The organism is Mycobacterium sp. E1715, assembly GCF_001667625.1.
Classification (GTDB): domain Bacteria; phylum Actinomycetota; class Actinomycetes; order Mycobacteriales; family Mycobacteriaceae; genus Mycobacterium.
The window spans coordinates 1-44,008 of sequence record NZ_LZJJ01000123.1 but is presented as its reverse complement, the minus strand read 5'-3'; the positions used below and the strand labels follow the sequence as shown (position 1 = coordinate 44,008).

Genomic DNA, 44,008 nt, shown 5'->3' with positions numbered 1-44,008 from the left:
TCCCACGCGCGACGCCAGTCCCGAACGCGGGTGGACCAACCCGACCATCCCGAACGGAATCGCGACCGCGACGCCGGTGCGCACCAGGGCGCGTCGCCCGGGTTCCAGCTTGAGGTCCTCCGCGCTGTAGAGATCCACTCCGGCGTCGCCCTCATGTGCGCGCGTGGGCAGTGGAAGCTCGGGATCGAGGCGGATGATGGCCAGACTGGTCGACACGGGGCCACAGATTACCCTTGACTGCGTGTCCGGGACGCGCGTCGCGCCGCACAGTGTGCGATATCGCGAACGACTGTGGGTGCCATGGTGGTGGTGGCCGTTGGCCTTCGGGCTGGCGGGGCTGATCGCGTTCGAAGTCAACATGGGTGTCGCCCCCCGTCCTACCTGGCTGCCGTACGCGACGCTGTTCGCGGTGGCCGCCGGAACGCTGTTGTGGCTGGGCCGCGTGGAGATTCGGGTCACCGCCGATCCGAACGCCCCCGGCGGGGTCGAGCTGTGGGCCGGTGAGGCGCACCTGCCGGTCACCGTGATCGCCCGATCCGCTTCGGTCGCCGCGTCGGCCAAGTCCGCGGCGCTGGGACGCCAACTCGACCCGGCGGCGTTCGTCCTGCACCGGGCATGGATCGGACCGATGATTCTGGTCGTCCTCGACGACCCGGACGACCCGACGCCGTACTGGCTGGTGAGTTGCCGCCACCCCGAGCGGGTGCTGTCGGCATTGCGCAGCTGACCTGTCAGGCTGCGCAGTCGGTACAGATCATGAGGCCGTTCTTTTCGCTGGCCAGTCGGCTGCGGTGTTGCACCAGGAAGCAGCTGGAGCAGGTGAACTCGTCAGCCTGCTTCGGAATGACGCGCACCGACAGTTCTTCCCCCGACAGGTCGGCGCCAGGCAGTTCAAAAGATTCAGCGGTTTCGGATTCGTCGACGTCAACCACGGCCGAAGCCGCCTCGTTGCGTCGTGCTTTGAGCTCCTCCAGCGAGTCCTCCGAGACATCGTCGGTCTCGGTGCGCCGTGGAGCGTCATAGTCGGTAGGCATCGCCCTATCCCCTCACATGCCCTCGTTGCTCAAGCATCGCTTTGTACCAGCGTCGAACGCATCCACCAAATGATTCGTGCCCGGATCGCGGCCCGGTTGTGTGTGATTTGCGTCACACACCCATATTGGCCCTTGCGTTCGCCTTTGAACAGTGCGTTTAGGGTGCGACTAGAGTGCACCTGTGGTCGCACAAATCACCGAGGGTACTGCCTTCGACAAGCACGGCCGGCCCTTCCGGCGACGCAATCCCCGGCCCGCCATCGTGGTGGTGGTCCTCCTGGTGGCGGCGACGGCCGTGGTGTGGACGATCGCGCTGACCCGGCCGGCCAGGGTGCACGAGGTCGCGGTGTGCAACCCACCACCGAAGGGGGCCAATTCGACGGCGGCTCAGCTCGGCGAGCAGGTGTCGCGGAGCGCGATGATGGACGTCACGCCGGCCAAGCTCAACGACGCCAAGGTCCGCGTCCTCAACGCCAGCGGCCGTGGCGGACAGGCCGGCGACGTCGCCGGCGCGCTGAAAGACCTCGGCTTCGCCCAGCCGGCCGCCGCCAACGATCCGCTCTACGCGGGCACCCGGCTCACCTGCCAGGGCCAGATCCGGTTCGGCACCGCAGGGCAAGCCACCGCGGCGACGGTGTGGCTGGTGGCGCCCTGCATGGAGTTGTTCAACGACAACCGCGCCGACGACTCCGTCGACTTGTCGCTGGGAACGGACTTCACCGCGCTGGCCCACAACGACGACATCGACGCCGCCCTCGCCGCGCTGCGCCCCGGCGCCACCGAGCCGTCAGACCCCGCGCTGCTCACCAAGATTCACTCCAGCAGCTGCTGACGAACCGTCAGTCGAGAATCGGGTCCAGGCCGTCGACCTCGTTCAGCGCGGTCAGCAGCGCGTCGGCGATTCCCGGCGCGGCGGCCAGCACCAGCCCGGCGCCCTCAATGTCGGGCGGCGGCAAGCTAACTCGCGCCCCCGCCTCGGCCGCGATCAGCGCGCCCGCGGCGCAATCCCACGGCTGCAGGCCGTGCTCGTAGAACGCGTCCAGCCGGCCCGCCGCGACCATGCACAGATCGAGCGCCGCCGAGCCGATGCGACGGACGTCGCGGACCACCGGCAGCAGCCGCGCCAACAACGCCGCCTGCGTCGTCCGGCGCTGCCGTGAATAACCGAAACCGGTGCCCAGCAACGCCATCGACAAGTCGTCGACCGCGGCGCACCGCAACGGCCGGGGGCCGTCCTCGTCGATGACGTGTGCGCCCTGGCCCACCGCCGCCGAGTACACCCGGCCGCCGACGACGTCGGCGACCGCGCCCGCCACCGACACCCCGTCGACCTGCACGCCCACCGACACCGCGTACGCCGGTATGCCGTAGACGAAGTTCACCGTGCCGTCGATGGGATCGAGCACCCAGGTGACCGCGCCCGCGGGCGTGCCCGCCGGATCGGCCGGGCCGCCCCCCTCCTCGCCGAGAATCGGGTCGCCCGGCCGCAATTCGGCCAGCCGATCCCGCAGCAGGCGCTCCGTTTCCGTGTCGACGACGGTCACCGGATCGGTGGGGGTGCTCTTCGACCGCACGGCGCCGTCGCCTGGAGATGGCGAGCCCGCCGCGGTCGCCCCGAACACCTCGGCGCGCCGGCGCCGCACGAATGCGGCGGCTTCCGTGGCCAACGACTCGGCCACCGCGCGCAACCGGGCGGGCTCGTCCTGAGGGCGGGTCACCGGTCTATCGCATCACAGGCGGCGCGGCCCCGCAGATACCCCGTCGCCACATCGGCACCGGGCTAAGGTGGGCGGACAGCCAAAGTCACGCCCAGGAGCTTCGATGACCAGCACCGACTCGACCACGGATTCGCCCGGCACCGGGACCGCCGTCGGCACCCCACAGCGTCGGGGATTCGGCATCGACGTCGGCGGCAGCGGCATCAAGGGCGGCATCGTCGACATGGACACCGGCGAGTTGATCGGCGATCGGGTCAAGCTGTTGACCCCGCAGCCGGCGACACCGTCGGCGGTCGCCAAGACCATCGGCGAGGTGGTCAACGCGTTCGGCTGGACCGGCCCGCTCGGGGTCACCTATCCCGGGGTCGTCACCCACGGCGTCGTCCAGACGGCGGCCAACGTCGACAAATCCTGGATCGGCACCAACGCGCGCGACATCATCAGCGCCGAGCTGGGCGGCCAGGACGTCACGGTGCTCAACGACGCCGACGCCGCCGGGCTGGCCGAGGAACACTACGGCGCGGGCAGAAACCAGTCCGGCCTGGTGGTGTTGCTGACGTTCGGCACCGGGATCGGCTCCGCGGTCATCCACAACGGCACGTTGATCCCGAACACCGAGTTCGGGCACCTCGAGGTGGGCGGCAAGGAGGCCGAGCAGCGGGCGGCGTCGTCGGTCAAAGAGAAGAACGACTGGACCTTCGAGAAGTGGGCCAAGCAGGTCACCCGCGTGCTGGTCGCCATCGAGAACGCGGTGTGGCCCGACCTGTTCATCGCCGGCGGCGGCATCAGCCGCAAGGCCGACAAGTGGCTACCGCTGCTCGAAAACCGCACCCCGGTGGTGGCTGCGGCCCTGCTCAACACCGCCGGAATAGTGGGCGCGGCGATGGCGTCGACCTCCGACGTGACGCACTGATTTTTGCCCGGCGGAGCCGTTCGACCGCTGACTGTCGTTACAATGGTCATCGGCGACCGCCCGAACGATAGCGTGCAAGTACCCACGCTGATCCAACGCCGACATCGACATAGCAGACACTTTCGGTTAACCATGCCCAATACCCACCGAAGGTGAGCCCAAACGAAGGGGTGTAAGTGGCAGCGACCAAGGCAAGCCCGGCAACCGACGCGCCGGTGAAACGGACCGCCACGAAACCCTCCCCCGCTAAGCGACCGGCGGCCAAGGCCGCTCACGGCGCCGCCCCCGCTAAGCGCGCCGCCAAGGCGGCCCCGGCGCGGCCCGCCAAGCCCGAGACCGAGGCCGGTGCCGACACCAAGAAGACCCGCGCGGCGAAGGCCCCGTCGGCCCGCGGGACGAAAGCGGCCAAGGGCGCCCCGGCGGACGCCGACGTCGACCTGGAGGCCGCCGAAGATCTCGACGACGCGGAGCTCGACGCGGAACCCGGTGAAGACCTCGAGATCGACGCCGCCGACCTGAGCCTGGACGACCTGGAAGACGACGTTGCGGCCGACGGCGAGGACGCCGACGTCGAGCCCGCCGACTCCGACGACAGCGAGGAAGAGGCCGCCGCCCCGGTCGCCGCGGCCGGCGAGGCCGCCGCCGAAGAGGACGAGGAGATCGCCGAGCCGTCCGAAAAGGACAAGGCCTCCGGTGATTTCGTCTGGGACGAAGACGAGTCCGAGGCGCTGCGCCAGGCTCGCAAGGACGCCGAACTCACCGCCTCCGCGGACTCGGTTCGCGCCTACCTCAAGCAGATCGGCAAGGTGGCGCTGCTCAACGCCGAGGAAGAGGTCGAGCTGGCCAAGCGGATCGAGGCCGGCCTGTACGCCACGCAGCTGATGGCCGAGATGGCCGAGCGCGGCGACAAGCTGCCCGCCGCGCAGCGCCGCGACATGATGTGGATCTGCCGCGACGGCGATCGCGCGAAAAACCATCTGCTGGAAGCCAACCTGCGCCTCGTGGTGTCACTGGCCAAGCGCTACACCGGCCGCGGCATGGCGTTTTTGGACCTCATCCAGGAAGGCAACCTGGGCCTGATCCGCGCGGTCGAGAAATTCGACTACACCAAGGGTTACAAGTTCTCCACCTACGCCACGTGGTGGATCCGCCAGGCCATAACGCGCGCCATGGCCGACCAGGCCCGCACCATCCGCATCCCGGTGCACATGGTCGAGGTGATCAACAAGCTGGGCCGTATCCAGCGCGAGCTGCTGCAGGATCTGGGCCGCGAGCCCACACCCGAAGAGCTGGCCAAGGAAATGGACATCACGCCCGAAAAGGTGCTGGAGATCCAGCAATACGCCCGCGAGCCGATTTCGCTGGACCAGACCATCGGCGACGAGGGCGACAGCCAGCTCGGTGACTTCATCGAGGACAGCGAGGCCGTGGTGGCCGTCGACGCGGTGTCGTTCACGCTGCTGCAGGACCAGCTGCAGTCGGTGCTCGAGACCCTGTCCGAGCGCGAGGCCGGCGTGGTACGGCTGCGCTTCGGGCTCACCGACGGCCAGCCGCGCACCCTCGACGAGATCGGCCAGGTTTACGGCGTCACCCGCGAGCGCATCCGTCAGATCGAGTCCAAGACGATGTCAAAGCTGCGCCACCCCAGCCGTTCGCAGGTCCTGCGCGACTACCTGGACTGAGCGACTCGCCGAATTTATTGGCGCGCAAGACCACTCGTCTTCGACCGGAAAATGCGTCGCCCCGCCGCGCCGGCCGTCGTACGGTGGCGGCATGAACCGCACACTGGTCTCCTCCGGCTCCGACTTCGAGGCGGCCGTCGGCTATTCGCGTGCCGTACGGGTCGGCCCGCACGTGTGGGTGGCCGGGACCACCGGCTCCGGCCCAGCCGGCGACATCGCGACCCAGACTCGAGAAGCGTTGCGCCGCATCGAGATTGCGCTCGCCCAAGTTGGCGCGGCGCTCACCGACGTGGTTCGCACCCGCGTGTACGTCACCGACATGTCCCGCTGGGGCGAGGTCGCCGCGGTGCACGCCGAAGTGTTCGGTGACATTCGCCCGGCGGCCACCATGGTGCAGGTGTCGGCGTTGATCGCGCCCGAAATGCTGGTGGAGATCGAAGCCGACGTCTACGCGGAATCCCCGACCGGCGGGAAGGTGCCGTCGGGGCCCGGCCGGTAATCGGTGACCCGAATCACAGCGGCCGTGGGCAGCCGACCGTAGAGGTGCGGGAACAGCATCGACTCCGGATCCGTTGCCACGCCTGGCTCCCAGTGAACTTCGGAGTCCAGCCGCGCCGGGTCGATGTGCAGCAACACCAAATCATCGCGGCCGCGGTAGAGCCGGTTGGCCGGCAGATGGACCTGGCCGGGCGCCGAGAGATGGATGAACCGGCCGCCGCCGGACGTGTCGGGGCGAATCTCACCGGCCGCGCGGGCGCGGGACCACTCGTCCCGTCCGCACAGATGTACCAGCAGGTCAGGAGCGAAAGCCACGGATGATCACTGTAGAGAGTTCCTCGAAACGAAACGTTTACAGGTCGTGAGAAACGACACACCCGATAACGATCGGGGAACAACGCAAAAACCCCATACGTCTGAGAGAGTGAATCAAAGCAAGAACGGAGAAGCCATGAATGCAACTCTGACCAGTCCCGAGCTCACCCGGGCGGACCGCTGCGACCGCTGCGGTGCCGCTGCTCGAGTCCGTGCCACGCTGCCTTCAGGAGCTGAGCTTCTCTTCTGCCAGCATCACGCCAACGAGCACGAGGCGAAGCTGACCGAACTGTCCGCCGTCCTGGAGGTCAGCGGAAGCTAGTTCCGCCGAACTCACCCTTCGCCAATGTGGGCGAGTGGGGCGGTCTTCGGTAATGCTGGACGGGTATGAGCGATCAAGTCGCAAAACCGTCCCGCCATCACATCTGGCGACTCACTCTGAGGACCCTCTCGAAAAGCTGGGATGACTCCATCTTTTCCGAGTCGGCCCAGGCGGGTTTCTGGTCAGCGCTGTCGCTCCCGCCGCTGCTGCTGGGAATGCTGGGCAGCCTCGCCTACGTGGCGCCGCTGTTCGGGCCGGACACGCTGACCGCGATCGAGAAGAGCATCATCTCGGCGATCCGGAGCTTCTTCTCGCCCAGCGTCGTCAACGAGATCATCGAGCCGACCATCCGTGACGTCACCGCCAACGCCCGGGGTGAGGTGGTGTCGGTCGGTTTCCTGATCTCGATGTGGGCGGGATCGTCGGCCATCTCGGCCTACGTCGACGCGGTCGTGGAGGCGCACGACCAGACGCCACTGCGGCATCCGGTGCGACAGCGGCTCTTCGCCCTGTTCCTGTATGTGGTGATGCTGGTGTTCGTGGTGTGCGCGGCGCCGGTGCTGGTGGTGGGCCCCCGCAAGGTCAGCGAGCACATCCCGGACAGCCTGGAAAACATCCTGCGCTACGGCTACTACCCGGCGCTGATCCTCGGCCTGCTGATCGGCGTGGTCATTCTGTACCGGGTCGCGCTGCCCGAGCCCCTGCCGACGCACCGGCTGATCTTCGGCGCCGTGCTCGCCACGGCGGTCTTCCTCATCGCCACGCTGGGCCTGCGGGTCTACCTGCGGTGGATCACCAGCACGGGCTACACCTACGGCGCGCTGGCCACCCCGATCGCGTTCCTGCTGTTCGCGTTCTTCGGCGGTTTCGCCGTGATGCTGGGCGCCGAGCTCAACGCCGCGATCCAAGAGGAATTCCCGGCGCCGAAGACGCACGCGCACCGGCTGCGCAAGTGGTTGCAATCGCGCATCACACCACTGAAGGCACCGGCGGCTCCCCCGCCGGAGCCGGCGGCCGCCGACAACGCGGCGCTGTGACGGGTGCTCGGCCGCGGCCGATCTAGTCCTTCTTCATCCGGTCGTAGATCTGCTTGCAATCCGGGCAAACCGGCGAGCCGGGCTTGGCCGCCTTGGTGACGGGGAACACTTCCCCGCACAACGCCACCACGTGATTACCCATGACCGCGCTCTCGGCGATCTTGTCCTTCTTGACGTAGTGGAAGTATTTCGGCGTATCGCTGCCGGTCCCGTCGTCGACGCGTTCGTCGGTCTCGGTGCGCTCGATCGTCTGGGTCTGCATACCTGACATTGTGCCCCGTAACTCGCTTCTGCCGGAATCGCCGTCGTGTGGGACAGTGGAAGAATGACGCGCGGCTCCGAGTTGGGGTTCGACGATGATGGCAGACCGATCCTCATCACCGCCGCCGCACCCTCCTACGAAGAACAGCACCGAGCCCGGGTGCGTAAGTACCTGACGTTGATGGGGTTCCGGATACCGGCGCTCATCCTGGCCGCCGTCGCGTACGGCGCCTGGCACAACGGTCTGATTTCGCTGGCGATCGTGGCGGTGTCGATCCCGCTGCCGTGGATGGCCGTACTGATCGCCAACGACCGGCCACCGCGCAGCGCCGACGAGCCGCGACGGTTCGACGACGCCCGGCGGCGCACCCCGCTGTTCCCGACGGCCGAGCGCCTGGCGCTCGAGTCGCGTCGCCACCCGCAACCGGGCTGGCCCCCCGGACCGGGCGGCGACATCGGCCACTCGCACTGAGAAGGCGATTGCCCCGACTTCTCAGGACATTCTCAGGTCGGCGGCACATTTGTGCACGTCAAGACGTGTGAGATGACAAACCGCTGGGAACTCTCAGGGCTGATCTGTCGTTGTACTCGATGACAGCACAAAGCCGAATGGGAGGTCGCTATGGCGAACGCCAGCACGAGCAGATTTGACGGCGATCTGGACGCCCAGAGCCCCGCAGCCGACCTCGTGCGCGTTTATCTCAATGGCATCGGTAAGACGGCGCTGCTGAACGCGGCGGGCGAAGTTGAACTGGCCAAGCGCATCGAGGCTGGGCTCTACGCGGAGCACCTGCTGGAAACCCGTAAGCGCCTCGGGGAGAACCGCCGACGCGACCTCGAGGCCGTGGTCCGTGATGGCCAGGCCGCACGCCGGCACCTGCTGGAAGCGAACCTGCGGCTGGTGGTGTCGCTGGCGAAGCGCTACACGGGTCGCGGCATGCCGCTGCTGGACCTGATCCAGGAGGGCAACCTGGGCCTGATCCGCGCGATGGAAAAGTTCGACTACACAAAGGGATTCAAGTTCTCCACCTACGCCACGTGGTGGATTCGCCAGGCCATCACCCGCGGCATGGCCGACCAGAGCCGCACCATCCGCCTGCCCGTGCACCTGGTCGAGCAGGTCAACAAGCTGGCGCGGATCAAGCGGGAGATGCACCAGAACCTGGGCCGCGAGGCCACCGACGAGGAACTGGCCGCCGAGTCCGGCATCCCGGTCGAGAAGATCAACGACCTGCTCGAGCACAGCCGCGACCCGGTAAGCCTGGACATGCCGGTCGGCTCCGAAGAGGAGGCACCGCTGGGCGACTTCATCGAGGACGCCGAGGCGATGTCCGCCGAGAACGCGGTGATCGCCGAGCTGTTGCACACCGACATCCGCAGCGTGCTCGCCACTCTCGACGAGCGCGAGCACCAGGTGATCCGGCTGCGCTTCGGCCTGGACGACGGCCAGCCGCGCACCCTGGACCAGATCGGGAAGCTGTTCGGCCTGTCGCGCGAGCGGGTCCGCCAGATCGAGCGGGACGTAATGTCCAAACTCCGCCACGGCGAGCGCGCCGACCGGCTACGGTCGTACGCAAGCTAAGGCCTCCGAACTAGTAGCACGACGGTATGCCCGCCGCGGACGCGGCGGGCATACTGCTTGTCGGGGAAGGGTTACACCCATTCACGCAGCTGGCCAAGTAGACTCGGCGTCGATGGAAGGTGCTGAATGAACGACCTGGTTGACACCACCGAGATGTACTTGCGGACCATCTACGACCTCGAAGAAGAGGGCGTGACACCGCTTCGCGCCCGGATCGCCGAGCGCCTCGACCAGAGTGGGCCGACCGTCAGCCAAACCGTTTCCCGCATGGAGCGCGATGGGCTCCTTCACGTCGCCGGCGACCGGCACCTCGAGCTCACCGACAAAGGCCGGGCGTTGGCCATCGCCGTCATGCGCAAGCACCGCCTCGCCGAGCGGTTGCTGGTCGACGTCATCGGTGTGCCCTGGGAGGAAGTGCACGCCGAGGCATGCCGGTGGGAACACGTGATGAGCGAGGACGTCGAACGGCGGCTGGTGAAGGTGCTCAACCATCCGACCACCTCCCCGTTCGGCAACCCGATCCCGGGGCTCCTGGACCTCGGTGTTGGCCCCGAGTCGGGCGCCGACGACGCCAACCTGGTCCGGTTGACCGAGCTGCCGCCCGGTTCCCCGGTGGCCGTGGTGGTCCGCCAGCTGACCGAGCACGTGCAGGGCGACATCGACCTGATCACCCGCCTGAAGGACGCCGGCGTCGTCCCCAACGCCCGGGTGACCGTCGAGACCGGACCCGCCGGGGTGACCATCGTCATCCCGGGCCACGAGAACGTCACCCTGCCGCACGAGATGGCGCACGCCGTCAAGGTCGAGAAGGTCTGACCGCCCGGCATGGTGGTCTGGCTAGCCCGCCCGGCGGCCGAACGGCCGTCGCGGCGGTAACCGCACACCCAGCTGCTTGGCCAGCCGGTAGCCGGTGAGCGCCAATTCCCGGATGTCCTCCGGCCGCAACCCCGACTGCAACGCGGTGTCCAGCATGCCCGCCATCCGATGCTCGGGCTCGCAGCGCAGCGCGGCCTCCAGCGACACCCCGGCCAGCGGCCCGTCGCCGCGGGCGTAAGCGCTGAACGCGAGCAGTACCAGCGCCTCGACCCGCCAGGGCGGCGGCAGGGTGCGCGCCAGCAGCGCCCACAACGTTTCGGCCTCGCCGGCGTTCTCGCCGACCGCCAGGGCGTAGAGGATGTCGCGCACCTGCGCGTCGCTCAGCGCGCAGCTCAGCTTGGCCAGCTGGGTCGAGGACAGCGCCTGGCCGGCCGCGGCCCGGGCCGCGGACACCATGGCGTGTTTGACGTCGGCCCGGGCGCGTCGGGCCGGATCCGCGCGCTGGGCCGCCAGGCGCCGCGTCGCGTACCGGTCGATCACGCCGGTCAACGCGGAGCTGCGCGCCGCGTCCTGCACCGCGATGACGGCCTGCAGGTCGGCGCGGCGCGCGTAGAGCCGCCTGCCGTCGAGCACCGCCGCGGCCGCCAGCGGTGACGCGGATGGATCGTCGACCACGCCGCTCGAACCGCACCCGTCCACGCAGTGCCAGCGCCCGCCGAGCGCGACACGGTCGACCACATGGGCAGCCCACAGCTCGATACCGTTCTCAGACAACGAGTTTGCTAGTGCGTCGCACAGCTGCCGGTACTGCTCGTTGCAGCACGGGCAGTGCGCCCCCTGCTCGTTGACGATCACCGCGATCGCGGCGTCGGGACGGGCCGCGGCGGCGACCTCGGCCAGGTGCCCGACCCGACGGGTGAGCTCGTCTGAGAGGTCGACCCGCATCACCGCCCCCAGGTCGCCGCCGTCCAAAGACACCAATACCAATGAATTTTCGGGAACGAACCCGAGAACCGCCGGCAGCGCGGCGATGAGCGCGCCGGGTCGGTTGAGTTTGAAGTCAGGTCGATGCGTCGTCATGGGCACCACGCTGGCGGCCCGTGCCGTCAGCCGGTGCTCGCGGGGACGTGCGGAATCCCGCGCCTGTGAATGAACCCAGCACTGTGAGTGCTGCTGATCTACTGTTACCCCATGAGTTCGGCGCAAGAGTACGACATGGTGGTCATCGGTTCGGGGCCCGGCGGCCAGAAGGCCGCCATCGCGTCGGCCAAGCTCGGCAAGTCGGTCGCGGTCGTCGAACGTGGCCAGATGCTCGGCGGCGTGTGCGTCCAGACCGGCACCATCCCGTCAAAGACGTTGCGCGAGGCCGTCCTTTACCTCACCGGGATGAGCCAGCGCGAACTGTACGGCGCGAGCTACCGCGTCAAGGAGAAGATCACCCCGGCCGACCTGCTGGCCCGCACCCAGCACGTGATCGGCAAGGAGGTCGACGTGGTACGCAATCAGCTGATGCGCAACCGCATCGACCTGTTGCTGGGCCACGGCCGGTTCGTCGACCCGCACACCATCGAGGTCGAAGACCCGTCCCGTCGCGAAAAGTTAACCGTAAGCGGCAAATACATCGTCATCGCCACCGGCACCCGGCCGGCGCGGCCGTCCGGTGTCGAGTTCGACGAGGAGCGGGTGCTCGACTCCGACGGCATCCTCGACCTCAAATCGCTGCCCACCTCGATGGTGGTGGTCGGTGCCGGGGTGATCGGCATCGAATATGCCTCGATGTTCGCCGCGCTGGGCACCAAGGTCACCGTGGTGGAGAAGCGCAGCGACATGCTGGACTTCTGCGACCCCGAGGTCGTCGAGGCGCTGAAATTCCACCTGCGCGACCTGGCGGTGACGTTCCGGTTCGGCGAGGAGGTGACCGCGGTCGACGTCGGCTCGGCGGGCACCGTCACGACCCTGGCCAGCGGCAAGCAGATCCCCGCGGAGACGGTGATGTATTCCGCCGGGCGCCAAGGCCAGACCGACCACCTCGACCTGCACAACGCCGAGCTCGAGGCCGACAACCGCGGCCGGATCTTCGTCGACGACTTCTTTCAGACCAAGGTGCCGCACATCTACGCCGTCGGCGACGTCATCGGCTTCCCCGCGCTGGCCGCGACCTCGATGGAACAGGGCCGGCTGGCCGCGTATCACGCCTTCGGGGAGCCGACCGACGGCATCACCGAACTGCAGCCGATCGGCATCTACTCCATTCCCGAGGTTTCCTACGTGGGGGCCACCGAGGTCGAACTGACCAAGAACGCGATCCCCTACGAGGTCGGGGTGGCCCGGTACCGGGAACTGGCCCGCGGCCAGATCGCCGGTGACTCCTACGGGATGCTCAAGCTGCTGGTGTCCACCGACGATCTCAAGCTCCTGGGCGTGCACATCTTCGGCACCAGCGCCACCGAGATGGTGCACATCGGGCAGGCCGTGATGGGCTGCGGCGGCACCGTCGAATACCTGGTGGACGCCGTGTTCAACTACCCCACGTTCTCCGAGGCCTACAAGGTGGCCGCGCTCGACGTGATGAACAAAGTGCGCGCGCTCAACCAGTTTCGCCACTAACAGCTGTCGTCGAGTTCTCCGGGAATCGGGTCGCCGGGGCCGCCGGCGTCCGCGCGGGCCAGCAACTGCGCGGTTCGCGCGTCGAACGGCGCCGAATACGAGACGTTCGCGGCGCAGCCACCACGCTCGAAACCACCGATCACCCCGGTGAGGATGGTGCCGCTGACCCAGGGTGCGCCGCTGGTGCCGTCCACCAACCCCTCGCACGGGAACGAGGGGAAGCCGCCCTCGGTCACCGACGTGCTGGCCTGACACCCGATGGGCGCGCCACCCACGCCGGCCGGGTAGCCCATCACGGTGACGTGGCTGCCGGGCGGCGGCGTGGTGCCCAGCGTCAGCGCCAGCCCGGCGCGGGCCTCCACCGAACCCCCGGCGTCGTTGCTCAGCCGCGCGATCGCATAGTCCGCGTTCGGATCCTTGCTCGCGCTCCAGCGGGGGTCCAGATAGACGGCGTCGGCCTTCCACACATCGGCCGGGCCGGGTGGCGCGTCGCCGGCGAAGCCCGGCACGAAGGTGATCTTGGAGGCCCCGGCCAGGCAGTGCGCCGCGGTCATCATCAGGTTGCCGCCCGTCGAATGCACCACCGAGCCCGTGCACACGTGCAGCGGCCCCCCGTCGATGAAGATGGCGCCGACGCGCTTGTCCGGGTCCACCGGCCCCGCCACCGCCTTCTGCTGGGGCTGGCTCAGCCGCTGCGCCGGCGCGCTGCTGCGCACGGTCGGCGCCGGGGGGACCGACGCACGATCGTTCGGCGGCCGCTTGCACGACGTCACCGACGTCGCCACGGCGACCACCAAGCACAGCAACAGGGTCGGAACGCGCATCGGAATCATCATGCCTGACACCAGCGCACCGAGCAGATTCCGACGCGTCGGGGGCCACCCGACTCGGGGGCACCGCCCACCGGCGTGTTCGCTGAAGGATTAAACGCGAACTTCACACCGCGGTTTGATTTTCGTGCCCCCCGATTCGGGGGACACTGGTAGGACACCCTGGATGGACCCTCGAGAGGAGGCGATCCCGATGGCTAGTCAGGACCCGCAGGAGCAGCACTACCAGCCCGGACAGGCCGGAATGTACGAGCTAGAGCTGCCTGCGCCGCAGTTGTCGACGTCGGACGGCCGGGGCCCGGTGCTGGTGCACGCGCTGGAGGGTTTCTCGGACGCCGGTCACGCGATCCGGCTGGCCTCGTCGCATCTGAAGGCGGCGCTGGACACCGAGCTGGTCGCGTCCTTCGCCATCGACGAATTGCTGGATTACCGGTCGCGGCGGCCGCTGATGACGTTCAAGACCGATCACTTCACGAACTACGACGAGCCGGAACTGAGCTTGTACGCGTTGCGTGACACCATCGGCACCCCGTTTCTGCTGCTCGCCGGGATGGAACCCGATCTGAAGTGGGAGCGCTTCATCACCGCGGTGCGCCTGCTGGCCGAGCGACTGAGCGTGCGCCAGACCATCGGCCTGGGCACCGTCCCGATGGCGGTTCCCCACACCCGGCCGATCACGATGACCGCGCACTCGAACAACCCCGAGTTGATCGCCGAGTTCACCCCCTGGATCTCCGAGATCCAGGTTCCCGGCAGCGCGTCCAACCTGCTCGAATACCGGATGGCCCAGCACGGCCACGAGGTCGTCGGCTACACCGTGCACGTCCCGCACTACCTGACGCAGACCGACTACCCGGCCGCCGCCGAGGCGTTGCTCGAGCAAGTGGCCAAGATCGCTTCGCTCGAGCTACCGCTGACGGCGTTGACCGAAGCGGCGGCGGTGATCAGGACCAAGATCGACGAGCAGGTCGAGGCGAGCGCGGAGGTTGCTCAAGTGGTGACCGCGCTCGAGCGCCAGTACGATGCCTTCATCGACGCTCAGGAGAACAGGTCGTTACTAACGCGCGACGAGGACCTGCCTAGCGGCGACGAGCTTGGAGCCGAGTTCGAGCGATTCCTCGCCCAGGAGGCGGAGAAGAAGCGCGGCGACGACGACCAGGCCTGACCTTTCCACACGGCCCTGGGCCCGACCCGAAGGTTGGCGAGATGACCGAGCGGAAGCGCAAGAGCACTCTCCGCCCGGTGCGTGAGGTCGCGGCGCCCCGGCTGGAGTTCCGCACCATCCACGGCTACAAGCGGGCCTACCGGATCGCCGGTGACGGCCCGGCGATCCTGTTGGTCCACGGCATCGGGGACAACTCCACCACCTGGAACACCGTGCAGGCCAAGCTCGCTCAGCGGTTCACGGTCATCGCCCCGGACCTGCTCGGCCACGGGCGATCCGACAAACCGCGCGCCGACTACTCCGTCGCCGCCTACGCGAACGGGATGCGTGACCTGCTCAGCGTGCTCGACATCGAGCGGGTCACGGTCGTCGGACATTCACTGGGCGGCGGCGTGGCCATGCAATTCGCCTACCAGTTCCCGCATTTGGTGGACCGGCTCATCCTGGTCGCCGCCGGCGGTGTCACCAAGGACGTCAACGTCGCGCTCCGGCTCGCGTCGCTGCCGATGGGCAGCGAGGCCCTCGCCCTGCTGCGGCTCCCGCTCGTGCTGCCGGCCGTGCAGCTGGCGGGACGGATAGCCGGCCTGGCGATCGGATCGACCGGCCTGGGCCGCGACCTGCCCAATGTCCTGCGGATCCTCGACGACCTGCCGGAGCCCACGGCCTCGGCGGCCTTCAGTCGCACCCTGCGCGCGGTGGTGGACTGGCGCGGGCAGATCGTCACCATGCTCGATCGCTGCTACCTGACCGAAGCCATACCGGTGCAGATCGTGTGGGGCACCAAGGATGTGGTGGTGCCCGTCCGGCACGCGTGGATGGCGCACGCCGCGATGCCGGGCTCCCGCCTCGAAATCTTCGAGGGCTCCGGCCACTTCCCCTTCCACGACGACCCGGCCCGCTTCATCGACGTCGTCGAACGCTTCATCGATTCCACCGCTCCCGCCGAATACGATCAGGCCGCCCTGCGCGGGCTACTGCGCAGCGGCGGCGGCGAAAAGGCCGTCAGCGGCCCCGCGCCGACCCGCGTCGCCGTGCTCAACGCGATGGGCTCCGACGAACGCAGCGCCACCTGAACCACCTTGGTCGATGCGGCCGGCTCCGGGGTCGTACAGTCGCTGCATGGGGATCGACGTCACGGTGTTGCGGGTGTTCACCGATGCGGACGGCAATTTCGGCAATCCGCTCGGGGTGGTGAACGCCGCCCACATCGGGCCCGCCGACCGGCAACGGCTGGCGACTCAATTGGGCTACAGCGAAACGGTTTTCGTCGATCTTCCGGGCGCGGGTTCGACGACCGCGCATGCCACCATCTACACCCCCCGGGTCCAGCTCGCGTTCGCCGGGCACCCCACCGTCGGCGCGTCGTGGTGGCTGCGGGAGAGCGGCACGCCGATTCACACCCTGCAGGTGCCGGCCGGTCTCGTGCAGGTGAGCTATGCCGGAGACCTCACCGGCGTCAGCGCCCGCTCGGACTGGGCGCCCGAGGTGGCCCTGCACGAATTCGATTCGGCCGCCGCGCTTCTCGCCGCCGATCCGGGAGATTTTCCCGACGACACGGCGCACTACCTGTGGGCCTGGACCGACCGGGAGAGCGGCACCCTGCGCACCCGGGGGTTTTTCCCGAACCTCGGCGTGCCGGAGGACGAGGCGACCGGCTCGGCGGCGATGCGGATCACCGACTACCTCAGCCGCGACCTGCACATCACCCAGGGCCGGGGATCGATCGTCGAGACGACGTGGAACGCCGAGGGCTGGGTGGGAGTGGCCGGGCGCGTCGTCAATGACGGTGTGCGGCACATCGACTGACGGCCGAGCACGCGCTCAGCGCTGCCGGCGCAGCACCGCGGCGAGGTGGTGCTGCAAGGGCTGCCCGACCGCTCCCATCCGCACCGAATACGACAGTTCGTCGCCGTCGATGCGGAAGGAACGGCCAAGGGCGGTCACCTCTTTGGCGGTCGGGGTACGTCCGACGTCGGTGGTGGACAGCTCGATCTCGATCACGTCGCCGGAAACCGCGTACGTGCCCACCTCGATCTCGGTGATGCCGCTCGGGTGGGCCAGCACCAGTTCGACGTGACCGGGCCGCGGCACGCGCAGGTAGCCGGTCTCGGCGTGCAACGGCTTGCCGTCGGCCGACGCCTTCGTCTTTTGCGCGTACGCCAGAAACGGCTTGCCGACGTGGGAGAACACGACCTCTTCGAGATAGTCGAAGGGCTCGATGGTCGGGTACTCGCCCGCGCCCTGGCCGGCCCAGGTGCCCAGCAGCGGTGCGAGGGCCGCGAGATCGGGATGCAAGTCGGGGGGCATGAAATCGAGACTAGCCCGGCGACGAAGGCCGTCAGCTCGGTGTCGTGACCTGGCGGTGTTCGCGCAGGGCCTGGATCTCGCGTTCGAAATCGTCTGCGGATTCGAAGGACCGATACACCGACGCGAACCGCAGGTACGCCACCTCGTCGAGGTCGCGCAGCGGCCCGAGGATGGCCAGGCCGACCTCATGGCTGGCCACCTCCGGCGAGCCCGCGGCCCGCACCGTGTCCTCGACCTGCTGGGCCAGCAGGTTCAGCGCGTCGTCGTCCACCTGGCGGCCCTGGCAGGCCCGGCGGACACCGCTGATGACCTTCTCCCTGCTGAAGGGCTCGGTGACTCCGCTGCGTTTGACCACGGCCAGCACCGCGGTCTCCACCGTGGTGAAACGGCGCCCGCATTCGGGGCATGATCGGCGGCGCCGAATGGCCTGCCCCTCATCGGTTTCCCTCGAGTCGATCACCCGGGAATCGGGATGACGGCAGAACGGGCAATGCATGACCGCTCCTTCGCCGTGCCGTCAACCTGATACCGCAGCACTTCGAGCGTACCCGCGCGCTCACCTGCGCGGGTAATGGCTCAGCGAAGGGTTGGTGGGCGCCGCTCGGCAGTTAGCGGGGCGGTCGTCAGCCGACCGGAGCGATCAAGGTCTGGCCCGCGACCAGGTTCGGCGAGTTCATGTCGTTGAGTTCGCGGATGCGGTCGGCGACCTGGCGGGCGGGCGCGTCCGGCGCCACCCGGCGAGCCACGTCTTGCAGCGACTCCCCCGCCTCCACGCGCACGACGGCCAGGCGGTCCGGGACGTGCGCGGCCGAGCTGCCGGAGTCACCGTTGAGCACCTGACCGACGTTGCCGACCAAGCCCAGCCACAGCGTGATCGCGCCGGCGGCCAGGGCCAGCCAGATCGTGGTCGTCACCGTGACGGGGCGCTTGCGGTGCGGCGCGGCGGACACCGCGAGGCCGGTGCCGTAGTGGCGCGTGGGCGCGCCCGCCGGCCTCGAGGGGCCGGGGCGGCGGGACCGGGCCAGCCCGTCGCGGCCGTAACGAAGCCCCGGGACGGGTCCGTTGACCGGACGCCGAGGGCTGCTGGTACGCGGCGCCAGCGTGTGCATGGTTGTCATCTGCGTTCCTCCGGTCAACTTGATTCGCTCAGCTGTTCGACTGTATCGCTCGTGTGTTCGAATTCCGAACATGTGAGCGAAGCGTGTCGCACGAGTCGAACGCTAGACCACGCCACCGACAAGTGCGTGGCCGCTAGAGCTGACATGCGATCGAAATACCCGATCTGCCGAAGAGTTACACCTTTGTGATTCACGACTTCGGCGCGGCTTTTCGCCGACGGGCGGATGGGCGACACGCTACTCGAACACATGTTTGATTCTTGGGCGCGGTGGGGTTACATTCAGTGCCATGAGCGACAGCAGCGACACCCCATCGGCCGGCACGGGCGGCCGGTTGCACGCCGTGGATTCATCGCTGACCGAACGTCAGCGCACCATCTTGAACGTCATTCGCGCGTCGGTCACCAGCCGCGGCTACCCGCCGAGCATCCGGGAGATCGGCGACGCCGTCGGCCTGACGTCGACGTCATCCGTGGCCCATCAGCTGCGCACCCTGGAGCGCAAGGGTTACCTGCGTCGGGACCCGAACCGTCCGCGGGCGGTCGACGTCCGCGGCGCCGACGACGACGTGGCGGCGCCGGCAACCGACGTCGCCGGCTCCGACGCCCTGCCGGAACCGACCTTCGTGCCGGTCCTCGGGCGCATCGCCGCCGGTGGACCGATCCTCGCCGAGGAGGCGGTCGAGGACGTGTTCCCGCTGCCGCGCGAGCTGGTCGGCGAGGGCACGCTGTTCCTGCTCAAGGTCGTCGGCGATTCCATGGTCGAGGCGGCGATCTGCGACGGCGACTGGGTGGTGGTGCGCCAGCAGAACGTCGCCGACAACGGCGACATCGTCGCGGCCATGCTCGACGGGGAAGCCACCGTGAAGACGTTCAAGCGCGCGGGCGGTCAGGTATGGCTGATGCCGCACAACCCGGCATTCGACCCGATTCCCGGCAACGAGGCGACCGTGCTGGGCAAGGTCGTCACGGTGATCCGCAAGGTCTAGCCCGGCGGGTCAGTCCGCCTTGACGAAGCCGTTGGCCTGCGCGACTTCTTCGCTGGCCAGCCAGATTTCGGCGAGGGTGTCGTGGTAGAGCTCGCTGCCCGGTGTGTAGTACAGCCCGAAGCGGGCGCTTGCCTTGATCGGGTATCCGTCGGGCACCTGGTAGGGGTCGTCCAACGGTAGGTGGATGGTCGGGCGCCCGGGCGTGCCTGCCCCCGCGCCGCTGTCCTCGTCGTCGGCGGCCGCGTGCCGTCCGCCCCGCTGCCCGGATGCGACGACGGCCGCGGCGGCGGCCTCCGGCGCGGCGGTTTCCGGCGGGGTAGCTTCCGGCGGGGTGTCGTCCGCAGCGGCGGCGTCGGCACCAGTGGCCTCGGCGACATCCGCCGGAACATGCGGCACGGCCACATCCGGATACTCGGGCTCGGGAGCCGCGGCTTCGGGGGCGGCGTCCTCGTATTCGGCGTCCGGCGGCGTGTGCGGCACCGCGACGTCGAGGTACTCGGCATCCACGTACCCCTCGTCCCCGCGAGCGGCCTCCGGGTGGGCGGGCTCGTGCGCGTCGTCGGTGTACTCGGCTTCGGCGTACTCGGCTTCGACGTACTCGGCCTCGGCGTAATCCGCTTCGGGATAACCGGATTCGGCGTAATCCGCTTCGCCGTATTCGGATTCGGCGTATTCGGGTTGGGCATAGCCGGATTCCGTTTCGGGATAGCCCGCCTCCGACAGGGCCGTCGGTGAGACCGCGGCGAAGGAGTCGGTGTCCACCGCGTCGGGGTCCTGCTCCTCGTCCCCGTAGCCACCCTCGTCCGCACCGCGCCGCCGCCAGCTGACCCGCCCGGCGGCCTCGGCTTCGGGCGTCTCGGACTGCCCGTCGAAGTGTTCGGCGCCGACGTCGTCGGGCCCCCAGTGCTGGTCGCCCACCGGCTCGTAACCAAGGTCGAGGTCGCGGTGCGGCTCGTAGCCGGCACCGGCACGCGCGGCGCGCCGCCGGCGCCAACCGAGGGCCAACAGCCCGGCCAAGACGATCAGCACCAGCACCGGGATGCCGGCCAGCAGCCACCACCACTGCAACGCGAACTTCTTGGGGTGCGCGGGCGTCGCCGAGCTGCTCGGCTGGTTCTGGCCCGACACCTGCAGGCCCGACAGCAACGGCGCGAGATTGGCCGGGTCGGTGCTGAACGTGTTCTTCGCCCGGTTCCACGAGATCTTGCCGCCGACGAACTGCTGGGAGACCACGTCGCCGTCCACCGACTGGTCGCCGACGGGCGCACCCAGCTTGCCCGTCGGCCCCCGGAGCTTGTCCCACGCCGCCTTCATGGCGCCGCGCACCACGAACGCGCCGTGCTCCGAACTCCAGAAGATCACCGGTTTGTCGGCGCCGGAGAAGGTGACGACGCGGCTGGACGGGATCCCGCCGTCAGCTTCGTTGGCGGTGGGGAAACCGAGATCGCTACCGGCCGGGCCGCCCAGCGATTCGTACTTGGACAGGATGTTGGTCTCGACGGCGTTCGCGCCGGTCGCGGGGCTGAAATACACCTTGCCGTTGGCGAAGTCCTGGACGATCCCGTCGCCACCGATCGGATACTGCGCGCCCTTCTTGACCCCCAGCGGCCCGTTCGGACCACCGGCGGCGCGCCATGCCATGTTGATGGCCGCGGTGGGGTCGATCGCCACCTGCAAACCCTTCAACTGGTCGGCCAAACCCGCTGGCTCGGTGGTGAACTGCTTGGTCTGCCTGTTCCACGAAACCTGGCCGCCGCTGAATTTCTGGGCGGACACCTCGCCGTTGTAGGTTTCGTCGCCGACCGGGACGCCGAGCACGCCACCCGAGCTACCCAGCTTGTCCCACGCGGCGTTGATCGCGCCGCGCACCACGAACGCGCCGTGGTCCGGCGTCCAGAAGATCACCGGCTTGTCGCTGGCCGAGAAGGTGGCCACCCGGCTGTCCGGACCGGCGAGGCCGGGCACCTCATTGATCGCGGGGAAGCCCAGATCGCTGCCGGCGGGGCCGCCCAGCATTTCGTATTTGTCCAGGATCGGCCCGTAGACGAACTTGGCGCCGGTCGCCGGCGTGAAGAACATCTTGCCGCCGTCGAAGTCCAGCTCGAAACCGTCTCCGGCGGGATACACGTCGCCCTTCCGCGGGCCCAGCGGCGAACCGTCGCCGCCGGCCTTTTCCCAGGCGGCCATCATGGCCGCCTCGGCGTCGCCGATGGGAGACGCCGCCGCGGAAGGCGCCAACAAGGCGGCGGCGGTCGCGAAGGCCGTCAAGGTGACCAGCGCACTCCCGACCAGCCTGCGCATGTGACCTCTCTGCCCGTTCACCAAGCCTCCCAGCCGACGGCTACGGCCCTATCAGCGGCTATGCCCGTGGCTGCACAGCCGGCGAGGGGGCCGCACTCCGACCGCGCGGAAACAGCCCCGCACCGATCCGCATTATCGCCGGGCTCGCATAACTTTGCTCCTGCCAAGGAGAAATACGAAGTCAAATCACGCATATTACAAAAACGGATACCACGCCGATGTCGAAATGATGCCGAGCCACGCTCGAATCGCGACGAACCGCACCATCGCCCGCGTGACGTCGGACTTATCGTGCCGACTCCCGAACCGGTCGCACACCTGCGCAATAGGGCGCGGGCCTGCGCGCGCCGGCCCGGCTCGTCGCCCCTGCCGCGCTTTTCGCGGCGCACCATTGCGCGGGCGTCCCCGAAACACATGCGCCGACGGTACGTGAAGCCATTAACTCGCCGGCGATCTACCCGAAAAAACGGTGGCCAGGCGGGCATTGACCGCGTTTGCCGACCGCGGGCGAATTGACCGTTCCTTTGGCGATCGCCGTTGTCGGATCTAGACGCCGAGGCTGCGGCCGATGATCTCCTTCATGATCTCGGTCGTGCCGCCGTAGATGGTCTGCACCCGCGCGTCCAGATAGGCACGGGCGACGGGGTATTCGCGCATGTAGCCGTAGCCGCCGTGCAGTTGCAGACAACGGTCGATCAGGTGCACCTGCTTCTCGGTGGAGTACCACTTGGCCATGGCCGCCTGTTCGGCCGTCAGCTTCTTGTCCAGGTGCAGGCGGATGAACTCGTCGACCATCATGCGCACCACGGTGGCCTCGGTCGCCAGCTCGGCGAGCACGAAGCGGCTGTTCTGGAAGCTGCCGATCGGCTTGCCAAACGCCTTGCGCTCCTTGGTGTATTGCAGCGTGTCTTCGAGCACCTGCTCCATCGCGGCGGCCGCCATGATGGCGATCGAGATCCGCTCCTGCGGCAGGTTCTGCATCAGGTAGATGAACCCCATGCCCTCCTGCCCCAGCAGGTTTTCGGCGGGAACCTTGACATCGGTGAAGGACAGCTCGGCGGTGTCCTGGGCGGCCAGCCCGATCTTGTCCAGGTGCCGGCCGCGCTCGAAGCCCTCCATGCCGCGTTCGACAACGAGCAACGAAAAGCCTTGCGCGCCTTTGTCCGGATCGGTCTGCGCGACCACGATCACCAAGTCGGAGTTGATTCCGTTGGTGATGAACGTCTTTGCGCCGTTGAGCACGTAGTGGTCACCCTGCTTGACCGCGCGGGTCTTGATGCCCTGCAGGTCGCTGCCGGTTCCCGGCTCGGTCATCGCGATGGCGGTGATGAGCTCCCCGGTGCAGAACTTCGGCAGCCAGCGCTGCTTCTGCTCCTCGGTGGCCAAGGCCAGCAGGTAGGGCGCCACGATGTCGTTGTGCAGCCCGAAGCCGATGCCGCTGTAGCGACCGAAGGTGGTCTCCTCGGTGATGATCGTGTTGTACCGGAAGTCGGGGTTGCCTCCGCCGCCGTATTCCTCGGGGACAGCCATACCGAGGAAGCCCTGCTTGCCGGCCTCGAGCCACACGCCGCGGTCGACGATCTTCGCCTTCTCCCATTCGTCGTGGTGCGGCGCGACGTGGCGATCGAGGAAGGCGCGGTAGGACTCGCGGAACAGGTCGTGCTCCGGCTCGAAAAGCGTGCGCTGGTATTTGACGGCACTGCCCATGTGGATGACCTCCGGCGACTCGAAACTCTGTCGCCCAACATATACCAACCAGACGGTTGGTCGGCAGCCGGCGGGGTGGCCACGGCGCGCCGGCGGATCAGCCCGCCGAGAACTCCTGCAGGCGCCCGGCCAACGCCACCGGGACTCGGGCCTTGATCCGGGTGCCGTCGGGGCTGTGCTCCTCCTGCTGCACGCGCCCGTCGGCGTGCAGCCGGGCCACCAGGTCGCCGCGGTGGTACGGAATCACCACATCCACGGCCGTGTCGGCGGGGACGGCCAGCTCGCCCATCCGGCACCGCAGGGCCTCGATGCCTTCCCCGGTCCTGGCCGAGACGAACACGGCGCCGGGCAGGGCGTGACGGAGTCCGGCCAGCGTGAGGCCGCTCGCGGCGTCGACCTTGTTCACCACCAGCAGCTCGGGCGGCGGGTCGCCGTGATGGTCTGCGATGACGTCGGAGATCACCTCGCGCACCGCGTTGATCTGGGCCAGCGGGTTGGCGTCGGAGCCGTCGACCACGTGCACGAGCAGGTCGGCGTCGACGACCTCCTCCAGCGTGGAGCGGAACGCCTCGACGAGTTGGGTGGGCAGGTGCCGGACGAACCCGACGGTGTCGGTGAGCACCAGCGGGCGACCGTCGGTGAACTCGGCACGGCGGGTGGTGGGCTCCAGCGTGGCGAACAACGCGTCCTGCACCAGCACCCCGGCCCCGGTCAGCGCGTTGAGCAGGCTCGACTTGCCGGCGTTGGTGTAGCCGACGATCGCGACCGACGGGACGTCGCTCTGCTGGCGGCGGCTGCGCTGGGTGTCGCGGACCTGCTTCATGTCCTTGATCTCGCGGCGCAGCTTCGCCATGCGTTCACGGATGCGGCGGCGGTCGGTCTCGATCTTGGTCTCACCGGGACCGCGCAGGCCCACGCCTCCCCCGCTGCCGCCGGCGCGGCCACCGGCCTGCCGGGACATCGATTCACCCCAGCCGCGCAGCCGCGGGAGCATGTACTCCATCTGGGCCAGCGACACCTGCGCCTTGCCCTCCCGGCTGGTGGCGTGCTGGGCGAAGATGTCCAGGATCAGCGCGGTGCGGTCGATGACCTTCACCTTGACCGCCTTTTCCAGCGCGGTGAGCTGCGCCGGGGACAGCTCACCGTCGCAGATCACGGTGTCAGCGCCGGTCGCCAGCACCACCTCGCGCAGCTCCTGGGCCTTGCCCGAGCCGATGTAGGTGGACGGGTCGGGCTTGTCGCGGCGCTGGATGAGCCCCTCGAGCACCTGGGAACCGGCGGTCTCGGCCAGGGCGGCCAGCTCGGCCATGCTGGCCTCGCTGTCGGCGGCGGTGCCGTCGGTCCACACGCCGACGAGCACGACGCGCTCCAGGCGGAGCTGGCGGTACTCGACTTCGGATACGTCGGCGAGTTCGGTCGACAGCCCGGCGACGCGGCGCAGCGCCGACCGTTCTTCCAGGGCGAGTTCGCCGGTGCTTGGCTCCGGCACAGCGGGTTTGGAGAATTCAGGATGTGTCATAGGCAATACAGAATGATGCACGGCGGATCGGCGTCGTGCACCTGAATTAACGTCGCTGCGCGTCCCACCATTCCCCGCTGATCTCCCCCTGTGCCACGAGAACCGACGGTCCCCTCAGGTAGCTGGTGGCGTCGGTGATGGTGACGACGACGTCGCCGCCGGGCACCCGCACCTTCAGTGTGCCGGTGTCCGCACCGGCGGCGGCCAGCGCGGCCACCGTGGCCGCGACCGTGCCGGTGCCGCAGGAGCGGGTCTCGCCGACGCCTCGCTCGTGCACCCGCATCCGGACCGCGCCGTCGGCCGGCGCCGTGACGAGTTCGATGTTCACGCCCTCCGGGAACTGGGCGTGGTCGAAGCTCACCGGCGCCGCCACGTCCAGCCCGGCGAGTTCCTCGGCGGTCAGATCGGGATCCACGCATGCCAGGTGGGGATTGCCGACGTCGACCGCCAGGCCGGAAAACCGTCGGCCACCGACGATGGCGCTGCCCGGGCCGAGGGTGTTGGCCTTGCCCATGTCGACGCTGATGTCGGCGTGCGTCGCGTCGGCGTGGTGCACGGTGATCGGCCGGGGGCCGGCCGGCGACCCGATCACGAATTCGTCGCGGGACTCCATGCCGCTGGCCCGCAGGTAATGCGCGAACACCCGGATGCCGTTGCCGCACATCTGGGCGATGGAGCCGTCGGCGTTGCGGTAGTCCATGTACCAGTCGGCCGACGCCACGCCGTCGGGCAGGCGGTCCAGCACGCCGGCCGCCAGAGCCGCCGCGGCGGTGGTGACTCGCAGCACCCCGTCGGCGCCCAGTCCCCGACGCCGGTCGCACAGGGCGGCCACCCGGGCGGGGGCGAGGTCGAGCGCGGCCTCCGCGTCCGGGAGCACCACGAAATCGTTCTCGGTGCCGTGGCCCTTCGCGAACATCATGCGCGCCACTCCTCACCTCCGGCTGCGCCGGCAGCATCGTCGTCGGCGCGAATCACCTGCTCAGGATACGTGGCCCCACGCTTGCAGCGCTTCGTCGACGAGCCGGGCGCCGTCCGCCCCCGCTTTTTCAGAGTCCAGCCAGTGAACCCGGTGGTCGCGGCGGAACCAGGAGCGTTGCCGGCGGACATAGCGTCGAGTGCCCACGTAGGTCTGTTCGCGTGCGTCCCGCAGCCGCTCGGTGCCGCCTCCGGCGTCGAGCGCCTCGATCACCTGCGCGTAGCCCAGGGCGCGCGACGCGGTGACCCCGTCGCGCAGGCCCTCACCGAGCAGCGCGCTGACCTCCTCAACGAGCCCCTGGTGGAACATGGCGTCGGTGCGGCGGGCCAGCCGCTCGTCCAACGTCGTTGTCTCGCAATCCAATCCGATGATCGCGGTGTTCCACCTCGGGGTGCCGATGCGTGGCGCGGACGCGGCGAAGGGCCGACCGGTCAGCTCGACGACTTCGAGCGCCCGCACGATGCGCCTGGCGTCGGTCGGCAGGATGGCCGCCGCGGCGGCGGGGTCGCGGCGGGCCAGCTCGGTGTGCAGCCCGCCGACGCCGACCTCGGCCAGCCGCTGCTCCCAGCGAGCCCGCACCGCGGGATCGGTCGCGGGGAACGACCAGTCGTCGAGCAGCGATTGGATGTAAAGCATGGAGCCGCCCACGATGATCGGAACGGCGCCGCGGGCCGCGATCGCCTCGACGTCCGCCGCGGCGGCGCGCTGATAGCGGGCGACCGTCGCGGTCACTTTGACGTCCAGCACGTCGAGCTGGTGATGCGGGATGCCGCGGCGTTGCCCGACGGGCAGCTTGGCCGTGCCGATGTCCATGCCGCGATAGAGCTGCATCGCGTCGGCGTTCACGATCTCGGCGGCGTCGAGCCGTTCGGCGAGATCGAGTGCCAGCTGCGACTTGCCGGTTCCGGTGGGGCCGATGATCGCCAGCGGTCGGGCGGTCACTTCAGACCTGCCAGGCGCCGGCGAAGTAGCCCACGCCGTAGGGCGCCCCCCGGTATAGCTCCTTGGCCGACCGCGGTCCCGGCTCGGCCAGCCCGGCCAGCACCTGGAAGGCGACGCGGCCGAGGATCTGCCGGGGCAGCCGCGCCAGGGCGGCGACGTCGCCGGTCGCCAGCGCGTCGTCGAGGGCCAGCTGCGCGTCGGCGTTGGCCGGGTCGTATCCCCCGGGCGCGCTCGGGGTCAACGTGTTCGCGCCATCGGCCACGACCAGCACGCCGATCGGCTCGGCTGACCGGTCGACCTCGGCGCGCAACGCCCGGCCCTCGGCCAGGGCGGCCTCAGCGTCGTGGTCGGTGCGGTAGATGCGGGCCTCGGCGGTCGCGTCGGGGCGGGCCTGGCCGCGCACCCAGCCGGCCAGCAGCGCGGACACCGGCAGGTCGGCGGGCGCCGCGGTGTCGGCGCGCGGGGAAAGCCCGACCCGGACGTCCACACCGAAACCCGCGAACGTGCCGGCCGCATCCCGCCCCCACGCTTCGTCGCGTGCCCCGGTGCCGATGACGATCCAGCGGGCGGGGAGAAGGGCTGCCGCCGCCAGCACAGCGGCCACCAGATCGGTCACCTCCGCGGCGGCCCCGCCGGCCAGCTCGGGCACGAGCAGCGGCGCCGAGGGAACGATGGCAATCCCGCTGAGCACGCCACCAAACTAATGGTTCGCCGACGCGCGCGCTCAGGCCTCGGCGGCCACGACCACGGGGCCGGTGTTAAAAGGGTCGGCCTCGCCGTCCGAGGACGACCACGCGTCCGGCGTGATGCTCCCGTCGTCCCGGCCGACCTCGGCGACCATGGTGGCCGCCTCCCCGCGGGCCAGGGCGACGGTCGCCACGATCACCACGGCGATCGCCGCTACCAGCACGAAGGCCTTGGGCCCGTCCGCGTTCAGCGTTTCGCCCAGCACGAAGATGCCGAGCAGGCCGGCCACCACGGGCTTCGCCACCGTCATCGTCGGCATGGAGGCCGTCAGCGCACCGGCGCGGAACGCCGACTGCTGGAAGATCATCCCGGTCAGCGCCAACAGCAGCCACGGGACGAACTCGGGCGCGGTCAGCACGGCCAGCGGGCCGTCCTCGCCGACCTCGACGATCCCTTTGGTGAGCACCGCGAACAACGCCAGCGCCGAACCCGCGACCACCGCGAGCAGGGCGGCCGCGAACGGGCTGCCCGACCAGATCCGCGCGGCCACCACGCACGCCACCAGCAACGGCACCATCACCGCGGCGACGATGGCCCACGTCTCGACCGACGCGCGCTGATGTCCGGAGGCCGGGTCACCGACGATGATGACCACCGCCAGGGCCCCGGCGAGCACCACCGCCCACACCCACTCCCAGCGGGTGACCCGGCGCTTCGTCAGCCGCGCGTAGATCGGCAACGCGAACAGCAACGCCGTCACCTGCAGCGCGGTCACCAACACCACAGAGCCCCAGGCCAGGGCCCCGGCCTGCAGGCTGTAGTTGATGATCGCCGCGAGGCCTCCCAGCCACCACCGGGTGTCCTTCAGCGACATGCGGAACAGCTCCAGGTGGCCGACCTGCTTGTCCGTGATCTCCTGCGCAGAGCGCTGACGGATCACGTCGCCGACCGCGGATGCCAGCGCCGCGCACAACGCAATCAACGCCGCGACGTCAACCTTCGACATGAGTGACCCCTCATCTCACGATTGCCCCGACCAGCTTTCCCTGGGGCTCGGGCAAATACACGCAATATTTGCGATCAGTTCAGCAACAACTGTATGACGTCGCACACGCTGCGGCGCGCTCAACGAATCACCCTTTGTTCTTACGGCATTAACCTAAGGATGCGCTGTGGGCAACGCGTCGATCCGGTTAACCGCGGCGTCGCTAAGCCGGTTGCGCTGCGGCGTTCGGCAACCCGGCCGCAATCCTGTCCTGCGTCGCGGAGGCGTCGCCGCGCGCGAGTTCGACGGTGGCCGCCGCCATCACCAGCGCCGCGGCCGCCAGCGCCAGCATTCCTCCGCGACCGGTGTCGAGCGTCTCGCCGAGGACGGCGACGCCCAGCGCCGCCGCCACGACCGGCTGGGACACCTCCAGCGTCGGCATCGAGGCGGTCAGGGCGCCGGCACGAAACGCCGACTGCTCCCAGGCGAATCCCGCCACCGCGATCAGCAGCCACGCGTAAAGCTCGGGTGTCCGGACCACCGCCCACCCGCCGTCGCCGAGCCGATGCACCACTCCCTTGGCCAGCACCGCGAAGACGGCCCAGAGGGAACCGGAGACGAAGGCGAGCAGCGCGGCGGCCAGGGCACCGCCCCAGACGCGCGCGGCCACCACGCACCCGAGGAGCAGCGGGGCCAGCACCCCCGCCACGATGGCCCACGTCCGCAGCGGCGCGGTCGAGTGGCCCGCCCGCGGGTTGCCGACCGTGACGATCACGGTCACCGCGGCGGTCAGCACCACGGCCCAGGCCCACTCCCGGGCCGTTACGGCGCGGTCGGCGAGCCGGGCGCTGATGGGCAACGCGAACAGCAGCGAGAGGACGAGCAACGCCTGCACCAGCAACACCGACCCCTGGTCAAGGGCGGCCGCCTGCAACACGATGCTGACCACGAGCAGCACGGCGCCCCACCGCCACCGCCTGTTGCCGAGCAGCTTGCGGACGAGTTGGAGCTGCCCGATCGACGGGTCGGCGATCCGGTGGGTCGCCCGCTGCTGCAGCACGTCGCCGATCGCGACGCAGAGCGCGGACGCCAGCGCGAGCAAAGCGGCGATGTCCGCCTTGTCCATGGTTTCTCCGTCCGAGTCGGGGTTACGGACAACTGTGATACCTGATGCGCCTGCGCCGATGCATCTCGAACGGCAAGATCTGAGGTGGCGGCGGACGCGCCGACAAGCTGCTTGAATACTGTTAAGCAGCTGTTGGGAAGGCCACGAGCGCCGCCCCGCACTGATGCAGACGGTGCCGCTACGCGCGGCAGGTGCGCGGAGTTCCGACCGCGCGAAGGGTAGGTGACGAGCGCATGACGGCTGACGAACCCCAGGGACCGGACCCGGTCGGGCCGGTGCCCCAACCGGTTTCACGCCCGGTGCCACGCCCGGGACCGCGTCCCGGGCCACGGCCGGCGAGCGCGGCGCCGCGGCCCGTCGTCCACCCGATTCCGGCGCCGCCACGCAGCAACCCGCATCAGTTCGGGCGCGTCGATGATGACGGCACGGTCTGGCTGATCACCGCGGCCGGCGAGCGCATCGTCGGCTCGTGGCAGGCCGGGGACCGCGAAGCCGCCTTCGCCCACTTCGGTCGCCGCTTCGACGACCTGAGCACCGAGGTCACGCTCATGGAGGAGCGGCTCGCGGCGGGAACCGGGGACGCCCGCAAGATCAAGGCCCACGCCTCGGAGCTGGCCGAAACGTTGCCGACGGCTGCCGTACTCGGCGACGTCGACGCGCTCGCCGGCCGGTTGGCCAGCCTCATCGACCAGGTCGAGACCGCCGTCGCTGAGGAGCGCTCCCGGCGCGACGAGCATCGCGCCGCCCAGACCGCGCGCAAGGAGGCGCTGGCCGCCGAGGCCGAGGAGCTGGCCGCGAACTCGACGCAGTGGAAGGCCGCGGGTGACCGGCTGCGGGCCATCCTCGACGAGTGGAAGACCATCAGCGGCCTGGACCGCAAGGTCGACGACGCGCTGTGGAAGCGCTATTCGGCGGCCCGCGAGGCGTTCAACCGGCGGCGGGGGTCCCACTTCGCCGAGCTGGACCGCGAACGCATGGGCGTCCGGCAGGCCAAGGAGCGACTCTGCGAACGCGCGGAGGCGTTGTCCGATTCGACGGACTGGACCGCCACCAGCGCCGAATTCCGCAAGCTGCTCACCGAGTGGAAGGCGGCGGGGCGGGCCGCCCGGGACGTCGACGACGCGCTGTGGCGGAGGTTCAAGGCCGCCCAGGACGTGTTCTTCACGGCGCGCAACGCGGCGACGGCCGAGAAGGACGCCGAACTGCGGGCCAATGCCACGGCCAAGGAGGCGCTGCTGGCCGAGGCGGAGAAGATCGACACCGGCAACCACGACGCGGCCCGGGCGGCGCTGCGCTCGATCGCCGAGAAGTGGGACGCCATCGGCAAGGTGCCGCGGGAGCGGTCCGCCGAACTGGAGCGCCGGCTGCGTGCCGTCGAGAAGAGGGTGCGTGACGCGGGCGAGGCGGATTGGTCGGATCCCCAGGCGCAGGCCCGCGCCGAGCAGTTCCGCGTCCGCGCCGAGCAGTACGAGCAGCAGGCGGAGAAGGCCGCCGCAGCGGGCCGCACGAAAGAGGCCGAGGAGGCCAGGGCCAACGCCGAGCAGTGGCGGCAGTGGGCACAGGCGGCCGCCGAGGCGTTGACGCGTAAGCCCTAGGCGTCGGGATCCCGGGGCGCCCGGTCCGGGCTGTCGGGCTCGTCGTTGAGGCTCTCCAGCAGCGTCTTCGACTGCTGCTGCGCCGCGACCCGGCGCCGCTGCTCCTCGGCCGCGAGCTGCACGATCGTTCGCGACCATACGACCCGCGCCCACTGGTAGGTCAGCGTCAGGACGACGATCCACGCCGCGATCAACCCCACCCCGGGGCCCGGGTGCCCCGCGGCGACGGTCTGGCGCGACCAGATGGCCAACAACCCGGCCGCCCCGGCGAGCGCCGAACCCGCCAGCGCGATCCAGGCCAGCGCCCAGCGCCGCGTCACCAAAGCCAGCATGGAGAACCCGACGCCGAACACCAGCGCCAGCCAGGCGAACACCCGCGAGGGCAGCGCAACCGCCGCCGCGCCGGCGCCGTGGCTGCTGAACAACACGTCCCAGCCCCGCACCGCGCCGGTGTGCGGCAGGATGAACGATCCCAGGAGCACGAAAACCAGGATCGCCACGACGAAGCCGCGTGGGCCCGGGTCGAATCCACGCGCCACCCGGCGTTCGGCGGCCTCGATTTCGGTCCGTAGGGCGTCGAAGTCGGGGTGTTCTTCCATCATCGGGCACATCCAAGGGATTCTGTGGGGTCGGGGGGCGGTCCGACGGCGGGCATGCCGAGGCCGACGCCGCCCGGGCGCTCCCCGGCGGCGTGCGCGTCGCCCGCGCGGGTTCGGCGATGGCTGAGGATGCCGCCGTCGGCGATGAGGTGGTGCGGCGCGGCCTGGGTGAGGACCGCGGTGACGACGTCCCCGGGACGCACCCGGTCGGCCCCGGAGCTGTCCAAGCCGAAGTGCACCAGGCGGCCGTCGCGGGCGCGGCCGGTCATCCGCGCCGTGCGGGTGTCCTTGCGCCCCTCCCCGGCGGCGACCAGCAACTCCACCGTCTGGCCGATCAGCGCGCGATTGCCCTCCAGCGAGATCTGCTCCTGCAGCTCGACCAGCCGCTCGTAGCGTTCCTGCACAACGGCTTTCGGGAGTTGCCCGTCGAGTTCGGCGGCCGGGGTGCCGGGCCGCTTGGAGTACTGGAAGGTGAACGCGGCCGCGAACCGGGCCTGCCGCACCACGTCCAGCGTGGCGGCGAAGTCCTCTTCGGTCTCGCCGGGGAACCCGACGATCAGGTCGGTGGTGATGGCGGCGTGCGGCATGGCCGCGCGGACGCGGTCGATGATGCCGAGGTAGCGCTCGGCGCGGTACGAGCGCCGCATGGCGCGCAGCACCCGGTCGGAGCCGGACTGCAGCGGCATGTGCAGGGCGGGGCAGACATTCGGCGTCTGCGCCATGGCCTCGATGACGTCGTCGGTGAACTCGGCCGGATGCGGGGAGGTGAACCGCACGCGTTCCACCCCGTCGATGTCGCCGCAGGCCCGCAGCAGCCGCGCGAAGGCGCCGCGATCGCGGGGCAGCGCCGGGTCGGCGAAGGACACCCCGTAGGCGTTGACGTTCTGACCCAGCAGCGTGACTTCGAGTACGCCGTCGTCCACCAGGGCTCTCACCTCGGCCAGGATGTCGGCCGGGCTGCGGTCGACCTCCTTGCCCCGCAGCGCGGGCACGATGCAGAAGGTGCAGCTGTTGTTGCATCCGACCGAGACGGAAACCCAAGCGGCGTAAGCCGATTCGCGTGCGCTTGGCAGCGAGGAGGGAAACTCCCGCAGCGACTCGGCGATTTCCACCTGGGCGGTCTTGTTGTGTCGGGCCCGTTCGAGCAGCGTGGGCAGCGACCCGATGTTGTGCGTGCCGAAGACGACGTCGACCCAGGGCGCCTTGCGCAGCAACGCGTCCCGGTCCTTCTGGGCCAGGCAGCCCCCGACCGCGATCTGCATCTCGGGGTTGCCGCGCTTGCGCGGAGCCAGGTGGCTGAGGTTGCCGTACAGCTTGTTGTCGGCGTTCTCGCGGACGGCGCAGGTGTTGAAGACCACGACGTCGGCGTCCCCAAAATCCGAGCCGTCGGGGGCGCGCCGGTAACCGGCCGTTTCCAGCAGGCCCGCCAGCCGCTCCGAATCGTGGACGTTCATCTGGCAGCCGTAGGTGCGGACCTGATAGGTGCGCGCACCGGCGCCGTCGGGCGAGCCCGCGGCGTCCTGCACCACCATCGAAGTCACGGGGCCATGGTACGGCGACCCGGCGGTACCCGAGAAACCGCAGCTAGACCCGGCGGCGGTCCCGTTCGGCGGCCAGCTCGGCGAGGACGACCTCGCACGCCAGGTTCTGGCTGTAGCCCCGGCGCGCCAGCATTCCGACCAGCCGGCGGGTCACCCGCGCGTCGTCGCCGTCCAGCGTCTCGCGACGCAACTTGGCCCGCACCAACTCCTCGGCCCGGTCCCGTTCGGCGCCGGCGTCGATTCCGGACAGCGCCGAGGCGATCACGTCCTTGTCGACACCCTTGGTGTGCAATTCGGCGGCCAGGGCGCGCTTGCTCTTGCCGGCCTTCGCCCGGCGCGAGCGCACCCACTGTTCGGCGAAGCCGGCGTCATCGACCAAGCCGACGGTTGCGAGTCGGTCGAGCACGGCGGCGCTGATGTCCTCGGGATAGCCGCGCTTCGCGAGTTGGCCGTGCAGCTCGGCGCGGGTGCGCGCCCTCACGGTGAGCAGGCGCAGGCACAGGGTCCGCGCCTGCTCCTCGCGAGAGGGCTCAGAAATCGACGGGGGCGGGCAGGACGCTGTCATCGGACAAGCCATCGGTCACAACCGCACCAATGCCAAGCTTTTCCTTGATCTTCTTCTCGATCTCGTTGGCCACGTCGGCGTTCTCCATCAAGAAGGTGCGGGCATTCTCCTTGCCCTGGCCGAGCTGCTCACCCTCGTAGGTGAACCAGGAACCCGACTTGCGGATGAAGCCCTGCTCCACCCCCATGTCGATCAGCGAGCCCTCCCGGCTGATCCCCCTGCCGTAGAGGATGTCGAACTCGGCCTGCTTGAACGGCGGTGACACCTTGTTCTTGACGACCTTGACCCGGGTGCGGTTGCCCACCGCGTTGGTACCGTCCTTGAGGGTCTCGATCCGGCGCACGTCCATGCGCACCGAGGCGTAGAACTTCAAAGCCTTTCCACCCGTGGTGGTTTCGGGGCTGCCGAACATCACCCCGATCTTCTCGCGCAACTGGTTGATGAAGATGGCGGTGGTGCCCGAATTGTTCAGCGCGCCAGTCATTTTCCGCAGCGCCTGGCTCATCAGCCGGGCCTGCAGCCCGACGTGGCTGTCACCCATCTCGCCCTCGAGTTCGGCGCGCGGCACCAGGGCCGCCACCGAGTCGATGACCAGGATGTCCAGCGCGCCGGAGCGGATCAGCATGTCGGCGATCTCGAGGGCCTGCTCCCCCGTGTCGGGCTGGCTGACCAACAGGGAATCGGTGTCGACGCCGAGCTTCTTGGCGTAGTCCGGATCCAGGGCGTGCTCGGCGTCGATGAACGCCGCGACGCCACCGGCGGCCTGGGCGTTGGCCACCGCGTGCAGGGCGACGGTGGTCTTACCCGAGGATTCCGGGCCGTAGATCTCCACGACCCGGCCGCGGGGCAGGCCGCCGATGCCCAGGGCCACGTCCAGTGCGATGGATCCGGTCGGGATGACCGAGATCGGCTGACGCATCTCGTCGCCGAGACGCATCACCGAGCCTTTGCCGTAGCTCTTTTCGATCTGGGCCATCGCCAGCTCGAGAGCCTTCTCGCGGTCGGGGGCTTGCGTCATGGTGCCTCTCCTATGGTTCGGTGTGTTCGGTGACCGGTATCGGTCGGTTGGCCGTGACACTAGAGAAGGCCACCGACAAGTTGTCTCGCCGAACGTTCCCCACAGTAGCCGAACACCTGTTCGACTCAAGCGGACACGCCGAAGCCACGCGCGTGTGGCAACATTTGCTACCGAAACGCGCTGACGGGGCCCATGGAGCCTGAGGAAACCGGTGTGAATCCGGTGCGGTCCCGCCACTGTGACCGGGATGCCCTCCCGAGAGCCAGACACTCGCCGTCAGCGCTTCCTCACGACAACTGGGGCGGATTTCCCCGTAAGGGTCTGGTTGCGCATCGATGGACATCTCCGCTGAGCTGGCCGAAATAGCCTCGTATCAAGGGTTTTTCGCGTTGACCGTGGGCGGGACCGCGGCCGGGTGGCACCCGGTCCGGCGGTCCTACGCCGACGGGTTCGCCGACTTGGTCGAGGCCACCGCCCGGCGCTATCGCACGACGGATCTGCGGATCGGCGCCTCGCTGGTTCATCTCGGACACGCCACCCGCCTGTGGTCGCCCGTGCTCGCGTGCGCGCTGGCCCACGGCGTCGTCCCCGACCTGGGCGACCTGCAACGCGCCGGCGACGGGGCGCAATTGCGGCTGCCCGCGCCGGCCGGGTTCCCCGCCCGCTCACCGGACACCCTGTACCGGGCGGTGGTGCGCGAGCACATGCAGCCGCTCGCCGCCGGCCTGCGGGTCAAGCTGGCGCCCGCGCTGCTGGCGGGCAACCTGGCGTCGGCGCTGGTCGGCGCCGCCCGGGCCCTCCTGGCGGCGCGACCGGACCTCGACCTGCAGATCGCCGAAACGACCCGTGCGCTGCTGAGCACCGGTGTGCTGGCCGGATCGGGCGTCGTCACCGGCCCGCGCCTGGCCTTCAGGCGCCGCAGTTGTTGCCTCTTCTATCGGCTGCCCGGTGGAACCGTGTGCGGCGACTGCGTCTTCGAGACGCAGCCGCCGGACCGGCCTCGGGCGCCGCGTCGTTTACCCCCATCGCGCGGGGGTACCTGAGCACCACGCCCACCGAGACATCCCTGCGAGCCCTCGCGTTGACCTGTCGGTACACCTCGCGGGGCTACTGCGGCAGCACCAAAACCGACCTACGAATGGGCTGCCCACTCACCACTGGTCGCGCGGCACGTCGAAGTCCACGCACAGGGCCCGCCACACGTCACGGGGCTCGACCCCGTCCTCGATCGCCTGGGCGGCGGTGCGGCCGCCGAAACCGGTCAGCACGTGGTCGGCCAGGACCGAAGAACCGTATGCCGCACCGAATCGCAGGACCACCCGCTCGTTGAATTCCGTTAGCCGCACGCCAGCAAGATACCCACCGGGTGCGGATCGGACACCGGCCGCGTCAGCGCCAGCTGGCCGGCAGGTCGTTGAGGTGATTGGGGCAATAGTCCTGAACGGCCTCGGACATGGTGGTCCGCGCGCGCTGCGCCGACATCCGGGAGCGCAACTGCATGAAGGCGTACTCGGCCGGCGCATAGCCCTGCTCGGCGGCCGCCGGATCGTCCATCAACTGGCACGCCTGCTGCTCGTCGCCGCTGTCGGCGCGGGCGACACCCGAGCTGAACATCAAGGCGAGAAGCAGGCCGCCGGCCGCGATCGATTTCATTGCCGTTGCCCTCCTTTGCGCGACCTTGGCCATCATCCCGTCAGAGCGAGCGCCTCGTGGCACACCCGCACCGGATCGGCCACGCCGGCGATGCTAGCGGCGGCGGTCCGGGCCGCCTGGCGGTATCGGGGCGACGACAGCACCTCGTTGACCGCGGCCACCAACGCCCCGGCGGTCAGCGGCCGCACCAGCAGCCCGCTGCCCTGCCGGACCACCCGGTTGGCGATCTCCCATTGGTCGCCGCCGCCGGGCACCACCACCAGCGGCACCCCCGCCAGCAGCGTCTTGGCCACCATGCCGTGCCCGCCGCCGCAGATGGCCAGGTCGGCGTGCGTCAACAACTCGGCCTGGCTGCCCAGCCCGACCACCGCCCACGGCGGCACCTGCAGATCCGTACCGCCCAGCCGGGAGACCACCAGCCGCGATCCGGCGGGCAGCGTCTCCCCGGGCCGCAGGTGAGCCAGCGCGACCTCGGCCATGCCCTCGGTCCCGGTCGACGCGGTCGACGGCGCCACCACCACCACGGGCCCCGAACCCGCCGGGATGTCCAGCACCCGATCGGTCGGTTCGAAGTGCAGCGGGCCCACCACCACGGCCTCGGACGGCCAGTCCGGCCGCGGCACCTCGAGGGCGGGCAGGGTGGCGATCAGCCGCCGCAGCGGGCCGGGGTCGTGGGCCGGCAGCCCGATCTCGACCCGCACGGCCGCGCGTTGCCGCAGGCCCGCGCGCCACGACCGCGCGGTGAGCGCCCGCATCGTCGCATCGCGGAGCCGGCCGCGGATACCCGTGCCCGGCGCCAGCCCGCTGCCGATCGGCGGCAACCCCTTCGACGGCAAATACAGCGGGTGCGGGTCCAGCTCGATCCACGGGATGCCCAACAGCTCGGCGGCCATGCCGCCGCCGGCGGTGATGACGTCGGAGACCACCAGGTCGGGCGACAGCTCGCGCAGCGCCGGCACGTTCAGGACGGCCATCCGCGCCGCGCGCCGATGGATCCGCGCGCCGGCGTCGACGTCGTCGTCGGTGGCCGCCAGCCCGTCCAGCGGCGCGGCGCCGATGCCTGCGGCGCGGGCGGTGTCGAGCCACTCGGCGCCGGTGAACAGCGTGGGCTCGTCACCGGCCCGGGCGAAGCGTCGGCACAGCGCAATCGCGGGAAACGAGTGCCCGGGATCCGGCCCGGCGACCACGGCGACACGCATCGGCCTTACCCTGCCACAGCGCGCGGCCGCAACGCTCGCCTACGCTGGCGATCATGACCGAGCCGACCGGGACAGCCGTTGCGAACACCCGCACGGTCGAGACCTTCCTGAACGCCCTGCAGGACGCCGATTACGACGCCGCCGACGCGGCACTGGACGACGACCTCGTCTACGAAAATGTCGGGCTGCCGACGATTCGTGGCCGCGCCAGGGCCATGAAGCTGTTTCGCCAGATGGACGGCCGCGCCGCCTTCGAGGTGAAGATCCACCGGATCGCCGCGGACGGCGGCGCGGTGCTCACCGAGCGCACCGACGCCCTGATCTTCGGCCCGCTGCGGCTTCAGTTCTGGGTGTGCGGCGTGTTCGAGGTCCACGACGGACGAATCACGTTGTGGCGCGATTACTTTGACTTTTTCGACATGGTCAAGGCCACCCTTCGCGGCCTGGCGGCGATGGTGGTGCCGTCGTTGAAGGCGACGTTCTAGCTCGCTCCGCGCAGACCGCCGAGTTCGTCGAACGCCTGCGCCCAGCCGACCAGGCGGTCGGTGGCCCCGGTCAGCTCGGCGCGGTAGCGCTGCGAGGCCGCCAACTGGTCGCCGTTGGCGGAGGACACCAATTGCGCTGCGGCGGTGACCATTTCGTTGTACTGGCGAACGCCGGCGCTGAGCTGCGCGGTGAACGCGTTGATGGTGGGCACCAGATACGTTCGCGATGATTCGCTGGACTCGGCCGCCCGCTCCATCGACACCACCTCCGCGGCGGTGGCCGCCATGGCCGCCGAACTCTTGCTGGCCGCCGCGGACAGGTCGCGTATTTCGGCGGTCGGCAGCATCGATCCCCGCTCGATCACGTTCAGCAGCGACAGGAATCCGCGCTCGGAGGCGCCCAGCGCGTACATCGCGGGCCGCGCCGCCGAGCCGGGCGGCGGCAGCCGTCGCACGTTCGCCGGGCGGGGTGTGGGCAGCGGCTCGGAACGCAGCCACCGGTAGCGCAGCAACAGCAGCGTCGCCGGGACGGCCATGATGACCGCGACAGCGCCGGTGATCTCCAAGAGCAGCGCGAACCAGCCCCACGCCGCGAGCAGCATCGTCACCACCGCCCAGAACACACAGCCGACGGCGAAGATCAGGCCCCACCGCAGCGCGCGGCGCCGCCGCCGCAACAGCCGAGCGCGGGGATCCGCTGCGGCGCTGAGCTTTTGGGCCACCAGGTCGGAGAGGTCGGCGGCGGTGGCCAATCCCCGCCCCAGCACCGTGCGCCAGAGCCCGCCCCGTGTCTCGCTCACCGCCCCGACACCCGGGCTACTGGCCAAAGGGCTTCTCGGTGGCCGCGCTCCCGGTCGTCTCCGCGGGCGCGGGCGCCGCCTGCGGGGTGGCCCCGGGGGCAGGCGTCCCACCGGTCGGCAACGCTTCGCCGCGCATCGAGGCGCGGATCTGCTCCAGCCGGGAGTGACCGGCCATCTGCACGCCGGCCTGCTCGACCTCGAGCATGCGGCCCTGCACGGAGCTCTGCGCGAGCTCGGCCGATCCGATCGCGTTGGCGTAGCGGCGTTCGATCTTGTCGCGCACCTCGTCGAGGCTGGGCACGTTGCCGGGCGCGGCGATCTCGCTCATCGAGCGCAGCGAGGCGCTGACCTGTTCCTGCATCTTCGCCTGCTCGAGCTGGCTGAGCAGCTTGGTGCGCTCGGCGATCTTCTGCTGCAGCACCATCGCGTTCTGCTCGACCGCCTTCTTGGCCTGGGCGGCCGCGCTCAGCGCCTGGTCGTGCAGGGTCTTGAGGTCCTCGACGCTTTGCTCGGCGGTCACCAGCTGGGCCGCGAACGCCTCGGCGGCGTTGTTGTACTCGGCGGCCTTGGCGGCGTCTCCGGCGGCGGTGGCCTGGTCGGCCAGCGTCAGCGCCTGGCGGACGTTGACCTGCAGCTTTTCGATGTCGGCGAGTTGCCGGTTCAGCCGCATCTCGAGTTGGCGCTGGTTGCCGATCACCTGGGCGGCCTGCTGGGTCAGCGCCTGGTGCGTGCGCTGCGCCTCCTCGATCGCCTGCTGGATCTGCACCTTGGGGTCGGCGTGCTCGTCGATCTTCGCGTTGAACAGCGCCATGAGGTACTTCCACGCTTTGACGAACGGATTGGCCATGAGTGAGCTCCACCTTCGCTTCGTATAGGCCGGATGGTCCCGGGATGGGCCGACGCTTGTCGCTCAATTTAGTGGGTCGGCGCCGATCGCCCTACCCCTAGCGGTCCATCGTTGCCGACGGTGCGGCTCAGGCGATCGCCAGGGATGCCACCGGCGGGATGACGACCTTGGTGTCGGCGTCGATGCTGGGGCCGCGCAGCCCGTCGGCGGGCGCCCCGTGGGCCACGCGTTCGCGGGCCCGTTCCTGGCCGGCCATCCGCTCGCCGGCGTCGGTCAGCACCGACGACAGCGGGACCTGCAACGCCTCGCAGATCGCGTTGAGCAGCTCGCTGGACGGCTCCTTGCGGCCACGCTCCACCTCGGACAAATACCCAAGGCTCACTCGCGCCGAATCGGAGACCTCGCGCAGCGTCCGGCCCTGCGTCATGCGGGCCTCACGCAGCACGTCGCCGATGACCTCGCGCACTAATGGCGGCATTCCTGCCCTCCTTCGTCCAGTCAGCCCGCTCGGCGCGAATAGGCCGCGACTGCAGGCGCTCAAAAGGTGAAACGCGGGCGGCGGGGCGTTGGTTCCCGTTCGGCGACCGCAGAATCAGTCGGATGTCCGGCGCACTTCCCGCACGGTCGACACCACGTAGTCGATGCCGGTGACGATCGTGAGCACGATCGCCACCCCCATCACCACCGCCGCCGCCACCCGCAGCGGCCCCGACAGCGGCAGGATGAACAGGCCGATCGCCACCACCTGCACCACGGTCTTGACCTTGCCGCCCCAGCTGGCCGGGATGACCCCGCGGCGGATCACGGCCAGCCGCAGCACGGTCACCCCGAACTCGCGGGCCAGGATCACCACGGTGACCCACCAGGGCAGGTCACCCAGCATCGACAGGCCGATCAGCGCCGAGCCGACCAGCGTCTTGTCCGCGATCGGATCGACGAAGGCCCCGAATTCCGTTGCCATGCCGTAATTGCGGGCCAGCAGGCCATCCAACCGATCGGTGATGCAGGCGATCGCGAAGATCACGAAAGCCACGATCCGAAAGGCGAACTCGTGACCGTCCTTGGCGAACAGCGCGAGCAGGAAGATCGGGACCAACACCAGCCGCAGCAACGTCAGCGTGTTGGCGAGGTTTGCGATGTGGACGCGGCCCGGCGGTCCGGTCAACGGACCCGTTTGCGGCTGCCCCGACACCGCAACAGAATAACTGTTGACCAGCGCAGCCGTCCCCGATGCCGATACTGTTAGCCGTGACCGATAGTTCGCAGGACTGCCTGGTGCGACGCGCGCGAACCTCCGACGTCCCCGCCATCAAGCAGCTCGTCGACACCTACGCCGGCAGGATCCTGCTCGAGAAGAACCTGGTGACGCTGTACGAGGCCGTCCAGGAATTCTGGGTGGCCGAACGCGAGGGCGCCGTGGTCGGCTGCGGTGCGCTGCACGTGATGTGGTCCGACCTGGGCGAGATCCGCACCGTCGCGGTCGACCCGGCGATGACAGGCCACGGCATCGGCCACGCGATCGTCGACCGGCTGCTTGAGGTCGCGCGCGAGCTGCAGCTCAAGCGGCTGTTCGTGCTCACGTTCGAGACGGAGTTCTTCGGCAAGCACGGGTTCACCGAGATCGAGGGCACGCCGGTGACCGCGGAGGTGTTCGAGGAGATGTGCCGCTCCTACGACATCGGTGTCGCCGAGTTCCTCGACCTGAGTTACGTCAAGCCCAACATCCTGGGCAACTCCCGCATGCTGCTGGTGCTCTGACTCGCCGAGCGTGACATGAGGCGGGAAATCGGCCGAAATCTCGCCGTGGGTGCACGTTCGGCGCCGGGGGCTAGTCGTCGGGGTCGCCGCCGTCGGCGTCGGCGCCGCCCCGGATCAGCGCCAGCGTTCCGGCCAGCTCGTCGGGCTTGACCAGCACGTCGCGCGCCTTGGATCCCTCGCTGGGCCCGACGATGCCGCGCGTCTCCATCAGGTCCATCAGCCGGCCGGCCTTGGCGAAGCCGACCCGCAGCTTGCGCTGCAGCATCGAGGTGGAGCCGAACTGGCTGGACACCACGAGCTCGACCGCCTGCAAGAACACGTCCATGTCGTCGCCGATGTCCGGGTCGACGTCGGTGCGCTCGCCGGTGGGCTTGGCCGTCGTGACGCCCTCGGTGTATTCGGGCTCGGCCTGGTCCTTGCAGGCCGTGACGACGGCGTGGATCTCCTCGTCGGTGATGTAGGCGCCCTGCAGGCGCAGCGGCTTGCTCGCGCCCATCGGCAGGAACAGGCCGTCGCCCATGCCGATCAGCTTCTCGGCGCCGGCCTGGTCCAGGATCACCCGGCTGTCGGTGAGCGACGACGTCGCGAACGCGAGCCGCGACGGCACGTTGGTCTTGATCAGGCCGGTGACCACGTCGACCGACGGGCGCTGGGTGGCCAGCACCAGGTGGATGCCCGCCGCCCGGGCCTTCTGGGTGATCCGCACGATGGCGTCCTCGACGTCGCGGGGCGCGGTCATCATCAGGTCGGCCAGCTCGTCGACGATCGCGACGACGTACGGGTAGGGCCGGTATTCGCGCTGGCTGCCCAGCGGCGCGGTGATGGCCCCCGACCGCACCTTTGCGTTGAAGTCGTCGATGTGGCGCACCCGGGAAGCCTGCATGTCCTGGTAGCGCTGCTCCATCTCCTCGACCAGCCAGGCCAGGGCGGCCGCGGCCTTCTTCGGCTGCGTGATGATCGGGGTGATCAGGTGCGGAATCCCCTCGTACGGGGTCAGCTCCACCATCTTCGGGTCGATCAGGATCATCCTGACCTCCTCGGGCGTGGCCCGGGTCAGCAAGGAGACCAGCATGGAGTTGACGAAGCTCGACTTACCCGAACCGGTGGAGCCGGCGACCAGCAGGTGCGGCATCTTGGCCAGGTTGGCCGAGATGAAGTCGCCCTCGATGTCCTTGCCAAGCCCGATCACCAGCGGGTGGTGGTCGCGGCGGGTCGACGGCGCGGTGAGCACGTCGGCCAGCCGCACCATCTCCCGGTCGGTGTTGGGCACCTCGATGCCGACGGCGGATTTGCCGGGGATCGGGGCCAGCATGCGCACGCTCTCGGTGGCCACCGCGTAGGCGATGTTCTTCTGCAGCGCGGTGATCTTCTCCACCTTCACGCCCGGGCCCAGCTCGACCTCGTACCGGGTGACGGTCGGCCCGCGGGTGCAGCCGGTGACGGCCGCGTCGACCTTGAACTGGGTGAGCACCTCGCTGATGGCGTCGGCCATGACCATGTTGGCGGCGCTGCGCTTCTTCGGCGGGTCCCCCGCCACCAGCAGGTTCAGCGAGGGCAGCGTGTAGGGGCCCTCGACGACCCGGTCGACGATCTCGGGCGGCTTCTTGGCGCGACGGCGGCTCTTCCCGATGGCCGGCTCCGGTGTGGTGGGGATGTCGTCCTCGTTGTCCCGCAGGGCCGGGGCCGGGTCGGCCGCCGGCCAGGCTTGCGGCTCGTCTTCGGGAAGCGAGCTCTCGTCGTAAAAGTCTTCGGCCACAGCGGAATCCGCGTAGTCGTCATAGTCGTCGTACTCGCCGTATTCGTCGTCGCCGAGCAACCGGGCGCCGAACATGGCGCGGACCGCGTCGGGCACCTCGCGGATCGTGGTTCCGGTCAGCAACAGCAGGCCGAACATGAAGCCGATGAACAACAGGGGCGCGGCGATCCAGGCCGTCAGCCCGTCCGACAGCGGGCCGCCGATGGCGAAGCCGATGAATCCCGCCGCGCGGCGGCGCGCCTCGGGGTCTTCAGGCGAACCGGACCACAGGTGCCGCAGGCCGAGCACCGACAGCGCGATCAGGGTGCCGCCGAGGATGAGCCTCGGGCGCGCGTCCGGGTTGGGCTGCGTGCGCATCAGCGTCACCGCCACCGCGGCGGTGACGACCGGGAGCGCCAGCACGCCCGCACCGATGAAGGTCCGCAACAGCGTGTCGACCCATGCACCGACCGGTCGGGCGGCGTTGAACCACGAGCTCGCGGCGACCACGACGGAAAGGCCGAGCAGGCCCGCGAAACGGCGCAACCAGTCGCTGCTGGTGGCCGCCGGGCTGACCGGCGGGCGCGCCCTGCGCGCCACCTGGCTGATGGCCGCGCGCAGCACGGGCGGCGCGGCCCGGTCGATCGGGCGGGCCCGCGACATCGACCCGGGACACCGCCGCGACGGGATCGCGCTGATGCTGCTCGGCCTTTCCGTCGTGGTCGCCGCGAGCTCGTGGTTCAACGCCGCCCGACCGGTCGGTGCATGGGTCGACAC

The 44,008-nt window shown here is 69.5% G+C and carries 50 protein-coding genes and 1 riboswitch; of the genes, 20 read left to right on the top strand and 30 right to left on the bottom strand.

Annotated elements, in window-relative coordinates; all coding sequences use genetic code 11:
* The coding region (locus tag A9X03_RS06790; protein ID WP_369807393.1) for a dUTP diphosphatase at positions 1-216 on the bottom strand (216 nt) is incomplete at its 3' end.
* A gap of 25 nt (positions 217-241) precedes the next feature.
* Here A9X03_RS06790 and A9X03_RS06785 point away from each other — a divergent pair.
* Positions 242-727, top strand: coding sequence for a DUF3093 domain-containing protein (locus A9X03_RS06785; protein ID WP_067749856.1), 486 nt, complete (start codon positions 242-244; stop codon positions 725-727).
* Between the two features lie 4 nt (positions 728-731).
* Here the strand turns inward: A9X03_RS06785 and A9X03_RS06780 are convergent, their stop codons facing one another.
* Positions 732-1,034 carry a DUF4193 domain-containing protein gene (locus tag A9X03_RS06780; RefSeq protein ID WP_007171590.1) on the bottom strand — a complete coding sequence of 101 codons (303 nt, stop codon included), beginning with the start codon at positions 1,032-1,034 and terminating at the stop codon, positions 732-734.
* Between the two features lie 181 nt (positions 1,035-1,215).
* Here A9X03_RS06780 and cei point away from each other — a divergent pair, with 181 nt between their 5' ends.
* Complete coding sequence (gene cei, locus A9X03_RS06775; protein ID WP_067749854.1) at positions 1,216-1,866, top strand: envelope integrity protein Cei; 651 nt, start codon at positions 1,216-1,218, stop codon at positions 1,864-1,866.
* Between the two features lie 7 nt (positions 1,867-1,873).
* On the opposite strand, the gene A9X03_RS06770 is transcribed toward cei, so the two are convergent.
* Positions 1,874-2,752 carry an inositol monophosphatase family protein gene (locus tag A9X03_RS06770; RefSeq protein ID WP_068260257.1) on the bottom strand — a complete coding sequence of 293 codons (879 nt, stop codon included), beginning with the start codon at positions 2,750-2,752 and terminating at the stop codon, positions 1,874-1,876.
* 103 nt (positions 2,753-2,855) lie between these two features.
* Between A9X03_RS06770 and ppgK the strand changes: the two genes are divergently transcribed.
* The 3 genes from ppgK (at position 2,856) to A9X03_RS06755 (ending at position 5,846) form a co-directional block, all read left to right on the top strand.
* Positions 2,856-3,665 carry a polyphosphate--glucose phosphotransferase gene (ppgK, locus tag A9X03_RS06765; RefSeq protein WP_067780647.1) on the top strand — a complete coding sequence of 270 codons (810 nt, stop codon included), beginning with the start codon at positions 2,856-2,858 and terminating at the stop codon, positions 3,663-3,665.
* Positions 3,666-3,841: 176 nt separating this feature from the next.
* Positions 3,842-5,347, top strand: coding sequence for an RNA polymerase sigma factor (locus A9X03_RS06760; protein WP_082954851.1), 1,506 nt, complete (start codon positions 3,842-3,844; stop codon positions 5,345-5,347).
* A gap of 91 nt (positions 5,348-5,438) precedes the next feature.
* Entirely contained in the window at positions 5,439-5,846 is a 408-nt protein-coding gene (locus A9X03_RS06755; protein WP_068260251.1) for a RidA family protein, read from the top strand.
* Here the strand turns inward: A9X03_RS06755 and A9X03_RS06750 are convergent.
* Positions 5,795-6,160 carry a DUF952 domain-containing protein gene (locus tag A9X03_RS06750; protein WP_068260248.1) on the bottom strand — a complete coding sequence of 122 codons (366 nt, stop codon included), beginning with the start codon at positions 6,158-6,160 and terminating at the stop codon, positions 5,795-5,797. The genes A9X03_RS06755 and A9X03_RS06750 overlap by 52 nt on opposite strands.
* A 136-nt stretch (positions 6,161-6,296) precedes the next feature.
* Here A9X03_RS06750 and A9X03_RS28285 point away from each other — a divergent pair, with 136 nt between their 5' ends.
* Positions 6,297-6,482: a hypothetical protein gene (locus A9X03_RS28285; RefSeq protein ID WP_007171575.1), complete on the top strand. Its 186-nt coding sequence runs from the start codon at positions 6,297-6,299 to the stop codon at positions 6,480-6,482.
* A gap of 65 nt (positions 6,483-6,547) precedes the next feature.
* Positions 6,548-7,519 carry a YihY/virulence factor BrkB family protein gene (locus A9X03_RS06745; RefSeq protein WP_068260245.1) on the top strand — a complete coding sequence of 324 codons (972 nt, stop codon included), beginning with the start codon at positions 6,548-6,550 and terminating at the stop codon, positions 7,517-7,519.
* Positions 7,520-7,541: 22 nt separating this feature from the next.
* Here A9X03_RS06745 and A9X03_RS06740 read toward each other — a convergent pair whose 3' ends face one another.
* The gene (locus A9X03_RS06740; protein WP_044485021.1) at positions 7,542-7,781 is read right to left on the bottom strand and encodes a DUF3039 domain-containing protein; all 240 of its coding nucleotides are present in this window, start codon (positions 7,779-7,781) and stop codon (positions 7,542-7,544) included.
* A gap of 45 nt (positions 7,782-7,826) precedes the next feature.
* Between A9X03_RS06740 and A9X03_RS06735 the strand changes: the two genes are divergently transcribed.
* The 3 genes from A9X03_RS06735 to ideR all read left to right on the top strand — a co-directional run bounded on the left by A9X03_RS06735 (position 7,827) and on the right by ideR (position 10,178).
* Positions 7,827-8,252 carry a DUF3099 domain-containing protein gene (locus A9X03_RS06735; protein WP_369831088.1) on the top strand — a complete coding sequence of 142 codons (426 nt, stop codon included), beginning with the start codon at positions 7,827-7,829 and terminating at the stop codon, positions 8,250-8,252.
* A 150-nt stretch (positions 8,253-8,402) separates the two neighbouring features.
* On the top strand, positions 8,403-9,362 hold the full coding sequence (gene sigB, locus A9X03_RS06730) for a sigma-70 family RNA polymerase sigma factor SigB (protein WP_040623889.1): 960 nt from the start codon (positions 8,403-8,405) through the stop codon (positions 9,360-9,362).
* Positions 9,363-9,488: 126 nt separating this feature from the next.
* Positions 9,489-10,178: an iron-dependent transcriptional regulator IdeR gene (ideR, locus tag A9X03_RS06725; protein WP_067268966.1), complete on the top strand. Its 690-nt coding sequence runs from the start codon at positions 9,489-9,491 to the stop codon at positions 10,176-10,178.
* 21 nt (positions 10,179-10,199) lie between these two features.
* Here ideR and A9X03_RS06720 read toward each other — a convergent pair whose 3' ends face one another.
* On the bottom strand, positions 10,200-11,258 hold the full coding sequence (locus A9X03_RS06720) for a DUF4192 domain-containing protein (protein WP_067780650.1): 1,059 nt from the start codon (positions 11,256-11,258) through the stop codon (positions 10,200-10,202).
* Between the two features lie 111 nt (positions 11,259-11,369).
* On the opposite strand from A9X03_RS06720, the gene sthA reads away from it, so the two are divergent.
* Positions 11,370-12,785, top strand: coding sequence for a Si-specific NAD(P)(+) transhydrogenase (sthA, locus tag A9X03_RS06715; RefSeq protein WP_067749858.1), 1,416 nt, complete (start codon positions 11,370-11,372; stop codon positions 12,783-12,785).
* Here sthA and A9X03_RS06710 read toward each other — a convergent pair.
* Complete coding sequence (locus tag A9X03_RS06710) at positions 12,782-13,621, bottom strand: serine protease (protein ID WP_067749844.1); 840 nt, start codon at positions 13,619-13,621, stop codon at positions 12,782-12,784. The two genes, sthA and A9X03_RS06710, sit on opposite strands and share 4 nt — an antisense overlap.
* 187 nt (positions 13,622-13,808) lie before the next feature.
* Here A9X03_RS06710 and A9X03_RS06705 point away from each other — a divergent pair, with 187 nt between their 5' ends.
* The 3 genes from A9X03_RS06705 to A9X03_RS06695 are packed head-to-tail and all read left to right on the top strand — an operon-like array spanning position 13,809 to position 16,586.
* The gene (locus A9X03_RS06705; protein WP_068260267.1) at positions 13,809-14,780 is read left to right on the top strand and encodes a proteasome assembly chaperone family protein; all 972 of its coding nucleotides are present in this window, start codon (positions 13,809-13,811) and stop codon (positions 14,778-14,780) included.
* A gap of 41 nt (positions 14,781-14,821) precedes the next feature.
* Positions 14,822-15,853 (top strand): alpha/beta fold hydrolase, encoded by a 1,032-nt coding sequence (locus tag A9X03_RS06700; protein WP_067747377.1) that lies wholly within the window; start codon positions 14,822-14,824, stop codon positions 15,851-15,853.
* 46 nt (positions 15,854-15,899) lie between these two features.
* On the top strand, positions 15,900-16,586 hold the full coding sequence (locus tag A9X03_RS06695; protein ID WP_068260237.1) for a PhzF family phenazine biosynthesis protein: 687 nt from the start codon (positions 15,900-15,902) through the stop codon (positions 16,584-16,586).
* A gap of 15 nt (positions 16,587-16,601) precedes the next feature.
* Here the strand turns inward: A9X03_RS06695 and A9X03_RS06690 are convergent, their stop codons facing one another.
* From A9X03_RS06690 to A9X03_RS06680, 3 genes are all read right to left on the bottom strand, one after another.
* Positions 16,602-17,087 carry a peroxynitrite isomerase gene (locus tag A9X03_RS06690; RefSeq protein ID WP_067747350.1) on the bottom strand — a complete coding sequence of 162 codons (486 nt, stop codon included), beginning with the start codon at positions 17,085-17,087 and terminating at the stop codon, positions 16,602-16,604.
* 31 nt (positions 17,088-17,118) lie between these two features.
* A complete protein-coding gene (gene nrdR / locus A9X03_RS06685; protein ID WP_046184812.1) occupies positions 17,119-17,583 on the bottom strand; it encodes a transcriptional regulator NrdR in 465 nt (154 codons plus the stop codon).
* 127 nt (positions 17,584-17,710) lie between these two features.
* Positions 17,711-18,205: a LysM peptidoglycan-binding domain-containing protein gene (locus A9X03_RS06680; RefSeq protein ID WP_068260234.1), complete on the bottom strand. Its 495-nt coding sequence runs from the start codon at positions 18,203-18,205 to the stop codon at positions 17,711-17,713.
* Positions 18,206-18,494: 289 nt separating this feature from the next.
* Here A9X03_RS06680 and lexA point away from each other — a divergent pair, with 289 nt between their 5' ends.
* Positions 18,495-19,193 carry a transcriptional repressor LexA gene (lexA, locus tag A9X03_RS06675; RefSeq protein ID WP_068260230.1) on the top strand — a complete coding sequence of 233 codons (699 nt, stop codon included), beginning with the start codon at positions 18,495-18,497 and terminating at the stop codon, positions 19,191-19,193.
* A 9-nt stretch (positions 19,194-19,202) separates the two neighbouring features.
* Here the strand turns inward: lexA and A9X03_RS06670 are convergent, their stop codons facing one another.
* The 8 genes from A9X03_RS06670 to A9X03_RS06635 form a co-directional block, all read right to left on the bottom strand.
* Entirely contained in the window at positions 19,203-21,494 is a 2,292-nt protein-coding gene (locus tag A9X03_RS06670; RefSeq protein WP_068260224.1) for an LGFP repeat-containing protein, read from the bottom strand.
* 546 nt (positions 21,495-22,040) lie between these two features.
* Entirely contained in the window at positions 22,041-23,201 is a 1,161-nt protein-coding gene (locus tag A9X03_RS06665; RefSeq protein ID WP_068260223.1) for an acyl-CoA dehydrogenase family protein, read from the bottom strand.
* Between the two features lie 97 nt (positions 23,202-23,298).
* Positions 23,299-24,720: a GTPase HflX gene (gene hflX, locus A9X03_RS06660; RefSeq protein ID WP_068260220.1), complete on the bottom strand. Its 1,422-nt coding sequence runs from the start codon at positions 24,718-24,720 to the stop codon at positions 23,299-23,301.
* A gap of 46 nt (positions 24,721-24,766) precedes the next feature.
* A complete protein-coding gene (gene dapF, locus A9X03_RS06655) occupies positions 24,767-25,639 on the bottom strand; it encodes a diaminopimelate epimerase (RefSeq protein ID WP_067888428.1) in 873 nt (290 codons plus the stop codon).
* A gap of 60 nt (positions 25,640-25,699) precedes the next feature.
* Positions 25,700-26,638: a tRNA (adenosine(37)-N6)-dimethylallyltransferase MiaA gene (gene miaA, locus A9X03_RS06650; RefSeq protein WP_067785419.1), complete on the bottom strand. Its 939-nt coding sequence runs from the start codon at positions 26,636-26,638 to the stop codon at positions 25,700-25,702.
* Between the two features lies 1 nt (position 26,639).
* Positions 26,640-27,329, bottom strand: a complete 690-nt coding sequence (locus tag A9X03_RS06645) for a hypothetical protein (RefSeq protein ID WP_067785422.1) — start codon at positions 27,327-27,329, stop codon at positions 26,640-26,642.
* Positions 27,330-27,362: 33 nt separating this feature from the next.
* Positions 27,363-28,331, bottom strand: a complete 969-nt coding sequence (locus A9X03_RS06640) for a DMT family transporter (RefSeq protein WP_067747329.1) — start codon at positions 28,329-28,331, stop codon at positions 27,363-27,365.
* Positions 28,332-28,533: 202 nt separating this feature from the next.
* The gene (locus A9X03_RS06635) at positions 28,534-29,436 is read right to left on the bottom strand and encodes a DMT family transporter (protein ID WP_067747326.1); all 903 of its coding nucleotides are present in this window, start codon (positions 29,434-29,436) and stop codon (positions 28,534-28,536) included.
* 233 nt (positions 29,437-29,669) lie between these two features.
* Here A9X03_RS06635 and A9X03_RS06630 point away from each other — a divergent pair, with 233 nt between their 5' ends.
* Positions 29,670-31,031 carry a DUF349 domain-containing protein gene (locus tag A9X03_RS06630; protein ID WP_067747324.1) on the top strand — a complete coding sequence of 454 codons (1,362 nt, stop codon included), beginning with the start codon at positions 29,670-29,672 and terminating at the stop codon, positions 31,029-31,031.
* Here A9X03_RS06630 and A9X03_RS06625 read toward each other — a convergent pair.
* The 4 genes from A9X03_RS06625 to recA are packed head-to-tail and all read right to left on the bottom strand — an operon-like array spanning position 31,028 to position 34,754.
* Complete coding sequence (locus A9X03_RS06625) at positions 31,028-31,642, bottom strand: hypothetical protein (protein ID WP_156669850.1); 615 nt, start codon at positions 31,640-31,642, stop codon at positions 31,028-31,030. The genes A9X03_RS06630 and A9X03_RS06625 overlap by 4 nt on opposite strands.
* Positions 31,630-33,162: a tRNA (N6-isopentenyl adenosine(37)-C2)-methylthiotransferase MiaB gene (gene miaB / locus A9X03_RS06620; protein ID WP_068260216.1), complete on the bottom strand. Its 1,533-nt coding sequence runs from the start codon at positions 33,160-33,162 to the stop codon at positions 31,630-31,632. The genes A9X03_RS06625 and miaB overlap by 13 nt, the downstream gene beginning before the upstream one ends.
* 52 nt (positions 33,163-33,214) lie before the next feature.
* Positions 33,215-33,736 carry a recombination regulator RecX gene (gene recX / locus A9X03_RS06615; RefSeq protein WP_067747320.1) on the bottom strand — a complete coding sequence of 174 codons (522 nt, stop codon included), beginning with the start codon at positions 33,734-33,736 and terminating at the stop codon, positions 33,215-33,217.
* Positions 33,702-34,754 carry a recombinase RecA gene (gene recA, locus A9X03_RS06610; RefSeq protein WP_067747318.1) on the bottom strand — a complete coding sequence of 351 codons (1,053 nt, stop codon included), beginning with the start codon at positions 34,752-34,754 and terminating at the stop codon, positions 33,702-33,704. Before recA ends, recX begins: the two co-directional genes overlap by 35 nt.
* A 167-nt stretch (positions 34,755-34,921) precedes the next feature.
* A riboswitch (cobalamin riboswitch) is annotated at positions 34,922-35,047 on the top strand.
* A gap of 42 nt (positions 35,048-35,089) precedes the next feature.
* On the opposite strand from recA, the gene A9X03_RS06605 reads away from it, so the two are divergent.
* A complete protein-coding gene (locus A9X03_RS06605; RefSeq protein WP_082954986.1) occupies positions 35,090-35,797 on the top strand; it encodes a (2Fe-2S)-binding protein in 708 nt (235 codons plus the stop codon).
* 108 nt (positions 35,798-35,905) lie between these two features.
* Here the strand turns inward: A9X03_RS06605 and A9X03_RS06600 are convergent, their stop codons facing one another.
* Genes A9X03_RS06600 through A9X03_RS06590 form a run of 3 tightly spaced genes read right to left on the bottom strand, consistent with a single transcriptional unit; the run spans position 35,906 to position 37,606 of the window.
* On the bottom strand, positions 35,906-36,100 hold the full coding sequence (locus tag A9X03_RS06600) for a DUF3046 domain-containing protein (protein WP_067747316.1): 195 nt from the start codon (positions 36,098-36,100) through the stop codon (positions 35,906-35,908).
* Positions 36,101-36,143: 43 nt separating this feature from the next.
* Positions 36,144-36,407, bottom strand: a complete 264-nt coding sequence (locus tag A9X03_RS06595; protein ID WP_067747313.1) for a hypothetical protein — start codon at positions 36,405-36,407, stop codon at positions 36,144-36,146.
* Between the two features lie 32 nt (positions 36,408-36,439).
* A complete protein-coding gene (locus A9X03_RS06590) occupies positions 36,440-37,606 on the bottom strand; it encodes a glycosyltransferase (protein WP_067747311.1) in 1,167 nt (388 codons plus the stop codon).
* 53 nt (positions 37,607-37,659) lie between these two features.
* Between A9X03_RS06590 and A9X03_RS06585 the strand changes: the two genes are divergently transcribed.
* On the top strand, positions 37,660-38,091 hold the full coding sequence (locus tag A9X03_RS06585; protein ID WP_067747309.1) for a limonene-1,2-epoxide hydrolase family protein: 432 nt from the start codon (positions 37,660-37,662) through the stop codon (positions 38,089-38,091).
* Here A9X03_RS06585 and A9X03_RS06580 read toward each other — a convergent pair.
* The 4 genes from A9X03_RS06580 to pgsA all read right to left on the bottom strand — a co-directional run bounded on the left by A9X03_RS06580 (position 38,088) and on the right by pgsA (position 40,930).
* Positions 38,088-38,891 (bottom strand): hypothetical protein, encoded by an 804-nt coding sequence (locus A9X03_RS06580; RefSeq protein WP_156669849.1) that lies wholly within the window; start codon positions 38,889-38,891, stop codon positions 38,088-38,090. The two genes, A9X03_RS06585 and A9X03_RS06580, sit on opposite strands and share 4 nt — an antisense overlap.
* Positions 38,892-38,907: 16 nt before the next feature.
* Positions 38,908-39,738, bottom strand: coding sequence for a phage shock protein PspA (pspA, locus tag A9X03_RS06575; RefSeq protein WP_067747303.1), 831 nt, complete (start codon positions 39,736-39,738; stop codon positions 38,908-38,910).
* 127 nt (positions 39,739-39,865) lie between these two features.
* Positions 39,866-40,216: a transcriptional regulator ClgR gene (gene clgR, locus A9X03_RS06570; protein WP_067747301.1), complete on the bottom strand. Its 351-nt coding sequence runs from the start codon at positions 40,214-40,216 to the stop codon at positions 39,866-39,868.
* A 114-nt stretch (positions 40,217-40,330) separates the two neighbouring features.
* Positions 40,331-40,930, bottom strand: a complete 600-nt coding sequence (pgsA, locus tag A9X03_RS06565) for a CDP-diacylglycerol--glycerol-3-phosphate 3-phosphatidyltransferase (protein ID WP_067747298.1) — start codon at positions 40,928-40,930, stop codon at positions 40,331-40,333.
* Between the two features lie 38 nt (positions 40,931-40,968).
* On the opposite strand from pgsA, the gene A9X03_RS06560 reads away from it, so the two are divergent.
* Positions 40,969-41,496, top strand: coding sequence for an amino-acid N-acetyltransferase (locus A9X03_RS06560; RefSeq protein WP_067747296.1), 528 nt, complete (start codon positions 40,969-40,971; stop codon positions 41,494-41,496).
* A 70-nt stretch (positions 41,497-41,566) separates the two neighbouring features.
* Here A9X03_RS06560 and A9X03_RS06555 read toward each other — a convergent pair whose 3' ends face one another.
* Positions 41,567-43,894 (bottom strand): DNA translocase FtsK, encoded by a 2,328-nt coding sequence (locus A9X03_RS06555; protein WP_197696027.1) that lies wholly within the window; start codon positions 43,892-43,894, stop codon positions 41,567-41,569.
* On the opposite strand from A9X03_RS06555, the gene A9X03_RS30080 reads away from it, so the two are divergent.
* Positions 43,785-44,008, top strand: a 224-nt coding sequence (locus tag A9X03_RS30080; protein WP_231975359.1) for a hypothetical protein, incomplete at its 3' end; no start/stop codon positions are given. The genes A9X03_RS06555 and A9X03_RS30080 overlap by 110 nt on opposite strands.

Coding starts and splice junctions, on each gene's coding strand:
- A9X03_RS06780 (WP_007171590.1), bottom strand. CDS start 1,034: ATGCCTACCGACTATGACGCTCCACGGCGCACCGAGACCGACGATGTC.
- ppgK (WP_067780647.1), top strand. CDS start 2,856: ATGACCAGCACCGACTCGACCACGGATTCGCCCGGCACCGGGACCGCC.
- A9X03_RS06755 (WP_068260251.1), top strand. CDS start 5,439: ATGAACCGCACACTGGTCTCCTCCGGCTCCGACTTCGAGGCGGCCGTC.
- A9X03_RS28285 (WP_007171575.1), top strand. CDS start 6,297: ATGAATGCAACTCTGACCAGTCCCGAGCTCACCCGGGCGGACCGCTGC.
- A9X03_RS06745 (WP_068260245.1), top strand. CDS start 6,548: ATGAGCGATCAAGTCGCAAAACCGTCCCGCCATCACATCTGGCGACTC.
- A9X03_RS06740 (WP_044485021.1), bottom strand. CDS start 7,781: ATGCAGACCCAGACGATCGAGCGCACCGAGACCGACGAACGCGTCGAC.
- sigB (WP_040623889.1), top strand. CDS start 8,403: ATGGCGAACGCCAGCACGAGCAGATTTGACGGCGATCTGGACGCCCAG.
- ideR (WP_067268966.1), top strand. CDS start 9,489: ATGAACGACCTGGTTGACACCACCGAGATGTACTTGCGGACCATCTAC.
- A9X03_RS06720 (WP_067780650.1), bottom strand. CDS start 11,258: ATGACGACGCATCGACCTGACTTCAAACTCAACCGACCCGGCGCGCTC.
- sthA (WP_067749858.1), top strand. CDS start 11,370: ATGAGTTCGGCGCAAGAGTACGACATGGTGGTCATCGGTTCGGGGCCC.
- A9X03_RS06710 (WP_067749844.1), bottom strand. CDS start 13,621: ATGATGATTCCGATGCGCGTTCCGACCCTGTTGCTGTGCTTGGTGGTC.
- A9X03_RS06705 (WP_068260267.1), top strand. CDS start 13,809: ATGGCTAGTCAGGACCCGCAGGAGCAGCACTACCAGCCCGGACAGGCC.
- A9X03_RS06700 (WP_067747377.1), top strand. CDS start 14,822: ATGACCGAGCGGAAGCGCAAGAGCACTCTCCGCCCGGTGCGTGAGGTC.
- A9X03_RS06695 (WP_068260237.1), top strand. CDS start 15,900: ATGGGGATCGACGTCACGGTGTTGCGGGTGTTCACCGATGCGGACGGC.
- A9X03_RS06690 (WP_067747350.1), bottom strand. CDS start 17,087: ATGCCCCCCGACTTGCATCCCGATCTCGCGGCCCTCGCACCGCTGCTG.
- nrdR (WP_046184812.1), bottom strand. CDS start 17,583: ATGCATTGCCCGTTCTGCCGTCATCCCGATTCCCGGGTGATCGACTCG.
- A9X03_RS06680 (WP_068260234.1), bottom strand. CDS start 18,205: ATGACAACCATGCACACGCTGGCGCCGCGTACCAGCAGCCCTCGGCGT.
- lexA (WP_068260230.1), top strand. CDS start 18,495: ATGAGCGACAGCAGCGACACCCCATCGGCCGGCACGGGCGGCCGGTTG.
- A9X03_RS06670 (WP_068260224.1), bottom strand. CDS start 21,494: ATGCGCAGGCTGGTCGGGAGTGCGCTGGTCACCTTGACGGCCTTCGCG.
- A9X03_RS06665 (WP_068260223.1), bottom strand. CDS start 23,201: ATGGGCAGTGCCGTCAAATACCAGCGCACGCTTTTCGAGCCGGAGCAC.
- hflX (WP_068260220.1), bottom strand. CDS start 24,720: ATGACACATCCTGAATTCTCCAAACCCGCTGTGCCGGAGCCAAGCACC.
- dapF (WP_067888428.1), bottom strand. CDS start 25,639: ATGATGTTCGCGAAGGGCCACGGCACCGAGAACGATTTCGTGGTGCTC.
- A9X03_RS06640 (WP_067747329.1), bottom strand. CDS start 28,331: ATGTCGAAGGTTGACGTCGCGGCGTTGATTGCGTTGTGCGCGGCGCTG.
- A9X03_RS06635 (WP_067747326.1), bottom strand. CDS start 29,436: ATGGACAAGGCGGACATCGCCGCTTTGCTCGCGCTGGCGTCCGCGCTC.
- A9X03_RS06630 (WP_067747324.1), top strand. CDS start 29,670: ATGACGGCTGACGAACCCCAGGGACCGGACCCGGTCGGGCCGGTGCCC.
- A9X03_RS06625 (WP_156669850.1), bottom strand. CDS start 31,642: ATGTGCCCGATGATGGAAGAACACCCCGACTTCGACGCCCTACGGACC.
- miaB (WP_068260216.1), bottom strand. CDS start 33,162: ATGGTGGTGCAGGACGCCGCGGGCTCGCCCGACGGCGCCGGTGCGCGC.
- recX (WP_067747320.1), bottom strand. CDS start 33,736: ATGACAGCGTCCTGCCCGCCCCCGTCGATTTCTGAGCCCTCTCGCGAG.
- recA (WP_067747318.1), bottom strand. CDS start 34,754: ATGACGCAAGCCCCCGACCGCGAGAAGGCTCTCGAGCTGGCGATGGCC.
- A9X03_RS06605 (WP_082954986.1), top strand. CDS start 35,090: ATGGACATCTCCGCTGAGCTGGCCGAAATAGCCTCGTATCAAGGGTTT.
- A9X03_RS06595 (WP_067747313.1), bottom strand. CDS start 36,407: ATGAAATCGATCGCGGCCGGCGGCCTGCTTCTCGCCTTGATGTTCAGC.
- A9X03_RS06590 (WP_067747311.1), bottom strand. CDS start 37,606: ATGCGTGTCGCCGTGGTCGCCGGGCCGGATCCCGGGCACTCGTTTCCC.
- A9X03_RS06585 (WP_067747309.1), top strand. CDS start 37,660: ATGACCGAGCCGACCGGGACAGCCGTTGCGAACACCCGCACGGTCGAG.
- pspA (WP_067747303.1), bottom strand. CDS start 39,738: ATGGCCAATCCGTTCGTCAAAGCGTGGAAGTACCTCATGGCGCTGTTC.
- clgR (WP_067747301.1), bottom strand. CDS start 40,216: ATGCCGCCATTAGTGCGCGAGGTCATCGGCGACGTGCTGCGTGAGGCC.
- A9X03_RS06560 (WP_067747296.1), top strand. CDS start 40,969: ATGCCGATACTGTTAGCCGTGACCGATAGTTCGCAGGACTGCCTGGTG.
- A9X03_RS06555 (WP_197696027.1), bottom strand. CDS start 43,894: ATGTCGCGGGCCCGCCCGATCGACCGGGCCGCGCCGCCCGTGCTGCGC.